Origin of the sequence: Stutzerimonas stutzeri KOS6 (assembly GCF_000307775.2) — a bacterium.
Taxonomy (GTDB): Bacteria; Pseudomonadota; Gammaproteobacteria; order Pseudomonadales; family Pseudomonadaceae; genus Stutzerimonas; species Stutzerimonas stutzeri_B.
In genome coordinates this window covers 136319-193989 of sequence record NZ_KK020678.1, presented here as the reverse complement: position 1 = coordinate 193989, position 57671 = coordinate 136319, and the positions used below count along the sequence as shown (strand labels likewise).

The window sequence follows — 57671 nt, the reverse complement described above, 5'->3', positions numbered from 1 at the left end:
GTTGTTGTAGCCGAACGACGAGCCACGCTCACAGAGAATCAGCTGGTCATTACCGGCTTCCTCGCACTTGTTCAGGATGTGCTTCATTTCCTGCGGGGCGAGGAACTGCGCCTTCTTGATATTGATGACCGCACCGGTCTTGGCCATCGCCACCACCAGGTCGGTCTGCCGGGAAAGGAAAGCCGGCAGCTGGATGATGTCGCAGACATCGGCAACCGGCTGCGCCTGCCACGGTTCATGCACATCGGTGATGACCGGGACGCCGAAGGTCTTCTTCACTTCCTCGAAGATCTTCATGCCCTCGTCCAGACCCGGGCCGCGGAACGAGGTGATCGAGGAGCGGTTGGCCTTGTCGAAGCTGGCCTTGAACACGTAGGGAATGCCGAGTTTCTCGGTGACCCGCACGTACTCTTCGCAGGCCTGCATCGCCAGGTCCCGCGACTCGAGGACGTTGATGCCGCCGAACAGCACGAACGGCTTGTCATTGGCGATTTCGATGCTGCCTACGCGGATGGTCTTCTGACTCATGCGTTCTTCGCCTTGTGTTCCAGCGCGGCGTTGACGAAACCGCTGAACAGCGGATGGCCGTCACGCGGCGTGGAGGTAAATTCCGGGTGGAACTGGCAGGCGACGAACCACGGATGATCCGGCGCCTCGACCACTTCGACCAGCGCGCCGTCGCCGGAACGCCCGGTAATCTTCAGCCCGGCCGCCTGCAGTTGCGGCAGCAGGTTGTTGTTCACCTCGTAACGATGACGGTGGCGCTCGACGATGCGCTCCTGGCCGTAGCACTCGAACACCCGCGAGCCGGGCTCGAGGCCGCATTCCTGAGCCCCGAGGCGCATGGTGCCGCCCAGGTCGGAATTGTCGCTGCGGGTTTCCACGGCACCGCTGGCATCTTCCCACTCGGTGATAAGGCCGACGACCGGATGGCCGCTGTCCTTGTCGAACTCGGTGGAGTTGGCGTCGGACCAGCCCAGCACATCACGCGCGAACTCGATGACCGCCACCTGCATGCCCAGGCAGATGCCCAGGTAGGGAATCTTGTTCTCGCGGGCATAACGAACCGTCGCGATCTTGCCCTCGACACCGCGCAGACCGAAGCCGCCGGGCACGAGAATGGCATCGACCCCCTGCAACAGGCCGGTGCCCTGGTTTTCGATATCTTCGGAGTCGATATAGCGCAGATTCACTTTGGTACGGCTCTGGATGCCCGCGTGGCTCATTGCCTCGATCAGAGATTTGTAGGCATCCAGAAGTTCCATGTACTTGCCGACCATGGCGATGGTGACCTCTCGCTCCGGGTGCAGCTTGGCGTCCACCACGCGATCCCACTCGGAAAGGTCGGCACCACGGCACTCCAGGCCAAAGCGCTCGACCACGTAGTCATCCAGCCCCTGGGCATGCAGGATGCCTGGAATCTTGTAGATGGTGTCGGCGTCCGGCAGGCTGATCACAGCCCGCTCCTCGACGTTGGTGAACAGCGCGATCTTGCGCCGCGAGGAGACGTCGATGGCGCGGTCGGAGCGGCAGACCAGCACATCCGGCTGCAGGCCGATGGAGCGTAGCTCCTTCACCGAGTGCTGGGTCGGCTTGGTCTTGGTCTCGCCGGCAGTGGCGATGTACGGCACCAGCGTCAGGTGCATCAGCATGGCGCGCTTGGCGCCGACCTCGACGCGCAGCTGACGGATCGCTTCCAGGAAAGGCTGCGATTCGATGTCGCCGACGGTACCGCCGACTTCCACCAGGGCCACGTCGGCATCGCCGGCGCCCTTGATGATGCGACGCTTGATCTCATCGGTGATGTGCGGGATGACCTGGATGGTCGCGCCCAGATAGTCACCACGGCGCTCGCGGCGCAGCACGTCCTCGTAGACGCGACCGGTGGTGAAGTTGTTGTTCTGGGTCATGCGGGTGCGGATGAACCGCTCGTAGTGGCCCAGGTCGAGGTCGGTCTCGGCGCCGTCATGGGTGACGAACACCTCACCGTGCTGGAACGGGCTCATCGTGCCCGGATCGACATTGATGTAAGGGTCCAGCTTGAGCATCGTGACCTTCAGGCCCCGCGCCTCCAGGATGGCCGCCAATGAAGCCGAGGCGATGCCTTTCCCCAATGAAGAAACAACACCACCCGTGACGAAGATGTAGCGCGTCATGAAAAACCCTAGAAGTCTGCGTTAAGCGGTCAGCGCCGCCGGGGGAAAGCGAAGATGCCATTGCGCCCCAGGCGGCAATAGCACAACTGCCGCGGATTAGAAGAAACCGCAGAAGCTGTATTGAGACGGGAGCGTAGTCTACCGGAAAGGCCTTATCAGCTCAAACCACTTAGCAGTCCGCCATGCACCAGTAGAGGGCATAGGATCCGGCACTCAATTGCGGCAGGTTGGCCACCGCGATGAGCTCTCCGTCGCAGAACAGCAACGGCAGGCGAGCGCGTGCAAAGCCCGGCACACCGGCCTCGTTCAGCAAGCGCTTGAGATCGCGGCGACCGCGTCCGGGCAACTGAAGCGCTTCCCCGCCCCGCCGATACCCGACCACAAGTCTGCCCGCAGGCAATGCACCCTCCAACCGAAGCCTGCCGTTGCCGGGCAGCGCCAGGCTGACAGCGGGAGCCGGCCAATCGACCGAACCGACAGGCAGCGCCAGCCAGCGCTCGGGCAACCACCAGATCCGCCCCGCCCCACGCTGTATTTCGCCACCCGTCAGACGCCATCGCGGAGCGGCATCCGGCCTGGCGTCCCGCAGCGAAACCCAGCCTGCCCAGTGATCTTCGTCCGGCGCCAGTGTCAGGCCAGCCAGCCAGTGACGCAATGCATTGCGCTGCCGCGCAGCCGACAGGTTGCGCAAGGGCTCCAGTTCGAGACTGGGCAGTTTCAGCCACTCAAAGCGCCCGGTTGCCCGGGCCATGGCCAGGTCCTGCAGCGCCAGCTCATCGAGCAACTGCTGCGCCTCGGCCATGTGGACCGCCGTGCGTGCCATGCATGCATCGGCTTGCGGCCAGCGCTGACGCAGCAACGGCAGGATCTGTCGACGAAGAAAATTGCGTGAATAAGTGATGTCCTGATTGCTCGGATCCTCCACCCATTGCAGGCGATTATCCCGAGCATAGGCTTCCAGCTCGGAGCGGGACACATCAAGCCAAGGGCGCAACAGCCAGCCCTGCCCCAGGGCACGACCATGCGCCATCGCCGCCAGCCCACGTACCCCGGCGCCGCGCAACAGCCGGAACAGCAGCGTCTCGGCCTGATCGTCGCGATGCTGGGCTGTCAACAGCAGCTCGCCTTTCCCGAGGCTGGCGCTGAATGCACCATAGCGCGCGTCGCGCGCGGCCTGCTCCAGACTGGCCCCCGGCGCGACCTGGGCCCGGACTATCCGCAGTGGGACACCCAGCCGATCGCAGATCGCCTGGCAGTGCGCAGGCCAATCGTCGGCGGCGGACTGCAGGCCGTGATGCACGTGGATGGCACCGATCGGCGGCAGCTCATGCCTGCCGGCAAGCCCGGCCAGCACATGCAACAGGACAGTAGAATCAAGCCCGCCTGAAAACGCCACCCACCACGCCGACGAGGCGCGCCAAGGAGCAAGAGTGGAAAGCAGGAGGGAATCGAGGGACATGCGGGGCGCTTCGGATAGCGACGTTGCCGGCAAGCATAAAGCTCTGCGAAGGAAGCAGCGAGAGACAGACCGGCAGGCACCCTCGACTGCGCGCCTCGATCCAGAGCAACCGAATCGAGACGCGAGTCAGGCGTAACGGATCAGGCGATGCCGTAGCTCATCAGACGCTCGTAGCGACGCGCCAGCAGTGCGTCGGTATCCAGCGACTTGAGCATCTGCAACTGGCTGTTCAACTGCTCGCGCAAGGACGCAGCCATGATGGCCGGATTGCGGTGCGCGCCGCCCAGCGGCTCGGGGATCACCTTGTCGACGATACCCAGGTCCTTGAGGCGATCGGCGGTGACGCCCATCGCCTCGGCTGCCTCCGGCGCCTTTTCGGCGGTACGCCAGAGAATCGAGGCACAGCCTTCCGGCGAGATCACCGCGTAGGTCGAGTACTGCAGCATGTTCAGCTGGTCGCAGACGCCGATAGCCAATGCACCGCCGGAACCACCCTCGCCGATCACGGTGGCGATGATCGGGGTCTTCAGGCGAGCCATCACGCGCAGGTTCCAGGCGATGGCCTCGCTCTGGTTGCGCTCTTCGGCATCGATGCCCGGATAGGCGCCGGGCGTATCAATGAAGGTCAGGATCGGCATCTTGAAGCGCTCGGCCATCTCCATCAGACGGCAGGCCTTGCGATAGCCTTCAGGACGCGGCATACCGAAGTTGCGGCGTACCTTTTCGCGTACTTCGCGACCCTTCTGATGACCGATGATCATCACCGGCTGGCCGTCCAGCCGGGCAATGCCGCCAACGATGGCAGCATCATCGGAGAAGTGGCGATCACCATGCAGCTCTTCGAACTCGGTGAACAGGTGATTGATGTAGTCCAGGGTATAAGGCCGCTGCGGGTGGCGGGCCAGACGGGCGATCTGCCAGCTGGTCAGGTTGCCGAAAATGCTTTCGGTGAGCGATTCGCTCTTGTCCTGCAAGCGGGCAATCTCATCGCCAATGTTCAGCGAGTTATCGTTACCGACCAGGCGCAATTCTTCGATCTTGGCTTGCAGGTCGGCGATCGGCTGTTCGAAATCCAGGAAATTCGGGTTCATAGGCATCCGTCATGCGTCGACGGCCAGGCGGCCGGGAGGCTGTTCCGTTTTTTGCGCCTTACCTTACGGGAGAGGCGCATTCAGGTCGAACAAAAATTGTTCTGAACCATGACCCGGTCAATGCCGGGCCCGTTCGGGCCTGGCTCGGAAGGCACGCACTTGTCGGGCCTTCCGGGCGTCCGCCCTCTATCGGTATTGCAGGAAGACGTTGTCGCGCCCGAACTGGTCACGCAACGCCTGAATCAAGTTGTCGGCCGGATCGATTCGCCAGCTCTCGCCGAACTGCAACAAGGCCCGCGCATCGGCGCCGGTGTATTCCAGGGTGATCGGGCAGGCGCCGCGGTGACGGCCACAGACATCGGCCAGCCAGCGCATGCGATCACCCTTGAGCGCTTCGCTGGCGACCTTCACGCGCAGGCTCTCGGCCAGTCCGGTACGCGCCTCCTCCAGGCTCATCACGCGCTTGGCACGCAGGCGCAAGCCGCCGGAGAAGTCATCATTGCTGACCTCGCCTTCGACCACAACCAGGGCATCGGTCTGCAGCAAGGCCTGGGCACCGTTGAAGGCATCGGCAAACAGCGAAGCCTCGATACGTCCAGAGCGGTCGTCAAGCGTAATGAAGCCCATCTTGTCGCCCCTCTTGTTCTTCATCACCCGCAGATTGACGATCAGGCCGGCAACCGTCTGCTCGCCGCGGGCCGGACGCAGATCGATGATGCGCTGGCGGGCAAAACGACGGACCTCGCCTTCGTATTCGTCGATCGGGTGCCCTGTCAGGTACAACCCCAGGGTGTCTTTCTCACCCTTCAGGCGCTCCTTCAGTGACAGCTCGCGCGCGTTGCGGTGGTTGGCGTAGACGTCCGCTTCCGGCTCGGCGAACAGGCCGCCGAACAGATCCATATGGCCACTGTCGAGGCTGCGAGCGGTCTGCTCCGCAGCCTGTACGGCCTCTTCCATGGCAGCCAGCAGAACAGCGCGATTACGGTCGATGTTGGCCTGATAGGCCTTGGCCTCCTCGTAGAAGTAAGGCCCGAGGCGATCCAGCGCACCGGAACGGATCAGGGCCTCGAGGGTGCGCTTGTTGATGCGCTTGAGGTCGATGCGTGCGCAGAAGTCGAACAGGTCCTTGAACGGCCCGCCCTCGGCCCGGCATTCGGCGATCGCCTCGACCGGACCCTCACCCACGCCTTTGACCGCGCCCAGGCCATAGACGATGCGGCCGTCGTCGTTGACGGTGAACTTGAACTCGGAGACGTTGACGTCCGGCGGATCGATGCGCAGCTTCATGCTGCGGCATTCCTCGATGAGGATTACCACCTTGTCGGTGTTGTGCATATCCGCCGAGAGCACCGCGGCCATGAACGGCGACGGATAATGCGCCTTGAGCCAAGCGGTCTGGTAGGACACCAGGCCGTAGGCGGCTGAGTGCGACTTGTTGAACCCGTAGCCGGCGAACTTTTCCACCAGATCGAAGATGTTACCCGACAGTTCCTTATCGATGCCGTTGTTGGAACAACCTTCGATGAAGCCGCCGCGCTGCTTGGCCATCTCCTCGGGCTTCTTCTTGCCCATGGCACGACGCAGCATATCCGCCCCACCGAGGGTGTACCCGGCCATGACCTGGGCGATCTGCATCACCTGTTCCTGATACAGGATGATGCCGTAGGTGGGCTTGAGTACCGGCTCCAACCCGGCGTACTGGTAGTCCGGATGCGGATAGGAGACCTCCGCTCGCCCGTGCTTGCGGTTGATGAAGTCATCGACCATGCCCGACTGCAAAGGCCCGGGACGGAACAGCGCCACCAGTGCGATCAGGTCTTCCAGGCAGTCGGGTTTGAGCTTCTTGATCAGCTCCTTCATACCGCGCGATTCAAGCTGGAATACCGCTGTGGTTTCCGCCTTTTGCAGCAACTGGTAGGTCGGCTTGTCATCCAGCGGGATGAAATCGATGTTGATCGGTTCCAGGCCCTTCTTGGCCTGTTCTCGGTTGATGGTTTCAAGCGCCCACTTGATGATCGTCAGCGTGCGCAGGCCGAGGAAGTCGAACTTCACCAGGCCGGCCTGCTCGACGTCGTCCTTGTCGAACTGGGTCACCAGTCCGCCGCCCTCCTCGTCACAGGCGATCGGCGCGAAGTCGGTCAGCTTGGTCGGCGCGATCACCACACCACCGGCGTGCTTGCCGGTTCCGCGGGTGATGCCTTCAAGCTTGAGGGCCATTTCCCAGATCTCGCGGGCATCCTCGTCCACGGCGAGGAAGTCGCGTAGCGGCTCCTCCATCTCGTAGGCCTTTTCCAGCGTCATGCCCACTTCGAAGGGAATCATCTTCGACAGCCGGTCGGCCAGGCCATAGGACTTGCCCTGCACCCGCGCGACGTCACGCACCACCGCCTTGGCCGCCATGGTACCGAAGGTGATGATCTGGCTGACCGCGTTGCGCCCGTAGGCCTCGGCCACGTAATCGATGACCCGATCGCGGCCGTCCATGCAGAAGTCGACATCGAAGTCGGGCATGGAAATACGCTCGGGGTTGAGGAAGCGCTCGAACAGCAGGTCGTAGGCCAGCGGATCGAGGTCGGTGATCTTCAGCACGTAGGCAACCAGCGAGCCGGCACCCGAACCACGGCCTGGGCCTACCGGCACGCCGTTGTTCTTCGCCCACTTGATGAAGTCCATCACGATCAGGAAGTAGCCGGGAAAGCCCATCTGGATGATCGTGCCCAGCTCGAACTCGAGGCGGTCGATATAGACCTGCTTCTTCGCCTCGTAGTCGGGCGTATCCTTGGGTAGCAGCACTTCCAGCCGCTCCTCCAGCCCCTCGAACGACACCTGGCGCAGGTAATCGTCGATGGTCATGCCTTCGGGCACCGGGAAGTTCGGCAGGAAGTAGGTGCCCAACTGCACTTCGATGTTGCAGCGCCTGGCGATCTCGACGGTGTTTTCCAGCGCCTCGGGCAGATCGGAAAAGAGCTCCGCCATCTCCTCCGGGGTCTTCAGATACTGCTGATCGGAGTACGTACGTGGCCGGCGCGGATCGTCCAGGGTACGACCTTCACCGATGCAGACGCGGGTTTCGTGCGCTTCGAAGTCATCCTGTTTGAGAAAGCGCACATCGTTGGTCGCTACCAGCGGCGTGCCGGTACGATCGGCAAGCGCCACGGCGGCATGCAGATGCTCTTCGTCATTGACCCGATTGGTGCGCTGCACCTCCAGGTAGAAGCGGTCGGGAAACACCTCGCGCCATTCGGCGAGGCGGGACTCGGCCAACGCTTCGTCGCCGTTGAGCAGCGCATGACCGACCTCCCCCTCCTTGGCACCGGAGAGTGCGATCAGCCCTTCGGCCGCTTCTTTCACCCACTCCCGCTCGATGATCACCAGGTCATTGCGCTGGCCTTCGGTCCAGCCGCGCGAGATCAGCTCGGTGAGATTGCGGTAACCGACGGAATTCATAGCCAACAGCGTCAGGCGACTGAGTGGGCCGTCCTCGTCGCAATTGGCCAGCCAGATGTCGGCACCACAGATCGGCTTGATCCCCGCGCCCTGGGCCGTCTTGTAGAACTTGACCAGCGAGCACATGTTGCTCATGTCGGTCACCGCCACCGCCGGCATCCCGCCCGCCGCCACCGCCTTGATCAGCGGCTTGACCCGCACCAGGCCATCGACCAGCGAGTACTCGGTATGCAGACGGAGATGGACGAAGGAAACAGGCATGAACAGACCTTGAGCTGGCAGAACGACAAGCGCGCGATTGTACCGGAAAGCAGCCGTCCGCTGGCGAACACAGCGACCGCCAGACTCATCGCAAGCGGCGATTGCAGAAGCACGCGACGGGAGAGCGGAACCTCGCCCGATCGCCGCGAAGGTGGGCCGCTAGACCAGCAGGACGCTGGCCGGAACCTTGACCTCAATGCTCGTCTGCTCGAGCATCGCGCGAACGGGCGCAAACGAGCGTCGATGAATGGGCGTGGGACCGAGACGACGAAGCGCTTCGAGATGGCTCGGCGTCGGGTAGCCCTTGTGCCCGGCAAGACCATAGCCCGGATAGCACAGATCCAGCGCCTGCATTTCGCGGTCGCGACTGACCTTGGCCAGGATGGACGCCGCGGCGATTGCCGGTACCTGTCCATCCCCCTGGATCACCGGCGCGCTGGGCACGCTGAGCTGGGGGCAGCGGTTGCCGTCGATCAACGCCAACCGCGGCGTGACGCTCAGCCCTTCGACCGCGCGCTGCATTGCCAGCATGGTGGCATGCAGGATGTTGAGCTCATCGATTTCCTCCACCTCGGCGCGGGCGATGCACCAGGCGACCGCCTTCTCGCGAATCTCGTCGAACAAGGCCTCCCGGCGAGCCTCGGTCAGCTTCTTCGAGTCGTTCAGCCCTTTGATTGGCTGTGCCGGATCGAGGATCACCGCTGCCGTCACCACGGGGCCACAAAGCGGGCCACGACCGACTTCGTCGACACCGGCGACCAGCTCTTCCACAAGATTGAAATCGAGCCCGAACTGCATCAGCGTGCTCCCACCAGGCGCAGTACCGCATCGGCGGCCTGGCTCGAGGCGTCGCAGCGCAGCGTACGATGGATGCTGTCGAACCCCTCGGTCTGCACTTCGCCATCATCCAGCAGCGGCGACAGCGCCTGAGCCAGCGCCTCCGGTGTCGCCGCATCCTGCAGCAGCTCCGGCACCAGCAGCCGCTGCGCCAGCAGATTGGGCAATGCTACGTAAGGGCTTTTAACCAACCGCCGCAGGATGCGATAGGTCATCGGCGCCAGGCTGTAGGCCACCACCATCGGACGCTTGAACAGCAGCGCCTCGAGCGTGGCGGTGCCGGAGGCGATCAGTACCGCGTTGCAGGCAGCCAGCGCCTCGTGGGAACGGCCGTCGAGCAGCGTCAGCGGCAAGTCGCGGGTTACCAGCATCTGCTCCAGCTGAATCCGGCGCTCCGGGCTGGCGCAGGGCATGACGAAACGAATGCCGGGACGCATGGCCCGCAACCGCTCGGCAGCGCAAAGGAACAGCTCGCCCAGGCGAGCCACCTCGCCACCCCGGCTGCCCGGCATGAGCGCGACGACCAGCCCCTGGCCGGGCAATCCGAGCGCTTGACGAGCGGCTGCGCGATCAGCGCAAAGCGGGATGGTATCGGCCAGCGGATGACCGACGAAGCGTACCGGCACCTGATGGGCATCGTAGAACTTGGCTTCGAACGGGAACAGTGTGAGCATCAGGTCGCATGCCTCACGAATTTTCAATACCCGCTTCTGCCGCCAGGCCCAGACAGAAGGGCTGACGTAATGGACGGTCTTGATTCCGGCACGCCGAAGCTTGAGTTCAAGCCCGAGGTTGAAATCCGGAGCGTCGATTCCGATGAACACGTCAGGCCGCAGCTGGGTCAGGGTCTGCACCAGGCGCTTGCGCCGCCTGAGCAGTTCGGGCAGCCGGCCAAGAACTTCTACCAGCCCCATCACCGCAAGGCGCTCGAGCGGAAAATAGCTCGCCAGGCCTTCGTTATGCATACGCGGGCCGCCGACACCGACGAATTCGACATTCCCGTGCTGAGCATTGAGCGCCTGCATCAGGCCGGCGCCCAGAATGTCACCCGAGGACTCGCCAGCAACCAGGGCGACCCTGAGCGGCCGCCCCATTTCAGCGGGTGATGCCACGGGTGGAGGCCTGGATCGAGTCACGGAAGATCGCAACTTCGGGGAATGTCTGCGCACTTTCGGCCAGCTCGGCAAGCGCCGACTCCACCGTCAAACCCTTGCGATAGACGATCTTGTAGGCGTTGCGCAGGGCATGCACCGCCTCTGCACTGAAGCCGCGCCGCCGCATGCCTTCGAAATTCATGCTACGCGCCTCGGCAGGGTTACCGAACACGGTGACGAACGCCGGTACATCCTTGCCAATTGCCGTTCCCATGCCGGAAAAGCTGTGAGCACCGATATGGCAGAACTGGTGCACCAGGGTGTAACCGGAAAGAATGGCCCAGTCGCCAACGTGAACATGCCCGGCCAGCGCCGTGTTGTTGACCAGAATGCAGTGATCGGCGATCACGCTGTCGTGACCGATGTGCGCATAGGCCATGATCAGATTGTGATTGCCGATGGTAGTTTCGGAACGATCCTGGATGGTACCGCGGTGGATGGTTACGCCCTCGCGAATGACGTTGTGATCGCCGATGACCAGACGCGTCAGCTCCCCTTTGTATTTCAGGTCAGGCGTGTCCTCACCGACGGAGGAGAACTGATAGATACGATTGTGCCGGCCGATGCGGGTCGGCCCTTTGATGACCACATGTGACGCGATCACCGTACCCTCGCCGATTTCGACATCCGGCCCAATGATCGACCATGGCCCGACCTGGACGTCGTCCGCCAGCCGGGCTGCAGGATCGATGATGGCGCGAGGGTCGATCAAACTCATATCTTCTGTTCCGCGCAGATGATCTCTGCCGAGCAGACCGGCTTGCCATCAACCGTGGCGCGGCAGTCGAACTTCCAGATGCCGCGCTTGACGCTCAGAAAAGCCGCCTCAAGGACCAACTGGTCACCTGGGCGAACCGGCTGGCGGAAACGCAGCTTGTCAGAGCCAACGAAATAGTAAAGCGTGCCATCGGACGGCTTGACGCCCATCATCTTGAAGCCCAGCAGGCCAGCCGCCTGGGCCATCGCCTCGATGATCAGTACGCCCGGCATGATCGGGTGCTGCGGGAAGTGCCCATTGAAGAACGGCTCGTTGATGGTCACGTTCTTGTAGGCGCGAACGCGCTTGGCCTCGACATCCATCTCCGTCACCCGGTCCACCAGCAGGAAAGGGTAGCGGTGAGGCAAATACTCGCGAATCTCGTTGATATCCATCATGGTCAGGAAAGAGCCTGTAAAAAAGTATAGGGCCGCCCGCGCCGCAGGCTTCGCGCCAGCATTGACAGACAGCAACCCTGAAAAAACCGGTTCAGACGGTAAGCTCAGGCATCAGAAGCCGGATCCTGAGCCTGAGTCACGGCGGCCAGGCTTTTCTCCAACTGCTGCAATCGACGAGCCATGTCATCCAGCTGGCGGATGCGCGCGGCGCTCTTCCTCCAGTCCGCAGCATTCTGCATGGCTGTGCCGGAAGAATAACTACCCGGCTCGGTGATGGAACGGGTGACCATGGTCATTCCGGTCACGAACACGTTGTCGCAGACCTCGATGTGCCCGACCATCCCAACGCCTCCGGCGATCATGCAGTTGCGGCCGATCTTGGTGCTACCGGAAATGCCGGCACAACCGGCCATCGCCGTGTTGTCGCCCACCTGCACGTTGTGCGCAATCATGATCTGGTTATCCAGCTTCACACCGTTGCCGATCAGCGTATCGGAAAGCGCACCGCGGTCGATGGTGGTATTGGAGCCAATCTCGACGTCATCGCCGATACGTACGCCGCCGATCTGGGCGATCTTCTGCCAGGCACCCTTTTCCTTGGCGAAACCAAAACCCTCACCGCCGATTACCGCCCCCGACTGGATGACCACGCGCTTGCCGATCAGCACGTCATGATAGAGCGTTACCCGGGGGGCAAGCCGCCCACCCTCACCGATCCGACTGCGGGCGCCAACGAACGACTGCGCGCCAACCTCTACATCCGCCTCGATGCATGCGCCGGACTCGATGACCACATAGGCACCGATACTGGCCGATGGATGGACGTCAGCATCGGTAGCCACTACGGCCGTAGGGTGGATTCCGCTGGCAACGGCCGGCCGGGTCTCGAACAGGTGCGAAGCCCTTGCGTAGGCGAGGTAGGGGTCATTGACCACGATTGCCGAACCTGCACAGCGCTCGGCATCCTCGGGCGAAAGCAGCACCGCAGCTGCCCGGGTGGTTGCCAGATACTTGCGATACTGGGTATTGGCAAGAAAGCTCAGCTGCGACGGCCCAGCCTCCTGCAGCGTGGCAATACCGTCGACAGCCTGGGCAGGGTCCCCGCGCAGACTGCCACCCAGCTCCTCGGCCAACTGGCCGAGCGTGAAGACTGCGCCAGCCATATCAGCGCAGCTGATTCATGCGCTCGATGACCTGGCGGGTGATGTCGAACTGAGGCTTGACGTCCACCACCGCACCACGCTCGAACACCAGATCGTAGTTGCCTTTCTTGATCACTTCTTCGACAGCCTGATCCAGCTTGGGCTTGAGCTGCTTGAGCATGTCGCGATCGGCCACGGCCTTGGCTTCGTTCAGCTCCTTGGACTGGAACTGGAAGTCGCGCGCCTTCTGCTTGAATTCGAGTTCCAGTCGCTCACGCTCGGCCTGCTGCATCTTGTCGCCGTCCTTGACCAGGCGATCCTGAATGCGCTTCGCATCACTTTCCAGGGTCTTCAGCTTGCTCAGCTGGGGGCCGAACTTCTTCTCCGCATCAACGGCATAACGCTTGGCAGCATCTGATTCAAGGAGCGCCATCTGATAGTTCATGACGGCAATCTTCATTTCGGCAAAGGCCGGGGTCGCTACCAGCGCGGCAACGACGAGAAACAGTTGAGTCAACTTACGCACGGTAAACACCACTCCTGAAAGAAAGCACTGAGGCATCACGCCACAATGTTAGAACGTTTGTCCCAGCGAGAACTGGAATACCTGGGTATCGGCCTCGTCCGGCTTGACCACCGGCATCGCCAGGCTGAAGCTCAGCGGACCCATCGCGGTGATCCAGGTCAGGCCGACGCCGACCGAGCTGGCCATGTCGCCGAAGTCGATATCACTGCAGTTCGTCGCACTCGATTCGCAGTTGGTGTCGTATACGTTACCAACATCCCAGAACACCGAGGTACGCAGCGAGCGCTGGTCCTTGACGAACGGCATCGGGAACAACACTTCCAGGCCGCCCTGAATCAATACGTTGCCACCGAACGGCGCCGGATCCTGATCATCGGTGCAGCGCCCACTGGGATCACAGCTTCCTTCCGGCAGCAGGTTGCCCGCCGAATCATAGGCCCGGCTCGGGGTACTCCGAGGCCCCAAGCTGCTGTCCTCGAAGCCGCGTACCGAATTGAAGCCGCCGGCGTAGTAGTGCTCGTAGAACGGCAGGCTCGAGGTCGAGCCGTAGGCATCGCCGTAACCCAGACGCGTATGCATGCGCAGGGTGTAGTCCTTGCTCATCGGTACGAACAGCTGGCCGTTGTAGTCGAGTTTGTAGAAGGACAGGTCGCTACCCGGGATCGTGGTTTCCAGCACCAGGCTCTGCGAATAGCCGCGCGTGGCCAATACGCCACGGTTCAGGGTCGATTCCGACCAACCTGCAGAAGCCTTGAAGTTGAGGAAGCTGTCGCCTTCCTTTTCCATGAACTCAAAGATTTCATCCACGGTGTAACGACCGGTATCCAGGTCATCCTGTTGCACCGTCAGGCCGAAGGACAGACGGGACGTCTCGCTGATCGGATAGCCGATATTGATACCGCCGCCCATGCTGTCGACCGAGTAGCTGGACACGTCGTAGTCCAACTCGTCGTAGTCGGTGGTGCGGTAGAAGGCGTTGTAGCCCAGGCTGACACCGTCTTCGGTCCAGTAGGGGTCGACGAAACCGAAGTTGTAGCGTGACTGGTATTCGCTGCGGGTCAGCCCCAGCGATACACGGTTACCGGTACCGAGGAAGTTGTTCTGGCTGATGGAGCCACCGAGGATCAGGCCGGCATTCTGGGCGAAGCCGATACTGGCCATGATCGAACCGGACGGCTGCTCCTCGACGCTGTAATTGACGTCGATCTGGTCGTCGGTGCCGGGCACCTGAGGTGTTTCGACGTTGACTTCCTTGAAGAAGCCAAGGCGCTCGAGACGGGTCTTGGACTGGTCGATCAGATAGGTCGAGGCCCAGCCACCCTCCATCTGGCGCATCTCGCGACGCAACACTTCGTCTTCGGTCTTGGTATTGCCGCGGAAATTGATCCGATTGACGTATGCACGCTTGCCCGGATCGACGACGAAGGTGATGGAAACCGTGTTGTCCTCGTCGTGGGCTTCGGGAATGCCGTTGACGTTGGCGAAGGTATAGCCTTCGTTACCCAGGCGACGGGTGATCAGCTCGGACGTGGACGTCATCACCTTGCGTGAGAACACCTGCCCTTCCTTGGCCAGCAGCAGCGCCTCGACCTCTTCCTGCGGTACCTTGAGATCACCGCTGAGCTTGACGTCGCGAACGGTATAGCGCTCGCCTTCGTCGATATTGACGGTCACATAGACGTCTTTCTTGTCGGGCGTGATGGATACCTGGGTCGAGATGATATCCATGTTGATGTAGCCGCGATCCAGGTAATAGGAGCGCAGGCGCTCCAGATCACCGGAAAGTTTCTCGCGCGCATACTTGTCGTCGTTGCGGAAGAAGGAAAGCCAGTTGGTCGTCTTCAACTCGAACAGATTGACCAGATCCTCGTCGGGAAACACCGAGTTGCCCACGACGTTGATGTGTTTGATCGCGGCGACCGAGCCTTCGTTGATCTTGATCTTCAGCGCCACGCGATTGCGTGGCTGAGCCACGACCTCGGTTTCGATGGTCGCCGAATAGCGCCCCTGGCCCACGTATTGGCGCTGCAACTCGTTGCGTACGCCTTCGAGCGTTGCCCGTTGAAAGATCTCTCCTTCGGCGAGGCCGGACTGCTGCAGGCCTGAAAGCAGATCCTCGGTCTTGATCGCCTTGTTGCCCTCGATCTCGATACCGGAGATGGATGGACGCTCGACTACGCTGATGACCAGCACGTCACCTTCGCGACCGAGCTGGATATCCTGAAAGAAGCCGGTTCGGAACAGGGCGCGGGTGGCATCGACGAGGCGATCATCGTCGGCCGCCTGGCCCACGTTCAACGGCAGCGCGCCGAAGACGCTGCCAGCAGAAACCCGTTGCAGGCCATTGACCCGGATATCGGAGATAGTGAAGGACTCAGCGTGAACTTCGGCGATCATCAATGCGGAGATAACCGCAGGTAGCAGCAGACGTTTCATGAAGTCCTTTCTTATTCAAACCTGATAAATGAACCGGCAATTGGGCGCGGCGACACTACGGATTCGGCGTTACAGACGGCCAAGGTCATTGACCAGCGCAAGCAGCATCACCCCAACCACCAGGCTGATGCCGATCTGTACTCCCCATCCCTGCACCCGTTCCGACAAGGGACGCCCGCGGACCCACTCGACGAGATAGAAGAGCAGATGCCCACCATCGAGCACCGGGATAGGCAATAGATTGAGAACCCCCAGACTTATGCTCAGGTAGGCGAGGAAATTGAGGAAATCCCCCAGACCCGACTGGGCAGAAGCGCCCGCCACTTTAGCAATGGTTATCGGACCGCTCAAGTTTTTTACCGAGAGCTCCCCGAACAGCATTTTCCTCAGCGAATCCAGCGTCAGGAGGCTCATGGTCCAGGTTCGCCTGGCCCCTTCGGCAACCGCCTCGAGCGGCCCGAAGCTTACCTCGCGGAGCATTTCGGCGGGCCACTCCCCACCCGCCACGCCTGCGCCAAGATAGCCGCGACGCGCATCACCCTCACCGCGAACGGCCAGGGTCAGCGGCACATCCAGGCGCTGACCCTCGCGCTCGACCTGCAGCGAAACCGCCTCACCAGGCAACACCTTGACCGCATCGATCACCTGCTGCCAGTCATCCAGCGGCTGCCGATTCAAGCCAAGCAGACGATCACCGAGGCGAATACCTGCGGCCTGCGCGGGCCCCTCGGGATCCAATTGAGCGATCACCGGCACGATCTGCGGACGCCATGGCCTGATACCCAGCGACGTGATCGGATCGGGCTCTTCCACGCCCTGCAACCAGTCGCGCAGAGGAATCTGCAGATGTCTCTCGCTGGAGCTGCCAACGCCACGCACCACCAGATCGAGCTGCCCCGTCTCGCCCAAGCGGCGAACCAGTTGAAGATTCACCTCGGACCAGCCGTTGACCGGCTTGCCATTGATCGCAACGATTTCCTCATCGACGGCCAGTCCGGCCTGCGCGGCAAGACTGCCTGGCTCGACGGCACCCACCACTGGACGCACCTGCTCGCTGCCAAGCATGGCCAGCAGCCAGAAGAACACCAGCGCAAGCAGGAAATTGGCCAAGGGGCCGGCAGAAACGATGGCAAAACGCTGGCGAACGGTCTTGCGATTGAACGCGCTACCGAGCAGCGCCGGCGGCACCTCGCCCTCTCGCTCGTCGAGCATCTTGACGTAGCCACCCAAGGGGATTGCCGCGATCACGAACTCCGTGCCGTGCCGATCATGCCAGCGCAGCAGCGGACTGCCGAAACCCACGGAAAAACGCAGCACCTTGACGCCACAACGACGTGCAACCCAGAAATGGCCGAACTCGTGAAAGGTAACCAGCACCCCGAGAGCAACGAGGGTGCCCATGATCATGTAAAGCGCGCCCATAACTATCCTCCGGGGTGGGTCTGATGACATTTCACTGCAGGCCGCATGGCCGGCTGTCCCCTATCGCCCGTTGCAACCCAGCCACGCACCGGCAAGTTGCCGGGCTCGCCTGTCAGCCGCCAATACGTCATCGAGGCAGCCGGTCGCGACCGGCGCCTCACGGTTCAAAACGTCGTCGATGATACTCGCGATCTCGGTGAAGCGGATGCGTCGACTGAGAAACGCATCGACTGCTACCTCATTTGCAGCGTTGAGCATGGCCGGTGCAGTACCGCCGCTTTCGGCAGCCAGGCGGGCGAGCCGTAAACAGGGAAAGCGCATATCGTCCGGCTTCTGAAAGTCGAGCCGACCGATCTGCAGAAGATCGAGCGCCGAGACACCGGAGTCGATCCGCTCAGGCCAGGCGAGCGCATGAGCGATCGGCGTACGCATGTCGGGATTGCCAAGCTGCGCCAGCACCGAGCCATCCACATAGTCCACCATCGAGTGGATCACGCTCTGCGGATGGATTACCACCTCGACCTGATCAGGCCGAGCATCGAACAGCCAGCACGCTTCGATCAACTCGAGCCCCTTGTTCATCATGCTCGCCGAATCCACGGATATCTTGCGGCCCATCGACCAGTTCGGGTGGGCACAAGCCTGCTCGGGAGTGACATCGGCGAGGTGCTGCGGCGCAAACTCACGGAACGGACCGCCCGAGGCAGTCAGCAAAATGCGCCTCACGCCAACTGCGCCAAGCCCTTGGGAATAGGAGGATGGCAAGCACTGGAAGATCGCATTGTGCTCACTGTCGATCGGCAACAGTACGGCCGAACTGTCGCGAAGTGCCTGCATGAACAGCGCCCCGGACATCACCAGGGCCTCCTTGTTCGCCAACAGCACCCGCTTGCCAGCCTGGACCGCAGCGAGCGTCGGCCTCAGCCCGGCCGCACCGACGATGGCAGCCATCACCACGTCTACTTCGGGGTGACCTGCAACCTCGTCCAGTCCGCCTTCGCCGCTCATGACGCGGGTCGTGATCCCGTCGCTATGCAACTGCTGCTGCAAGACAAGAGCCTGCGCCTCGTCACCGACCACGGCGAAGCGCGGCCGATGCGCGGCACAAAGCGCGCGCAGCTCGGTCAGCCGTGTGAAACCGGTAAGCGCGAAAACGGCATAACGATCCGGGTGACGCGAGATGACATCCAGCGTGCTCAGCCCGATCGACCCGGTCGCACCAAGAACGGTTACCTGTAACGGTCGATTCACAGCGCGCCCCAGCCCGCAAGCCACAACAGCACCGCAAACACCGGGATAGCGGCGGTAAGGCTGTCTATCCGATCCATGACACCACCGTGCCCTGGCAACAACTGACTGCTGTCCTTGATCCCTGCACTGCGCTTGAACATGCTTTCGGTCAGGTCACCGATGACGGATATCAAGACGACAGCGGCAGCCCCGAGCAATGCAAGTATCAGTTCTCGGGCCGACCAGCCGCGGTAGATGCCGACAGCAAGCGTGATCAAAAGACTGGTTAGCAACCCCCCAACCAGGCCCTCCCAGCTCTTGCCAGGACTGACCTGAGGTGCCAGTTTTCGCTTGCCGAAGGCCTTGCCGGAAAAAAACGCACCGATGTCGGCCGCCCAGACGAGGACCATCACCGCCAGTATCAGCCAGTTACCCAGCTCCCACTGCTTGATCACAACCAGCGCCTGCCAGGCAGGCAGCAGGATCGCCAGACCAATCAGCAAACGACCGACGCCTCCCCCCCACAGACGACTGCTCTGCGGGTAGGTCAATACGAGATAGGTCGCAAACAGCCACCAGAACACGGCCAGCGCCAGCAGCCAGGGCGCCAGTGGCGGAAGCTGAAAGAGCATGGCCAGCAGCAACACCACCAGCAGCGCGTAGGCTACCCGTACCGCCTGGCCGGCGAAACCCGCCAGCCGCGCCCATTCCCAGGCGCCCAATGCCACGACCAGACCGATGAAGATGGCGAAGGCGAGCCCGTGAAGGAGGAAAAAACCGATGATCGCAACAGGTAGAAGAATGGCTGCTGTAATGATTCGCTGCTTCAGCATTCGGCCTTGACCTCGTTTTCGACCTGCTCGCCCGTCTTGCCGAAGCGGCGCTGCCGCGTAGCGAAATCGACAAGAGCCTTGCGCATGGCCACGTGCTTGAAGTCCGGCCAATACAGGTCGGAAAAGTACAGCTCCGCATAGGCAAGCTGCCAGAGCAGAAAATTGCTGATGCGCCGCTCACCACCAGTGCGAATGCACAGATCCGGCAACGGCATATCGCCGGTTGCGAGATAGCTCTGAAACAAGGCCGGCGTGATCTCGGAGGGATTGAGGCGCCCTGCCTGGGCCTCGCCCGCCAGATGCTGGGCGGCCTGAAGAATGTCCCACTGGCCGCCGTAATTGGCGGCGACCTGAAGCACGAAACGATGATTCGCCGCGGTCATGTCCTCGACTTCAGCCATGGCAGCCTGCAACTCGGGATGGAAGCGTGAGCGTTCGCCAATGATGCGTAGCCGGATCCCGTTCTCATCCAGCTTGCGCGCCTCGCGCCGCAACGCAGAGAGGAACAATTCCATCAGCGCTCCCACCTCATCGGCAGGACGCTGCCAGTTTTCGCTGGAGAACGCGAACAACGTCAGCACCTCGACGCCTGAATCGGCACAGACCTCGATCACTGCGCGAACCGCATCGACACCGGCCTTGTGCCCGGCCACACCGGGCAGCAAACGCCTCTTCGCCCAGCGGTTGTTGCCATCCATGATGATCGCTACGTGACGGGGCACATTCCGCCTGGCAATCTGCCTGACCTTTTCCATGAACAACTCTACTTGCGCTAAAACACGCTGCAAACAAAAGAAAAAGCTGCAAGCAACAGCTTCAGGCATCCCAACGCCGTCGCGCCTGCCACCGACCGATATCGGCGGCAGGCGCCACGACGACGATCCGATGCCGGCTTAGACGGCCATCAGGTCGCCTTCTTTGGCCTCGAGAGCCTTTTCGATTTCTGCAACATACTTGTCGGTTAGCTTCTGGACGTCATCCTGACCGCGACGTTCCTCGTCTTCGCTGATTTCCTTTTCCTTGACGAGGTCTTTCAACTGCGCAATCGCATCGCGGCGGATGTTGCGCACGGCAACACGGGCGTTTTCGGCTTCAGCACGGGCCTGCTTGGTGTAGCCCTTGCGGGTTTCCTCGGTCAGGGCCGGCATCGGAACGCGGATCGTGGTACCGGCAGAGGCCGGATTGAGCCCAAGGTCCGAGGTCATGATGGCCTTCTCTACCGCCTGGATCATGCTCTTATCGAACACGGTCAGCGCCAGGGTACGGGAGTCTTCGGCCACTACGTTGGCCACCTGACGCAGCGGCGTATCGGCACCGTAATAGGAAACCATCACGCTATCCAGAATGCTGGGGTGCGCGCGTCCGGTACGGATCTTCGCAAAGGCATGATCCAGCGATTCCAGGGTTTTCTTCATGCGCTCCTGCGCATCTTGCTTGATCTCGTTGATCATTCTTTCGATTCCTCGATCAGGGTTCCTTCGGCGCCACCTAGCACAATATTGAGCAGGGCCCCGGGTTTGTTCATGTTGAAGACTCGCAGCGGCATGCTGTGGTCTCGGCACAGGCAAATGGCCGTCAGATCCATCACGCCCAGCTTGCGATCGAGCACTTCGTCGTAGGTGAGCTCGGCGAACTTCTCCGCATTGGGATCCTTGAACGGGTCCGCGGTGTAAACGCCGTCGACCTTGGTCGCCTTGAGCACGACATCAGCCTGAATCTCGATCGCACGCAGGCATGCCGCCGAATCGGTGGTGAAGAACGGGTTGCCGGTGCCAGCCGAAAAGATCACCACTTCGCCACTTTTCAGATGGCGCATGGCCTTGCGGCGATCATAGTGATCGGTCACTCCGACCATGGAGATGGCGGACATGACCAGCGCCGGGATATTCGAGCGCTCGAGCGCATCACGCATGGCAAGCGCGTTCATCACCGTGGCGAGCATGCCCATGTGGTCGCCGGTCACACGATCCATACCTGCGGCGGACAATGCCGCACCGCGGAACAGATTGCCGCCGCCGATCACCAGACCGACCTCGACACCAATACCCACCAGTTGCCCGACCTCGAGAGCCATGCGGTCAAGCACCTTGGGATCGATACCAAAGTCTTCGGAGCCCATCAGGGCTTCGCCGCTTAATTTGAGCAGAATGCGTTTATAGCGGGGATTGCGTGCACTCATCTGCTGAGCCATTGGCGTTCTATCTCCTGCGGCGTGGTGTGACTGAGTCTGGCCGAATCCGACCAAAAAATATCTGCGCTTTGACAGCGCAACCATGGGTTGGTGCCAGACGATGACTATATCGTGACAAAAAACTTTTTCCGCCGCCCCATTCGACAAAGAGGCCGCGCGCGTGAGCGGGCAGCCTCTTTGCAGGAACCAGCGAACAATCCTTACTTCTTGGTCGCGGCCACCTGAGCAGCAACTTCGGCAGCGAAATCGACCTCGGCCTTCTCGATGCCCTCGCCCACTTCGTAACGAACGAAGGAAACGATCTCGGCACCGGCTTTCTTGGCCAGGTCACCGACCTTGACTTCCGGGTCCTTGACGAACGCCTGCTCAACCAGGCTGGCCTCGGCCAGGAACTTGTTGATACGACCCTTGATCATGTTCTCGACGATGTTTTCCGGCTTGCCGGCGATCTTGTCGGCATTCAGCTGCAGGAAGATTTCCTTTTCCTTGGCTACCAGCTCTTCGGAAACGTCAGACGGGCTCAGAACAGCCGGGTTGCTGGCAGCCACGTGCATGGCGATATCCTTGGCCAGCTCGGCATCGCCACCCTTGAGGGTGACCAGAACGCCAATACGATGGCCGTGCAGGTAGGCACCAACCACTTCGCCCTCGACCGCGGTCAGGCGACGGATATTGACGTTTTCGCCGCACTTGGCAACCAGGGCTTCACGGGCAGACTCGCGAGAAGCGATCAGCGGAGCCACTTCGGTCAGGTTCTGCTCGAAGGCCTCGTCCAGGCTCTCCTTGACGAACGCCTTGAAGTCGTCCTGCAGAGCCAGGAAGTCGGTCTGCGAGTTGACTTCGATGATCAGGCCACGGCCACCTTCGACGCGAACGGCAATCGAACCTTCGGCAGCGATGTTGCCCGACTTCTTGGCGGCCTTGATGGCACCGGAAGCACGCATATCGTCGATGGCCTTCTCGATGTCGCCCTCAGCGGCAACCAGGGCCTTCTTGCATTCCATCATGCCCTGACCGGTACGCTCGCGCAGTTCTTTGACCAAGGCTGCAGTGATTTCTGCCATGTTGGGAATCCTCTCGATTTGGTTTCTAAACCACTCACCCGTTACATGGGTGATCAATTCGCAAGAGACAAAAAGGGGGCCTAGGCCCCTTTTTGTTCATCGGGTGTCACGCTGCAGTGCGCCGCACTCAGCCCTGAGCCGCTTCGGAAGCAACTTCCTCGACGAACTCGTCAGCGCCACCGGCACCGTTCTGACGACCGCGCATCACGGCATCGGCCATGGAACCGAGGTACAGCTGCACGGCACGGATGGCGTCGTCGTTACCTGGGATGATGTAGTCGACACCTTCCGGGCTGCTGTTGGTATCGACAACGCCGATCACCGGAATGCCCAGCTTGTTGGCTTCGGAGATGGCGATACGCTCATGATCGACGTCGATGACGAACATGGCGTCCGGCAGACCGCCCATGTCCTTGATACCACCCAGGCTGCGCTCGAGCTTCTCGAGGTCACGGGTGCGCATCAGGGCTTCTTTCTTGGTCAGCTTCTCGAAGGTACCGTCCTGAGACTGGACTTCCAGCTCACGCAGGCGCTTGATGGAAGCGCGGATGGTCTTGTAGTTGGTCAGCATGCCGCCCAACCAGCGGTGATCGACATACGGGGAGCCGCAACGAGCAGCTTCTTCGCGAACGATCTTGCCAGCGGAACGCTTGGTGCCAACAAACAGGATCTTGTTCTTGCCTGCAGCCAGTTTTTCAACGAAACGCAGCGCGTCGTTGAACATCGGCAGGGTTTTTTCCAGGTTGATGATATGGATCTTGTTGCGCGCGCCGAAAATGTACTTGTCCATTTTCGGGTTCCAGTAACGGGTCTGGTGGCCGAAGTGCACACCGGCCTTCAGCATATCGCGCATAGTGACTTGAGACATGATCAGTCCTCGAATAAGTCGGGTTAGGCCTCCACGCGTCCCGATATCCAACTCTTGCGAGCACCCAGGATACCGTGTCGACACGTGTGTGGGGTTAAGCGCAACGGGGTCTCCCCGTCGAGCGGCGCGTTTTATAGCACAAAGCCTGCCGCGAGGCTACTGCTTCGAGCAGCAACGACTGCACGCCCGACGGTTCGAGCGAGTGCCGGCCTGCAGTCCGCAGGCGCTTTGGTTTATCATCGCCGATTTATTAGATACTCGCCTTCGCCTGCGGGCGCATCCAAAGAGGTTTGCATGACTGTCACCATCAAGACGCCCGAAGATATCGAGAAGATGCGCATCGCCGGACGCCTGGCCGCCGAAGTACTCGAGATGATCGGCGAGCACGTCAAGCCGGGCGTCACCACCGAGGAGCTCGACCGCCTCTGTCACGACCATATCGTCAATGTGCAGCAGGCTATCCCGGCTCCGCTCAACTACAAGGGCTTCCCCAAGTCGATCTGCACCTCGGTCAACCATGTCGTCTGCCACGGCATTCCGAATGACAAGCCGCTGAAGGACGGGGATATCGTCAACATCGACATCACCGTCATCAAGGACGGCTACCACGGCGATACCAGCAAGATGTTCATGGTCGGCAAGGTACCGGAGTGGGCCGAGCGACTCTGCCAGATCACCCAGGAATGCCTATATAAAGGCATCGAACTGGTTCGACCCGGCGCTCGTCTCGGTGATATCGGCGAGGTGATCCAGAAGCATGCGGAGAAGAATGGCTTCTCGGTGGTGCGCGAGTACTGCGGCCACGGGATCGGCAAGGTCTTCCACGAGGAGCCGCAGGTACTGCACTACGGCCGAGCCGGCACCGGCCTGGAACTCAAGGAAGGCATGACGTTCACCATCGAGCCGATGATCAACCAGGGCCGCGCTGAAACGCGCCTGCTCGGCGATGGCTGGACGGCAATCACCAAGGACCGCAAGCTGTCGGCCCAGTGGGAGCACACCATTCTGGTCACCGCCGACGGCTACGAGATATTCACCTTGCGCAGCGACGACAGCATCGCCCGCACCTCCGCCTGATTCCCCAGTCGCAGCCCCCACGGGAGGACGTTCGCATGCCCCAGGTCGATCCGGAGCTGTTTGATCGCAGCCAGTTTCAGGCGGAGCTGGCACTCAAGGCCAGCCCCATCGCCGCATACAAGAAGGCGATACGCCAGGCCCGCCAGGTTCTGGATGAACGATTCAAGGCCGGCCGCGACATCCGCCGCCTGATTCAGGATCGAGCCTGGTTCGTGGACCAGATACTGTGCTCGGCATGGAACCGTTTCGACTGGAATAAAGACGCCGACATCGCACTGGTCGCCGTTGGCGGCTACGGCAGGGGCGAGCTGCACCCCTATTCCGACATCGACCTGCTGATTCTGCTCGATGACAACGATCAGGAGATTTTCCGCGACGCCATCGAAGGCTTCCTCACCCTGCTATGGGATATCGGGCTGGAAGTCGGACAGGCCGTACGCTCCGTTGCCGAATGCGCCGAGGAAGCACGTGCCGACCTGACCGTCATCACCAACCTGATGGAAAGTCGCACGATCGCAGGCCCCGAACGCCTGCGTCAGGCCATGCTCCAGGTCACCAGCCCGCAACGGATGTGGCCGAGCAAGGAATTCTTCCTGGCCAAGCGTAACGAGCAGCGCGCGCGTCACGCCAAGTACAACAATACCGAGTACAACCTGGAGCCCAACGTGAAGGGCTCGCCTGGCGGCCTGCGCGATATCCAGACCATTCTCTGGATCGCTCGACGCGAGTTCGGCACGCTGAATCTGCAGGCCATGGTCGACCAGGGCTTCCTCACCGAAGGCGAACACAGCCTGATGACCGCCGCGCAGGAGTTCCTCTGGAAAGTCCGCTACGGCCTGCACATGCTCGCCGGACGCGCCGAAGACCGTCTGCTCTTCGACCACCAGCGAAGCCTTGCCGCCCTGCTTGGCTATGAGGACAGCGACGCCAAGCTGGCCATCGAGCGCTTCATGCAGAAGTACTACCGCGTGGTGATGAGCATCGCCGAACTTGGCGACCTGGTTGGCCAGCACTTCGCCGAGGTGATCCTCTGGGAAGGCGAATCAGGCCCGATTGTCCCGCTCAATAGTCGATTCCAGGTACGCGACGGCTATCTGGAGGTCGCCAACCCGACGATCTTCAAGCGCACCCCATTTTCCATTCTGGAAACCTTCGTGCTGCTCGCGCAGCATCCGGACATCCAGGGCGTACGCTCCGATACCATTCGCCTGTTGCGCGACCACCGCTACCTGATCGATGACGCGTTCCGCCAGGACCTGCGCAATACCAGCCTGTTCATCGAACTGTTCAAATGCAAGGAAGGCATCCATCGTAATCTGCGGCGCATGAACCGTTACGGTATTCTTGGCCGCTACCTGCCGGAGTTCGGCCACATCGTCGGTCAGATGCAGCACGACCTGTTCCATATCTACACCGTCGATGCGCACACACTCAATGTCATCAAGTACCTGCGCAAGCTGACCAAGCCGGGCGTGGCCGAGAAATACCCGCTGGCCAGCAAGCTGGTCGAGCGCCTGCCCAAGCCGGAACTGATCTATATCGCCGGGCTCTACCACGACATCGCCAAGGGGCGTGGCGGTGACCATTCCGAACTGGGTGCGGTGGATGCCGAGCAGTTCTGCAGCCGTCACAAGCTGCCGGCCTGGGACACCCGGCTGGTGGTCTGGCTGGTGGAAAACCATCTGGTCATGTCCACCACGGCCCAGCGCAAGGATTTGTCGGATCCGCAGGTGATCAACGATTTCGCCCAGTTGGTGGGTGACGAGACGCACCTGGACTATCTCTACGTCCTCACCGTGGCCGACATCAACGCCACCAATCCCACGCTATGGAACTCCTGGCGCGCCAGCCTGCTACGCCAGCTCTATACGGAAACCAAGCGTGCCCTCAAGCGCGGCCTGGAAAATCCGCTGGGACGCGAGGAACAGATTCGCCAGACCCAACGCGCCGCGCTCGACGATCTGGTTCGCCACGGCACCGATCCGGACGACGCCGAGCAGCTCTGGGCACAGCTGGGCGACGACTACTTCCTGCGCCACACCGCCACGGACGTTGCCTGGCACACCGATGCCATCATCGAACACCCGCAGGATGGCGGGCCACTGGTGCTGATCAAGGAAACCACTCAGCGCGAGTTCGAAGGCGGCACCCAGATATTCATCTACGCGCCGGACCAGCACGACTTCTTCGCCGTGACCGTGGCCGCCATGGACCAGCTCAACCTGAACATCCATGACGCACGCATTCTGACCTCCAGCAGCCAGTTCACCCTGGACACCTACATCGTGCTGGACGCCGACGGCAGCCCGATCGGCAACAACCCCGAGCGGATCGAAGAGATTCGCAACGGACTGATTACCGCCCTGCGCAACCCGGATGACTACCTGACGATCATCCAGCGGCGCGTTCCGCGACAGCTCAAGCACTTCGCCTTTCCGCCGCAGGTCACGATCCACAACGACACCCAGCGTCCCCAGACCATTCTGGAGATCATCGCGCCGGATCGCCCCGGCCTGCTGGCGCGGGTGGGCCAACTGTTCCTCGATTTCGACCTGTCGGTGCAGAACGCGAAGATCGCCACACTCGGCGAGCGCGTGGAAGACGTGTTCTTCGTGACCGATGCGGACAATCAGCCACTGTCCGACCCGCAGTTCTGTCTGCGCCTGCAACAGGCACTCGTCAAGGAACTGCAACAGGAGAACGAACAGCAGCCATCCCCGAGCAGCATCGTCATCTGAGGGCTGGCCACGGCCACGCGCCCCCTGCCGCTGGCGGCAGGGGGCGGCACATCACTCCCAGGGCTTGCCGCGTGTCTGTTCGACGGCCGGCAGCTTCTGCTGCATGGCAGCCTTGGCCAGCATGTGCGCGCTGACTGGCGCGGTCAGGAAGAGAAACAGCGTGATCAGCAGTTCGTGCAGGCTCAGGCCGTCATTCTGACTACTGAAGAAGATCATCGAGGCGATGACGATGCCGCCGACCCCGAGCGTGGTCGCCTTGGTCGGCCCGTGCAGACGTGTGTAGAAGTCCGGCAGCCGGTACAGCCCGATGGCGCCGATCAGGGCGAACAGGCTGCCGATGATGAGGAATACGCTTACCAGCACTTCAATCCAGAATGGCATGTCGCCTCCTCAATCAATGATGTCGCCGTGCAGCAGATGCTTGCCGACTGCCACGGTACTGACGAATCCCATCACGGCAATCAGCAGCGCAGCTTCGAAGAACAGGTCCGAAGCCAGCCAGATACCGAACAGGACGATGAGCGCGAGCGCGTTGATGTACAGCGTATCGAGCGAGAGCACCCGATCGGGCATATCCGGCCCCTGAACCAGGCGAATGACATTCAGCACAGCTGCCAGGCCGAGCACGGCCATGCAGAACGGAATCACATAGGCGAGCATTCGAAGATCTCCAGCAACGGTGCTTCATAGTTGCGCTTGACCTCGGCGATCAGCGCATCGATATCCGGCGCGTCCAGTGCATGCACCATGAGCATCTTGCGATCCGGACTCAGGCAGGCAGAAACCGTTCCAGGCGTCAGCGAGATGATGCTCGTCAGCGTGGCCAGGGCAAATTCGTTATCGATGGCCATGGGAATTTCGATGAACGCCGGTCGCAAATCGCCCCTTGGTCCAAGCACCAGCCTGGCAACGTGCACATTGGCCACGACGATGTCGTAAAGCACTTTCAGGGCGAACAGGCAGAGCTTGATCGGCCTGCGCACGCGCGGCACTTCGATGAGAAAGCCTCCTGCCAGGAGGGGTATCGCCCAGCCGAGAAACAACCCCAGCAGCAAATGGCCGAAACTCAAGGTATTGTTGAGCAGCAGCCAGAGCAGCGCCAGCAACAGGGTTAGAGCAGGATTCGGTAACCAGCGAGCCCTCATGCCGCACCTCCCTGGACGATCTGCAGGTAAGGCCGCACGTCCAGCAACTGCGCAGCCGTGGCCTGCATGAAGGCCTGCAGAGGGCCGGCAGCGGCGACCAGTGCCAGGCTACCGAACAGCAATCCCACGGTTGCCAGCAAACGCACCGGATCCGCCGCCCCTGCCTGCGCTTCTGCGCTTGCCCGCCAGAACACCAGGCTGCCGGCGCGACTCAATGCAATCAACATACCCAGCCCTCCGACCAGAACGACCGACCACAGCGCTATTGCCTCTGCGCCTGGCTCAATGGCTCGAAGCAACATCACCTTGCCGAGAAAACCGGAGAACGGCGGCAGACCCGCGACCGAAATCGCGCCGATAAAAAACAGCGTACCGAGCAGCAGGGGCTGCCGCAGGGCGGGTGCCGGAATCAGATCGGTACCCGGCTCACCGCGCTGCCGGGCAATGAGATCGGCAAGCAGAAACAGCGCGCCGGCAATCAGCGTGCTATGCACCAGGTAATACAGGGCGGCGGCGAGGCCCTCCTCGCTCCCCAGGGCTACCCCGGCGAGCAGCGTTCCCACCGACACGACCACCAGATAGGCAAGCAGCACCTGCAGATTGCTCGCAGCGAGCGCGCCAACGACGGCTGCGCCAAGCGTCAGCAAGGCCAGCGGCCAGAGCCAGGCATCCACCATGTGGTTCAGCTCACCCGCCTCGCTGCCAAAGATGAGCGTGAACACCCGGATGATGGCGTAAAGCCCGACCTTGGTCATGATCGCGAAAAGCGCGGCGACCGGAGCGGTCGCTGACGCATAGGCTCGCGGCAACCAGAAATACAGCGGCAGGATCGCCCCCTTCAGCGCGAACACCACCAGCAGCAGATAGCCCGCCGCTGCCAGCAAGGGCGCGTCCGCAGGGTCGGCGCCACTCACACGCACCGCCATGTCCGCCATGTTCAGCGTGCCGAGCAGTCCGTAGAGCATGCTCACGCCAATCAGAAACAACGAAGAACCGAGCAGATTGAGCACCACATAGTGCATGCCGGAACGCACCCGGCGCTGGCCGTGCCCGTGCAGCAACAGGGCATACGAAGAGATCAGCAGTATTTCGAAGAAAACGAACAGATTGAACAGATCGCCAGTCAGGAACGCACCGTTTATTCCCAGCAACTGGAACTGATAGAGCGCGTGGAAGTTCGGCCCTCGCTCGTCGTCCCCGCGACATGCATACAGTGCGGCAAAACCGGCAAGCACCGCGGTCACCAGCAGCATGAGCGCGCTCAGTCGGTCCAGCATCAGCACAATGCCGAATGGAGGTTCCCAGCCACCTAGCGCGTAGATGCGCAACTGTCCGTCATCAGCCAGCACCAGCAGCCAGATAGCGAGCGGCACAAGCGACCAGGTCGCGAGCAGCGACAGACTGCGCCTCATCGTCCGCCCCATGGAACGGACTGAGAGCAACAGCGCCCCCGTGAACAGCGGCACCAGCAGCGGCAGGATCAACGCATGATTCATTTGCTCGGCTCCTGGCCGTCCACGTGGTCGGTACGCAGCTCACCGATACTGCGCAGGGCCAGGACCACCACGAAGGCGGTCATAGCGAAGCCGATGACGATGGCAGTGAGAACCAGCGCCTGAGGCAGGGGATCCCCATACTCGGCGCTCTTCCCGATCACCGCGGGCACTCCCGTGGCCAGCCGCCCCATGGAAAAGATGAACAGGTTGACCGCGTAGGAGATCAGCGTGAGCCCCATCACCACCGGAAAGATACGTGCGCGCAGAAGCAGATACACGCCACTTGCGGTCATGATCCCTAGCGTGATTGCGAACAATGCCTCCATTACAGCACCTCCCTGTTCGAGTCGCTCTGGCTTACCTGGCCGATATTGGAAAGGATCAGCAACGTCGCACCCACTACCACTAGATAAACCCCCAGGTCGAACAGCATCGCAGTAGCCAGTTCGAACTCACCGATCACTGGCAAATGGAAATGGCCGAACGCCGAAGTAAGGAACGAATGACCGAAGACCAGGCTACCGAGCCCGGTCAGACCGGCAATGATCAGACCCGCCCCGCAAAGCGTGTGATAACTGATCGGCTGCCGTGCCTGAGCCCAGCTGACGCCGTGGGAGATGTACTGCAGAATCAGCGCCACGGCAGTAATCAGGCCAGCGATGAATCCGCCGCCCGGCAGATTGTGCCCGCGCAGGAAGATGAAAGCCGAGATCAACAGCGCCATCGGCAGCAATGCCCGAGCCAGGGTATCCAGCACCATGGGATGCTTGTCCTCGGACCAGAGCCGGCCGCCGTAATCGCGAATCGGATGGGGCAGGCGCAGACCGTTGAGCAAGCCGAAGATGCCGACGCCGGCGATCGCCAGCACGGCGATCTCACCCAGCGTATCGAACCCGCGGAAGTCGACCAGGATCACGTTGACCACGTTGGTACCACCCCCGCCGGACACGCTGTTTTCCAGGAAAAACGAGGCGATGCTGTCGTAGGGCCGCGTAAGCACCGCGTAGGCGAGCAGCGCAATCATGGTGCCGCAAGCGCTGGCCAGCACGAAGTCGCGGAAGGCACGCAAGCTGCTCGACTCGGCGGGCGTGCGGTCTGGCATGAAGAACAGCGCGAGAATCAGCAGAATGATGGTCACGACCTCGACCGACAACTGGGTCAACGCGAGGTCCGGAGCCGAATAGCGGGCAAAGGCCAGCGCCACCATGAGACCGACGACGCTGAGCACCATCAGCGCCACCAGACGCCGCCGATGGAACAGTACGGTGAGCAGCGAGGTGAGCGCCAGGATGGCCATGCCAAGTACGGTGATACCGTCGAGCGGGGTCAGCGCAACCGGTCCGTGCAACGCGGCCAGAGGAGTCAGGGCGAATACCACCAGCACCAGCGTACTGGCCAGCATGAGGGCGATATAGCGCTGCAGCGAGCCGTTATCCAGCAAGCAAGTGAGATGACGAGCGCCAAGCGTCAGTCCGGCCATCACACGCTCGAACACTTCGAGCGAATTGACCGAGGGCAAGCCCTCGTACCAGCGGAACGCCCATTTGCGCAGCGAGTAGATGAGGATGCCCCCAATCAGCGCTGCAATGCTCATGGCCAGAGGCAGATTGAAACCATGCCAGACCGACAGGCTGTACTCCGGCACATTGCCATTGAGCGTTCCCGAAACCGCAGCGGCCAGCAGCGGACCGACCGTGAACGCCGGCAGCATGCCAACCAGCAGACAGAGCAGCACCAGGATCTCCACCGGAATCTTCATGTAGCGCGCAGGCTCGTGGGGCGGGTATTTCGGTAGATCGATGGGCTCGCCATTGAAGAACACGTCATGCACGAAGCGCAACGAATAGGCCACCGAAAAGGCGCTGGCGAGCGTCGCTCCCGCCGGGATGGTCCAATAGAAACTGCCAAGCAGGTGCTGATCGAGCGTCTCGGCGAAAAACATCTCCTTACTCAGGAAGCCGTTGAGCAGCGGCACGCCCGCCATGGCCAGTGACGCCACCATGGCCAGCGCGGCGGTGTGCGGCATGTACTTCCACATACCGTTGATACGCCGCATATCGCGGGTCCCGGTTTCGTGGTCGATGATCCCGGCAGCCATGAACAGCGAGGCCTTGAACGTCGCGTGGTTGATGATGTGGAAGATCGCCGCCACCGCTGCCAGGCGCGAATCGAGGCCAAAGAGCAAGGTGATCAGCCCCAGATGACTGATGGTCGAGTAGGCCAGCAGCCCCTTGAGGTCGTGCTGAAAGAGAGCCATCACGGCGCCTATCAGCAATGTGGCCAGCCCGGTAATGCTGACCAGATAGAACCACCATTCCGATTCCGCCAGCGCCGGATAGAGCCGGGCGAGCAAAAAGACGCCGGCCTTCACCATGGTGGCCGAATGCAGGAAAGCGGATACCGGAGTAGGCGCAGCCATGGCCTGCGGCAGCCAGAAATGGAAAGGAAACTGCGCCGACTTGGTGAATACGCCCAGCAGCACCAGAATCAAGGTCAGCGGATACAGCCAGTGACCGCGAATCAGGTCGCCCGAGGCCAAGACCGTGGTCAACTCGAAGCTACCGACAATATGGCCGATCAGCAGGATTCCGGCGAGCAGCGCCAGGCCGCCACCGCCGGTGACCGCCAGGGCCATGCGCGCACCCTGGCGGGCATCGGCCCGGTGACTCCAGTAACCGATCAGCAGGAACGACGACAGGCTGGTCAGCTCCCAGAACATCAGCATCAGCAGCAGGTTCTCGGATAGCACGACGCCGAGCATGGCGCCCATGAAAAGCAGGAAAAACCCGTAGAAGCGCCCCATGGGGTCCTTCTTCGACAGGTAGTAGCGCGCATAGAGGATAACCAGCAGCCCGATGCCGAGAATCAGCAGCGCGAACAGGAAACCCAGACCGTCAAGGCGCAGGCTGAGGTTCAGGCCGAGCTCTGGCAACCAGCTGTAATGGACGATCTCCGTTTGCCCGGCAAAGACATCGGCACGCCTGGAAAGCAGCAAGACCAGCGCTGTCAGAGGCGCGATGCCTGCGCCGAAGGCACAGGCGGAGCGACCGAAGCGCTCCAGCAACAGAGGCAGACCGATGCCCAGAAATGGCAAAGCGATGATCAGCGCAAGCGCCATGAACGAGACCCCTTAAGCCGCCGATTCGGAGGCATTCTTATCCTTGAAAGGCGAGCAACTGCCTGATGCAGCACACAAATATGCGCTCGATTATCCATACGGATGATGCCGGCGTCATGATTTCATGTATTACGAAAAACGAAAGGCGCTGCCTCCGCTCCTTTCGGAAACGGACGGCAGCGCCCTTGCGTCAGCCCGCTACGATGGCCGCAGCGTCAGGGCGCCACGCGACTGGTACCGCTGACTGTCATGATGCGAACGCGTTGACCAACGCGAAATACCTGGTTGGGCTCGACGGCCTGAACGTAGGCACGAACATTCCCGTCGTCTTCGCGCACAGTGATCTCGACACCCTGGGTACGGGTGACGCCCTCCTCGGCCGCCGCCCCGAGCATGCCGCCGGCGACGGCACCAATGACCGCAGCGACGGCGCTGCCGCGACCGCCACCGACGCCGCTACCGGCGACCCCACCGACTATCGCCCCGGCGCCAGAGCCGATCGGCGTCTTGGTGCCTTCGATCTTTACAGGCCGCAGCGATTCGATGGTGCCGTAGCGCACGGTCTGGACGGCGCGCGCCTCGTCACGAGAATAGGTATCGCCAGTCAGGCTGGACGCACATCCCCCCAAGGCCAGCGCCAGGGCAGTGAAGGAAGCAACGAAAATGGACTTGTGCATTGAGTTTCTCCTGCAGACAGCTGTTCGTTCCGGCGAAAGGCAACGGGTGGTGACGACGAAAAAGCACTTGGCATCTTCATCGTCGTGACTCAGCATTTACCACCTTCGAAGCATACATATGCGAGTCGAACCTGGCTTACGGGTTCCTTCCAGCGAGACCACCCATGGATTACTTCATCATAGCCATCACTACCGTGGCCGGCCTGGCGTTTCATGGCTGGTTGATCGTACGCTTTCGCCGCTGGGCAGACCGTGACCTCGCGCTATCAATTGCGGGAAGCAACCCCGACAAGCGCAATTGGATGCTTCAGCGACTCGCCGAGGCGAAAGCCCAGAACATCAGACGGCGGGATCTGCAAAGCTGGCTGGAGCAGCAGGCACAGCGCTATCCAGACGCCTGACCGATAATCCGGCCAGGCCAAGCGCACACAACAACGGGACTCAAGGTGCCAGGCGTTCGCGCTGCCAGCTGTTGGCGACAAGGCGGTAGTCGAGCCGATCATGCAACCGGCTCGCGCGCCCTTGCCAGAACTCGATTCGCTCGGGCAGCAGGCGATAGCCACCCCAGTGCGGCGGGCAGTGCGGTGCCGTATCGAGAAAGCGTTGCTCGGTCTCGGCCAGCAAGCGCTCCAACTGGGCACGATCACGGATCACCTGACTCTGTGGTGACGCCCAGGCGCCGAGCCGGCTACCCAGTGGGCGCACCTGGAAATACGCATCCGACTCGTCTGTCGTCACCTTCTCCACCCGACCTTCGATACGTACCTGGCGCTCGAGCGTGGGCCAGAAGAACGTCATGGCGGCATGAGGCGTCCGTTGCAGCTGCTGCCCCTTGGCGCTGTCGTAGTTGGTGAAGAAGGTGAAGCCACGCTCGTCCAGCGCCTTGAGCAGGAGGATTCGGCAATGCGGCCGACCTTCGGCATCCACGGTAGCCAGAGACATGGCGTTGGGCTCTACAGGCGCCTGCTCGGTTTTCACCGCCTCGTCGAACCATTGCCGGAACAGACCAAAGGGCTCGGCGGGAGCATTGGCCTCGCTGAGGCCGTCACGGGTGTAGTCGCGGCGCATATCCGCCAGGGTCTGAATCATTGCGTGGCTCCTTGTCATCGAATTGGCAGGCTGCAGCGTATCAGGCGGCTCGCAGCCGGACGACCAGCATGGCAGCCTGCGCTCGCCAGCTTATCCGCGCTCAAACTCAACGCGCTTGATTCAAGGCAACCCTGACAAACGAAAACAGGCCCGCATGCGGGCCTATTCTGTACGCCGACCGGAGAGACTGCTATTTCGCAACTCCGGCCTGCGCAACCTGGGTGGCAGGTTGCGCAGGCCTTTCGTACTGAGCGATGAGCGCCAGCATCGTGGTCTGCGGCGCCAGCACCATCTCCACGCGACGATTCAGCGCCCGGCCTTCCTTGCTGTCGTTGGCAGCGCGCGGCATGTCGGAACCCAGGCCGCGAATACGCAGGCGGTCATGCTTGAGTCCACTCAGGCGGAAGATCGCTGCCACCGCACCGGCACGCTCACGACTGATGCTGCGATTGATGTCGTCGGAACCGGTGCTGTCGGCATGACCCAGTACCACCACGGCCGTCTTGCCGTCCGTTTCGACCAGCTTCGCCACGCGCGTGATTGGCCCGAGGGTGACCGGTAACAGCATCCCGGGACGATCCGGATTGAACGAGGAGTCGACCGGCGCCGTCACCACCAGCACGCTATCGCGGCGCTCGACCTCGAATCGAGTCTCTGCAAGCGCTTCGCGCAATCGCGGCTCGTACTCATCGAGCCAGGCCGAATCGATCTTCGGCGCAACCGGGGGGGCAGTCTCGATCGGCTTTTCACTCTTCGAGCTGCAGCCGGCAGCCACGATCAGGCAGAGAATAAGGGAGGCGCTCTTCAACAGGTTCATGAGCTAGGTTCCGTCAACCAAAAGCGTTCAGATAGGATGCGAACAGACGATGCGAGGCCAGTAGTGGAGTGCGGTTGGTTGACTCAAGTTCGGATGCATGAGGCCGGATACAAGGTGCCGCAACGACTCATAGCGGGGCTATGGCGAGGAGCGGCAACGCCGTATCGGGACCTCAGGCGCCGAAATTGACCAACTGAATCAACCAGGGCAGGCCACTAGTGAAGTTCGAGTTGAAATTGTGGACGCAAGCCTTTCTTTTGAAAAGCCTGCGCGCCCGGAAGTGACGAGTGGTTCAAGCCAGGCATGCCGCTACGCTGCGGGCCAATGCCTGGGCGCGCGGATCCATCAGCACATAGGGTCCAAGTGTATTGGTCACGAACCCGAATGCCAGCTCGCGGTCCGGGTCGGCAAAGCCGATACAGCCACCCGCGCCCGGGTGGCCGAATGTCCGCGGGCCCATGCCGAAGGTGGCGTTTTCGAGGTCGGGCTGATCGAGCCAGCAGCCTAATCCGAAGCGAGTCCGCGTCAGCAGGGTCCGATCCTCGCCGGCGCTCTGTTCGCGAGTCATTTCGCTCAGCAGCGCCTCATCCAACAGCTTGCCTTGCAACAGCCCCGTATAGAAACCCGCCAACGAGCGAGCATTGCCATGACCATTGGCTGCCGGCTGCGCCATACGACGCCATTCGGGTTTGTTACCGCTGCTCATGATGGATGGCGGATTACTGAAAGCCCGGGCACTTACCGAATCCGGCGCGCTCATCAACGCCTTGAACAGACGTTGCGCGGCAGCGTCACCGAAGTCGTTCTTGGTGCGGGTGAGGTAAGCGACTCGATGGGCATCGGAATCATCCAGACCGACATGAAAATCCAGCCCGAGCGGCACCGCCGTGCGGTGAACGATCGACTCGCCAGGCCCGCAGTCATCGAGGCGGCGAAGCAGCTCGCCAACCAGCCAGCCGTAGGTCATCGCGGCATAGCCCTGGTCGGTGCCAGGCGTCCACCAGGGCTGCTCGGCCGCGAGCGCAGCGGTCATGCTCGTCCAGTCGTACAGAGCATCGGCAGGCAACGGCTGACGAATCGCGGGCAGTCCAGCGCGATGACTGAGTAGCTGGCGCAAGGTAATCGCCGCCTTGCCGTTAGCGGCGAATTCCGGCCATATGCGCGCCACTGGCTCGTCCAGCTCCAGCATCCCCTGCTCGACCATCTGCAGCGCCGCTACGGCCGTGAACGTCTTGGTACAGGAAAACAGATTGACCAGCGTGTCGCTGTGCCATGCCTGCTCGGCCTGATTGTCCGCTACACCCGCCCAGAGATCGACGACCGTCTCACCACCGACCTGCACGCAAAGCGCGGCGCCGCGCTGCTGGCCGCCGTCGAACAGCGCGCCGAACGCATCACGTACGGCCTCGAAGCGAAGATCGAAATACCCTTGAACCTGCACGCTGCCACCTCTCGAAGTCGATGCTCGCCATTCTTGCAATCGAAGCGACGCAAAAGAAACCGCCAGACGCCGCGGTGATGGATATTCATCGCAGCCAGTTATTGCAGCCTGTCAGCCGATCTCCCGGCGAAACGGTGGCAGCGCATTGAGGATTGCCTTGCCATAGCGCTGGGTCACCACCCGCCGGTCGAGCAGCGTGATGGTCCCTCGATCCGCTTCGGTACGCAGCAGCCGCCCACAGGCCTGGACCAGTCGCAGAGAAGCATCCGGCACCGCGATCTCCATGAAGGGATTTCCGCCACGCGCCTCGATCCATTCCGCCAGCGCCGCCTCGACCGGATCGTCCGGCACGGCGAATGGAATCTTGGCGATTACCACGTGCTCGCAGTATGCCCCGGGCAGATCGACGCCCTCGGCGAAACTGGCCAGCCCAAAGAGGACGCTGGGCTCGCCATCGTCAACCCGCGCCTTGTGCTTGTTCAGGGTCTCCTGCTTGGACAGGTTGCCCTGAATGAGTACCCGACGGCGCCAGTCACGCTCCAGGCCGTCGAAAACATCCTGCATCTGCCGGCGCGACGAAAACAGCACCAGCGTCCCGCGCGCGCCCTCCACCAACGCCGGCAACTCGCGGACGATGGCTGTCGTGTGTGCCGCCGCATCGCGCGGATCGGCCTTCAGGTCCGGAACCCTGAGCACGCCTGCATCGGCATGGTGAAAAGGGCTCGGCACCACGGCAGTGACCGCCGCCCTGGGCAGACCGGCACGCATCCGGTAGCGATCGAAGCTGTTCAGTGCCGTCAGCGTGGCAGAAGTCACCAGCGCGCCAAAGGCGACATTCCAGAGGTTGCGCCGCAGGGTTTCCGCAGCAAGGATCGGACTCGCGTTGACCTCGATATCGAACAGCGCCCCACCCTCGGCCAGGGTCAGCCAACGCGCCATTGGCGGGCTGTCTTCCGGGTCTTCGACCGTGAATGCGGTCCACAACTCCCAATTTCCCTGCGAGCGAGTCAGCAGGCTACCGAACAGCGGATACCACTCCTCGGCCTGATGGCTGGCGACCCCGGCCCCGGTCTCGCCGTCCATCGCCTCCTTGAGCAGCTCGGCGATGCGACTGAACAGATCGGTCAACTTGGCGAAACCTTTCTTCAGCTCGGTGCCCAGTTCGACCAGATGCTCCGGTACCACGCCGCCGACGAAACGATGACGCGGCCGTTCGCGGCCTTCCATGTCTTCGCCGGCCTTGAAGTCCGCCAGTTGCTCACAGGCGCTGAACATGAACTGCTGCTGCGTACGCAAATCACGAGCCAGCTCGGGAACGCCTTCGACCAACCTGCCCAGCTCGCCCGGCAGAGGATGCTGGGCGAGCAGCTTGGTCAGGTTCTTTTCCACCTGCCCGAGCCAGTCGGCAGTGGAACGCAGCCGGGTGAAATGGGCGAAATGACCAATGGCCTTGTCCGGCAGGTGATGGCCTTCGTCGAAAACGTAGATAGTGTCACGCGGATCGGGCAGCACTGCGCCGCCACCGAGGGCCAGGTCAGCCAGGACCATGTCGTGGTTGGTGACGATCACGTCGACCTTGGTCATGCCTTCGCGCGCCTTATAGAACGCGCACTGCTGAAAGTTGGGGCAATGCCGGCCAGTGCACTGGCTGTGATCGGTGGTGAGCTGCGACCAATCAGCGTCTCCCAGTTCCTCCGGCCAACTGTCGCGGTCGCCGTCCCAGCGATTGCCGGCCAGCTTTTCGATCATGCCGGTAAACAGCTTCTGGCTTCGCTCATCGACCTCGATACGAAAGCCCTCTTCCTCGAACAGTTGCGCGGTGGCGCTCTGCGCCTGGCCTTCCTGCAGCAACATGTCGAGCTTGGACAGGCACAGGTAGCGGCCGCGCCCCTTGGCCAGGGCGAAGCTGAAGTTCAGCCCGCTGTTGCGCATCAGGTCCGGCAGGTCCTTATGTACGATCTGCTCCTGCAGCGCCACCGTCGCGGTGGCGATCACCAGACGCTTGCCTGCCGCCTTGGCGGTAGGAATCGCGGCCAGGCTGTAGGCGACGGTCTTGCCTGTGCCGGTACCCGCCTCGACCGCGACCACAGCAGGCTCGCTCTCGCGGCGCCCTTCATCGTCGGTCTTGATAGTGCCGAGCACCTTGGCCACTTCGGCGATCATCAGGCGCTGGCCATAGCGGGCCTTGAGCCCCTTGGCTTCGAGAAAGCGGGTATAGGCGCCCTGGATCTGGGACTTGAGTTCGGTGCTGAGCATGGGCGCGGAGCTGTATATATTTTCAGTATTTCGATGGGGCGGCTATGATAGCGCGCGTTCGCTCAACCGCCACCGGAGATTTGCCCATGACGCCATTCGCCCTGCTCTATGCATTGCATGTACTCGCCGCAACGGTCTGGGTCGGCGGTATGTTCTTCGCCTGGATGATCCTGCGTCCTGCGGCCGTGGCGATACTTCAGCCACCGGAACGGCTGAAGTTGTGGAGCGATGTATTCCGTCGCTTTTTCGTCTGGGTCTGGGTGGCGGTGCTGGTATTACCGATGAGCGGCATCGGCATGTGGCAAATGCGTTTCGGTCAGTTGGAAAGCGCGCCGCGCTACGTTCACATCATGGCGGGTCTGTATCTGGTGATGCTGGCGCTGTTCCTGCGTATCCAGTTGCTGCAGTTGCCGGCTCTCAAACGCGCCGTCGCAGCCGGGCAGTGGCCGGACGGTGGTACGGTGCTCGGACAGATTCGCCGGCTGGTGGGCATCAATCTGGCATTGGGCCTGCTGGTCATTGCGCTGGCCAGCGCCCGCCCACTGTTCTGAACCTGCAGACAGGAAAGCCGGGCACAAGGCCCGGCTGGCAGTTCACAGCCTCGCCGGACTCAGGGCTGAGCTTCGACCTCGGCCTCTACACGGCGGTTTATCGCCCGCCCTTCCTCGGTATCGTTGTCGGCAACCGGGCGGGACTCGCCGTAGCCAACCGCGTTCACGCGGCTACCTTCGACGCCGTACTGATTGACCAGCACTTCACGGACCGCATTGGCGCGGCGCTCGGAAAGGCGCTGGTTATAGGCATCGGTACCCACCGAGTCGGTATGACCTTCGAGCACTGTCGAGGTCTGACCGTATTCCTTCATGAAATCAGCCAGGTTCTGGATGTCACCGTAGCTATTCTGCTTGACCACGTCGCGGTCAAAGTCGAATTTGACGTCCAGTTCGACGCGCACGGGTGCCGCCTCGGGCTCTGGTTCCGGCTCGGATTGGGGCATCGCCTCGACCGTTTCCACGACTGCGACGGTTTCCTCCTCCATGCCGTTGGCCCAGCAATAAGCCGCCGCCACGCCACCACCGACCAGCGCACCCCAACCGGCATAGGAGCTGCTCTCGATGGCCCCAAGCGCAGCACCGGTCACGCCACCTACGGCCGCACATGTCGGCCAGTCCTGCTTCTGCACGCCTGCGCAACCCGCCAGGAACGTGGTCATGACAATAACGGGTACTGCTGTCCGTAAAGTACTCATTGATCAAAACCTCCAATATGAACATTCAGCCCAAGCCGCCACTCGCGATTCCTCGGACGGCCCCGACTCCTATCAGACTAGGCCGACAAACGGCACCGCGCTAGTCTTTACCTTTGCAACGAGGATTTCCGATTGACTGACACCCCCGCTACCCACACACCGCAGCAAGCGCTTGCAGCCATGCTCGAGCTCTATGCCCCCCTGCAGCTGCTGCATGTCGGACACAGCGACCAGCCGGCCCTGACTGCCTACGCCGAATGCCATTCGAAGTGCCAACTCGATCGCGCCGAGGCAGGGCCGCTACCCGAAAAACTGGCGATGCAGCGCTATGATCTGGCCCTGTTCGTCGACTGCCTGGAGCACCTGACCAAGCGGGCCGGCCTGGAACTCATAGGCAGTGTTCGCAATCTGAACGCCAGCCGCATGGCCGTGCTCGTCGATCTCGACGCGTGCGACTGGCAGACGACCGACTTCTACGCACTGGCCCTGCAAGTCAGCGCCCGCTTCGAGCGCGACGGGCAGACCTTGACGCTCTTCACCTACGACCTGCTCCAATACAAGCAGGTTCCGGACTGGCTCAACGCCAGGTTCTGGGCGAATCCCGAAATGTTCGGCAAATACTGGTGGTGAAATGAGCGAGCAGCAACCATTCGACGCCAACTGCCCTTGCGGCAGCGGCAACCCCCTCGGGCAATGTTGCGGCCGATATCACGCCGGCACCCCGGCGCCAAGCGCCGAACTGTTGATGCGCTCGCGCTACAGCGCCTATGTGCTGGGTTTGATCGAATACCTTCAAGCCACGACACTCGCGGCGCAAAGGGCCGCGCTGGATCTGGAGTCGATGCGCCGCTGGAGTCTCGACAGCACCTGGCTAGGCTTGGAAGTGCAAGAAAGCACGGTACTGGGCGGTCAACCCGAGCATGCTCTGGTGACGTTCACTGCCCGCTGGCACGATCAGGCTGGCGAACACGCGCATCAGGAGCGTTCGGCCTTCGTGCAATGCGGCGGGCGCTGGTACTTCATCGACCCGACAGTTGCACTGAAAGCGGGGCGCAATGACCCATGCCCATGTGGCAGCGGAGCGAAATTCAAGAAGTGTTGCGCGGCCTATGTATGACGCCTGGTGGCTCGCACTCGGCGAGCCACCGGGCCGGGCTCATTTTTCGACGAAGGCCCGCTCTATCAGGTAGTGTCCCGGTTCACCCATCCGTGCAGATACCTTCAGCCCGAAACCGTCCAGCACCTGGCTGGTTTCATCCAGCATGCTGGGGCTTCCACAGATCATCGCCCTGTCATCTTCGGGATTGATCGGCGGCAGGCCGATATCGCTGAACAACTTGCCGCTTCGCATCAGGTCGGTCAGACGTCCCTGATTCTCGAAAGGCTCGCGAGTCACGGTGGGGTAGTAGATCAGTTTCTCTCTCACCGCCTCGCCGAAGAATTCGTTCTGCGGCAGATGCTCGGTGATGAATTCACGATAAGCCACCTCGTTGACGTAACGCACGCCGTGAACCAGCACGACCTTATCGAAACGCTCGTAGGTTTCCGGGTCCTGGATGACACTCATGAACGGCGCCAGGCCGGTGCCGGTACTGAGCAGGTAGAGATGCTTGCCCGGCAGCAGATCGCCAAGCACCAGCGTTCCCGTAGGCTTGCGGCTGATCATGATCTGATCGCCTTCCTTCAAGTGCTGGAGGCGGGATGTCAAAGGACCGTTCTGCACCTTGATGCTGAAGAACTCGAGATACTCTTCGTAATTCGGGCTGGCAATGCTGTACGCCCGCATCAGCGGCCGTCCCTCGACCTCGAGGCCGATCATCACGAACTGGCCGTTCTCAAAGCGCAGCCCGGCATTGCGCGTGGTCTTGAAGCTGAACAGCGTGTCGTTCCAATGATGCACACTGAGAACACGCTCGACGTTCAGGTTGCTCATGCTACGAATTCCTCATGGTGTCGCGACGGACATAGTTGCGTGGCGCCAGTGTAGCGGCGGCTGATATATTCGTTAACTGGATAATAAAGATATGGCTTATCGGTAATATAGATATGCATTTCACGCTTCGCCAAATCGAGGTATTCGCTGCCATTGCACGCCAGGAAAGCGTATCGCGCGCAGCGGAAAGCCTGTCGCTTTCCCAGTCGGCCACCAGCACCTCACTGGCAGAGTTCGAACGCCAGTCGGGCTGTCAGCTGTTCGACCGAGCCGGCAAGCGCCTGTGCCTGAACGCACTCGGACAGCAACTGCTGCCACAAGCCGTCGCCCTGCTCGATCAGGCCCGCGCCATCGAGGATCTGCTCAACGGCAAGAGCGGATTCGGCTCGCTGGCGGTTGGCGCGACGCTGACCATAGGCAACTACCTCGCCACGCTGCTGATCGGCAGTTTCATGCAGCGGCACCCGGAATGCCGGGTAAAACTGCACGTTCAGAACACCGCGCACATCGTGCATCAGATTGCGCAGCATGAACTTGATCTGGGTTTGATCGAAGGCGATTGCCAGCATCCGGACCTGGAGGTCCAGCCGTGGATCGAAGACGAGCTGGTGGTGTTCTGCGCGCCCCAGCATCCGCTGGCAACGCGCGACGTCGTAGATCTGGAGGAGCTGTCCGCCGAGGCGTGGATTCTGCGTGAACAGGGCTCAGGCACCCGCATGACGTTCGAACAGGCCGTGCGCCACCGACCCGGCAAGCTGAATGTGCGGCTGGAGCTCGAGCACACCGAGGCGATCAAGCGCGCCGTTGAATCGGGACTGGGGATCGGCTGCATTTCAAGGCTTGCGCTGCGCGATGCGTTTCGTCGCGGCAGCCTGGTGCCGATCGCCACGCCGGAGCTGGACCTGCGCCGGCAGTTCTATTTCATCTGGCATTCACACAAGTACCAGACGGCCGCCATGCTCGAATTCATCGCGCAGTGCCGGGCGCTGACTTCGGGCGTTCGTCGCAGCGACGAAATTCAGCTGCCCCCGATCGCCTGACTGGCAAGCCTGATGCCTGCCACCGTCAACTGGTCGGTATGGAGCCCATCTGCTGCAGCAGCAATGCCGCCTGGGTACGCGTGCGCACGCCGAGCTTGCGGAAGATGGCAGTGACATGCGCCTTGATGGTCGCCTCGGACACACTCAGCTCATAGGCGATCTGCTTGTTCAGCAGGCCATCGCAGACCATGGTCAGTACGCGAAACTGCTGTGGCGTCAGGCTGGCCAACCCGGCGCTGGCAGCCTTGGCTTCGTCGCTGACGTTGGCTACGTCCTGAATGTTGCTCGGCCACCATACATCGCCGTCCAGCACGGCCCGTACCGCTTCCTGAATGGTTTCCAGCGAGCTGGACTTGGGAATGAAGCCGCTTGCCCCGAACTCGCGTGAGCGCGCCACGACCGCTGCATCTTCCTGTGCCGAAATCATGACGACCGGCAGATGCGGGTATTGCCCCCGCAGCAGAACCAATCCGGAAAAGCCGTAAGCACCCGGCATGTTCAGATCCAGCAGTACCAGATCCCAGTCGGCCCCCTGATTCAGAAAGCCTTCCAGCTCGGCGATACTGGCCGCCTCCACCAGACGCACGTTTTCCCCCAGCCCCATGGTGAGAGCCTGCTGAAGCGCACTGCGAAACAGCGGGTGATCATCGGCGATGATTATTTCGTAAGCAGCCATTGGCAGACCTGTAGTTTTTATTGGCGCTTTTCATCGGCTTGAACAGCCGATGCCGACAAGATGACGGCAAAAAACCCGAGAAATCGCCCCGGGGACGGTCCGATGTGAATGTTCTGGATGAGCAGATCCGAATATCGGCCGGCCATCACGACAAATCAAGCGGCGCAAGCATGCCCACCCATGAATAAGTGGTCAAGCGCGACGCTTTGTAGCAAAGTCTGCGGTTTTTGCCGAACGAGCCGAAACATGCGTAGCCAAGCCCTCCGCGCCGACATCCTGATGCTGATCACCGCCATGATCTGGGGCACTGCCTTCGTTGCGCAGCGCATCGGCATGGACAACATCGGACCATTCCTATTCACCGGCCTGCGCTTCGCCCTCGGTGCCCTGGCCCTGCTGCCGCTGGTGTTGTATCGAGGAAGGACCGCCGCCCGCCATGAGCCCTTCCTTCAGCGAGGCCTGCTGCTGGGCGGCCTGAGCATGGGCCTGGCGCTGACGTTGGGGATCAACCTGCAGCAGGTGGGCCTGCTGTTTACCAGCGTGACCAACTCCGGCTTCATCACCGGGCTTTACGTGATCATCGTGCCGCTGCTGGGCCTGATCATCGGTCACAGGACCGGCCTCGGAACCTGGCTCGGCGCTTTGCTCGCGGTGGCCGGCATGGCGCTGCTGAGCATTGGCGAAGACTTCACCGTGGCCTCCGGCGACTGGATCCAGCTGGTCGGCGCCTTCGTCTGGGGCGTACACGTGCTGCTGGTGAGTTTCTTCGTCAGCCGACATGACGCCATTCGCCTGGCCTTCCTGCAGTTCGCCACCTGCGCCGTCGTGAGCCTGCTGCTGGCAATCGTCTTCGAAGAAATCGACCCGGCCAGCATCTGGCTCGCGGGCCCCGCCCTCATTTACGGCGGGTTGTTCGCGGTAACCGTCGGTTACACCCTGCAGGTGGTGGCACAGAAGCATGCGATTGCCAGCCATGCGGCGATCATCCTGTCGCTGGAAGCGGTGTTCGCAGCCATCGCCGGCGCACTGTTCCTCGATGAAAGCCTGACGCTGCGCGGCTACCTGGGCTGCGTGCTGATGTTCGTCGGCATGCTGGCGGCGCAGCTATGGCCACGCAAACCCGAACCGCTCACACAGGCGCCGTCATCTTCACGATGACGGTTGCGCCAGGGCGAGATGTGCGGCGTTCTGCCGATCCGGCGCACGGTGGTACTTGGCTCCCAAGTAGTGCTCGGTGAAGACGTCGAGCCAGGCATCCAGGGTATTGGCCGCCTGCGCATCGCCAGCCAGTTCCAGGCATAGCGCGGCCACTTCGGCTGTGCACAGGTGGTCGCTGCGGGTCGAGCGGCGCAGCCGATAGCGAGAAAGCGCCTCGGGCTGCAGGCTCAGCACCGGCAGGCCATCCAGATAGGGGCTCTTGCGAAACATCTTGCGTGCCTCGGTCCAGGTTGCGTCGAGCAGTATGAACAGCGGTCGCCTGCCGGATACCCGCTCGACCCGCTCGACCAGGCGCGCCGGCTGCGCGTATTCGCCGGGGAATACCACCAGAGGCTGCCACTGTGGATCGGCCAACAGCGCGAGCAGGCGCGGGTCGACGTCGGTGCGCTGCCAGGTAAACGCGAAGGTATCGGGCACGACATCGGCAATCAGCCATCCCGTATTGCTCGGCTTCAGCGGCTCGATGTCATGCATCAACAGACAGACGCCGCACTCGCTTTCGATTCGCGGTAGCCAGGCGCACAGGCAGTGGCTGTGGGGCACGCGGCAGCGGGTGCAACGCGGCGCTCGCGAGCCACGAGCGACGAACGGTTTGAGGCTTTTCGCCAGGCGCTCATCGCGCAGACGGGCTACAGCATGCGGCATGGATCGACTCGGGCATGACAACGAAGCCGGGCAGTCTACCAGCGCGCACAGGCGGACTGCGAAGGCCCGGCAAATGAACCGCGCGCCGGCCTGCCGGTCGAACTAGCGCAGTCATAAGGAGACCGCCATGCATCGCCTGACCACCCTGCTCGCCCTGAGCCTTGCCCTGCCCGTTGCTCATGCCGCCTCGCTGCAAGAACAGCAGCTCAGCCAGTTGCTCGACCAGGTCGCCCGTGAAAGCAGCGTCGGCACGCCGCGCGCCATCAATGCAGACATCCTTGACCAAGGGTATACCGTGGAAAACAACGTGCTGGTCAACCATCTCAGCGTCCAGCCACGACACGCCGCGCAGATGCGCGACAATCCCGCCGACGTACGTAGCCAGCTGGCCGTCAGCGTCTGCGGGAATGAAGGGTTGCGCAAATTGATGAGCCAGGGCGCAGTGTTGCGCTACGACTTCAGCGAATATCAGAGCAACAGGCCAATCACCAGCGAACGCTATACCGCCACGGACTGCGGCCAGTAACCGTCCTGAGCGGCGGGCGCGGTTGCACACCGCACTCCCGCCAGCTGCGCCTCCGGCGCTTCGCTCACTGCCCGCGCAGTATTTCCGGATCACCCTTGCCAGCCACGGCTGCGGCCTCTTCACGGGTGAGCAACGCCGTACGCGGCACGTTGCGCAAGCGCGCGCAGGCCGCCAGAACGTTGGCCCAGCTGGCGCGATTGGCGAACTGCATACCGGACTCGTCCAGCGTACCGCCACGGTTGCGGTAACCCAGCGCCGAGCATTTACGTGCATCCGGCAGGATCGGCCAGAGGTGTCCGCGCGCCACTTCCGGACGCATGTGTGTCAGCAGCACGCGCATTTCCATGGCGTCCGGGAATAGCCGTTCCGCCACGCCATCGCTGGCCCGCGCCTCGACCTCCCAGTGGTCCCGCGGCCCCCGAAAACGTCCCGGTTCCTGCAGGTAGACCAGCCGATAGGCACACTCGGCCTCCTTGAGCCGCTGGGCGGCACGAAGCATCTCGCCCAGCTGATAGCTGCCGTTGGCGATCAGCAGCAACGGCTCGCTACCCGCCTGCTGCTCGACCACGATGGCGCCGTCACGCGCCAACTGCTCGGCCTGGGCCCGATCGAAATAGCATGGTCGCTCCCGCTTGGGCACGACCATGCAGGCGAGCTCACCCCGCGCCTGGTAGATCGATGGCAGCAGGGCCAGGGCGCTGTTGTGGTCCGCCGGGAACAGCACCCGGACCATGTCGCTCATTTCGCCAAGCAGTGCCTCGCAGAACGTGGTGTCCTGATGGGACTGCTGGTTCTTGCCGTTCTCCCAGGTGTGCGATGTTGCGATCAGCGGCCAGCCGAGCCAGCCGGCCGGCCTGCCGATCTCCTTCTGCTGGCGGGAAAAGACGATGCTCTGACGCACCACGCCAAGCATCTTCACGCAGAATGCCTCGTAGCTGGCAACCAGGTTCAGCCCGCCCTGGTTGGCCAGGCAGGCGGACACCACAGCCTCCTCGTTGAGCGCCGTGATGATGGCGCCATCCACTGCCTCGAGTTCACTTTCCGGCTCGATCACGCGATGTTTGAGCGCCTTGAGCACGCCGCCGAGGCGGTTGCTCGCCAGTTCGTCCGGGTTGCCCACCCTGGGCCGCAGCGCTGGGTTGGCCTCGGTCAGTTCGACGAAGAAACGATCGACTGCGCTCATCGGCGAGCAGGCATCGTCGCGGTAGTGCAGCTTCGGAATGGTTGGTGCGGGCGGGCGGCGCGTGGCCAATGGGTTGTCGCGCTCGAGCAGCCGACCCTGGCGGCTGCGTACAAACAGCTCAAGGGAGTCATCCAGCTCCTGCTGCGGTACGAACAGGCGCGCCGCGTACTCATTGAACAGGTCACGTGAGTCCTCATCAAGACGCGGATTGCCTGGCAGCGGCAGGTTGTGCGCCGCATTGCTGCCGGCCGCATAGAAGCCGAAGCCCTTGACCGTCTCGGCAATGCCGTAGGGCATCGGCAGCGGATAACCGAGGATGCCGCGCGCCTTTTCCTCCACGCGCCGCTGCAAACGCAGCTCCATTTCCCACAAGGTCGCGACGAACGCAGCCGGATCACGGCCATCGAAGGGCATCGGATCGAACCCGCACTGGCTCAGGTGCTGGCGGAAATCCTCGAGCCCCTGCGCGGTGCCCAGCGCCGTACGCTGCTCGATACGTCGTCCATTGGCGATCATTACCGGCAGCGCCACACCGCAATCCTCGGCGCGCCACCAGCGCGGAATCCAGTCACTGCCCCGCTGCTCCTCCGCCGCGCCGTCGGAGAGAAAGGCCACCAGCGTCTCGCCCGGCAGCGGCATATGCGCGTACTGCAGCTCGGCGAAACCGAGATAGCCGCCTTCGGCGATGCCACCGGCGGTATGCGGATTGACATGACTGCCCAGCGGCGCCAGCGGACTGCCGTCGGCCGCCTGACGGTAGCCATAGAAGTCCTGCAGCAAGCGGTTCATGCCCTTTTCGCCGTCACCATAGGCCTGGGCCTGCTCCGGGTGCAGATTACCGGTCAGCAGGTTGAGTGCGTCGACAGCGGCCACGCAGTGGCCCTGCCCCATCAGCCAGGCACGGGTGCGACCGGTCAACGCGTTGAGCGCCAGGTAGCCGGCGTAGGCCGGCACCATGTTCAGAGCACCGCCGGTATGCCCCTCGGGGTGGCGCTTGAAGTCGTCGGCACTCAGCGCTGTGCCGTCCAGCCGGACCTGCTGCGCATAGGTCATGTGGACCACCAGCCAGAGGCCCGCACTGGCGACACGATCGACTGCCCGCAGCAACCGGTAAACGCACGCCAGATCCGGCTGATGCCCCGCCTGTACCAGCTGGTGAGCCAGACGGAACACCGCCGCCTGGGTCTCCAGCGCGTGCTCGAACGGGCCATAACCACCACGCCAGGCGGCGAATTCCGGTTCGGCTTGCGCGTGTTGATCCAGCTCGACAAGGCTGGGCAGTAGCTGACTCATGAGATCACTCCGTCGGTAAGCGGGATGTGCGGTAGTCTAGGCAGGGCTCGTTTCGCTATCTCTGATATGTATCAAGTCGCCGGATCAGCCAAGCAGGCAATGTCGGCATCACCGTACAGACAGGAAGACAGCATGGCTTTGCTCAGTTTTCTCGGTGCCATTCAGCAGGTAACCGGCTCCTGCTATCTCATAGAGACCCATGACGGCGCGCGGGTTCTGCTTGAATGCGGCATGCACCAGGGCCGCCGAGAGGAAGAAAGCGGAAATCGCGGCGCGTTCGCCTTCGATCCGAAGACGCTGGATGCCGTCGTTCTTTCCCATGCGCATATCGATCATAGCGGGCTGCTGCCGCGACTCGTGGCACAGGGCTACCGCGGCCCGGTGCATTGCACCGACGCGACGGCCGAACTGGTCGAACTCATGCTGCTGGACTCGGCGCAGATCCAGGAAAAGGATGCCGAATGGGAGAACAAGTGGCGCGCCCGCATCGGCAAGCCGATGGTCCAGCCGCTCTACACTCGCGCGGACGCCGAGCGCATGCTGGCCCAGCGCACGCCCCACGCTTATGGCGAGTCATTCGAAGCCGCCCGCGGTGTCAGCGTGACCTTCCACGATGCCGGGCACATCCTGGGCTCGTCCATCGTGCAGATGGATGTACGCGACCACGGCAGAACCCGGCGCCTGGTCTTCTCCGGCGATCTGGGCAATGCCTGCTCACCACTGATGCATCCGCCGGCCATACTCAAGGAAGCCGACGTGGTACTCATGGAGTCCACCTACGGCGACCGCGACCACCGCAGCCACGAAGACACCATCGAGGAGCTGGCCGGAATCCTGCAGCAGGCACACCTCGATGGCGGCAATGTATTGATGCCATCGTTCGCGGTCGGGCGCACCCAGGACCTGATCTATTACCTGGGGCGCTTCTATCGTGAGGGCCGGCTGCCCCAGCAGGCCGTATTCCTCGACAGCCCGATGGCGATCAGGGCCAACGCCATCTATGCGCATTACAAGGATCAGCTGGACCTCAACGGCATCGATTCGTCCATGAGCGGAGCCAGCGGCAAGCTGTACGCCGAACGCTGGCTGCCAATCCTCAAATCCACGCCAACGCCGGAAGAATCCATGGCCATCAACCGTTTCAAGAGCGGCGTGATCGTCATTGCCGGCAGCGGCATGTGCACCGGCGGGCGCATCCTGCATCACTTCAAGCACAACCTCTGGCGCAAGGAGTGCCACCTGGTGATCCCCGGCTTCCAGGCCCGCGGCACACTTGGCCGCGCCATCGTAGACGGCGCGGCCAGCGTCAAACTGTTGCACCAGCGCATTGCAGTGAACGCCCAGGTGCACACCCTTGGCGGCTTCTCCGCCCACGCCGGGCAATCCCAGCTGATCGACTGGGTAAGCAACTTCGAAAGCCGCCCGGAGCTATACCTCGTCCATGGCGAACTGGAGAAGATGCAGACCCTGCAACAGGCCATCCGTGACCGGCTCGACTGGGAAGCCCGCATACCGGAACCCGGCGACCGAATCGCCATCTGAAGGCCAGCACGCCGGCGTTTACTGGGCGCCGGCCATCAGTGCGCGCGCCCGGCTTGAGCCTGCTGACCGCAGCCTATAGCCTGAACGCGATGCCCATCATGGAGAAGTTGCATGCCCTTCGATCCGGACGACTACCTGTCGCGACACTTCAAGACCAGCGGTGCGGAGCTCGAGCGCATGATCGACGACCTGACCGCCATGGTCGTACCCGAAAACAGCCCGAACCTCCCGCTGTATCGGGAAATGCTGGTGACCGTCACGCGCATGGCACAGGCCGACCGCAGCCGCTGGGACGCCAAGATTCTGCTGCAGACCATGCGCGAGATGGAGCATGCCTTCAGCCGTCTCGACCAGTTCAAGCGACGGCGCAAGGTCACGGTGTTCGGCTCGGCCCGTACGCCGGTCGAGCACCCGCTGTACGCACTGGCCAGGCAGTTGGGCGAGACGCTGGCGCACTACAACTTCATGGTCATCACCGGCGCTGGCGGAGGGATCATGGCCGCCGCGCACGAAGGCGCCGGGCGCGATAACAGCCTGGGATTGAACATCACCCTGCCATTCGAGCAACACCCCAATCCGACCGTGGGCGGCACCGACAACCTGCTGTCGTTCCATTTCTTCTTCGTCCGCAAACTGTTCTTTATCAAGGAAGCGGATGCCCTGGTGCTCTGCCCCGGAGGGTTCGGCACCCTGGATGAAGCACTGGAAGTGCTGACCCTGATCCAGACAGGCAAGAGCCCGCTGGTACCGGTCGTGTTGCTCGACGAGCCGGGCGGTAGCTACTGGAAGGATGCGCTGCAGTTCCTGCGCGGCCAGCTGGCGGAGAATCGCTACATCCTGCCCAGCGACATGCGTTTGATGCGGCTGGTGGACGACGCCGAAGAGGCCGCCAGGGAAATTGCCAATTTCTATCGCAACTTCCACTCCAGCCGCTGGCTGAAGGATCGTTTCGTCCTGCGCATGAACCATTCGCTGAGCGAGCAGGCCATGGAATTCCTTAACGAAGAGTTCGCCGACCTGTGTCTCAAGGGAGAATTCCAGCAGCAGAACTGCTGCGAGTCGGAGCTGGATGAACCTGAACTCCAGCGCCTGCCACGACTGAGCTTCGTCTTCAACGGGCGTGATCATGGTCGGCTGCGAGAACTCACCGACTACATCAATGAGCCCGCCAATTGGGCGACACCGCTGGCAACCGAGGACTGACGGACAAGGCTGGGGCTGCCATGGCCCGATTGCCGTCCATAGACGGTCGGGTGGCGCCGTGCTGAAAACAGGGTCAGATGGAGCGGGGCTGGATCGGGCCAACGCCCCGCGAGCGAGGCATCAGCCAACGCATTCGCAAGAGACGAATTCCGGGACCGCCTGCAAGCAAGGTGCTCAGTCGTCCGAACCAATGCCACGCAACAAGCGGCTGATCAGCTCCAGCGGATAGCCGCGATAGCTGAGAAAGCGCCCCTGCTTGGCTCGCTCCCGTGCATCGAGAGGCAGCCGGCCGGAGAATTTGCGCTGCCACAGATCGCGAAGCTGTTCAGCCCAGTCGTAGCCACTGTCACGCAGCGCCTGTTCGATGTCGGCCCGCGGCAACCCGCGCTGAGCCAGCTCTTCACGAATACGTAACGGCCCGTACCCGGCATTGGCCCGGCTTCGGACAAAACTCTCGAGATAACGGGACTCGGACAACAGGCCCTGTTCGCAAAGGCGATCCAGGGCCGGCTCGATCAGCTCAGGCGATGCGCCGCGCTGGCGCAACTTGCGCGCCAGCTCGACGCGGCCATGTTCGCGTCGAGCCAGCAGGTCCATCGCTGCCCGCCGCACCGCGACAGGATTATCGAGCACGGCGGCCATCGGTGTCAGAGGTCGGCGTCAGCCAGATCTTCGCTGACCGCGTTCGCCTTGCTGCCACCTGAAACAACGAGCAGCTTGTCGCGAATCTGCTGTTCGATTTCGCGCCCGATTTCCGGATTGTCTTCCAGAAACTTGGCGGCATTGGCCTTGCCCTGACCGATCTTGTTGCCCTTGTAGGCGTACCAGGCACCGGACTTCTCGACCAGGCCCTGCTGCACGCCGAGGTCGATTACTTCGCCGCTTCGGTAGATGCCCTTGCCGTAGAGGATCTGGAACTCGGCCTGGCGGAACGGCGGCGCCACCTTGTTCTTGACTACCTTGACGCGGGTCTCGCTGCCCACCACCTCGTCGCCTTCCTTCACCGCGCCGGTGCGGCGGATGTCCAGGCGCACCGAAGCGTAGAACTTGAGTGCGTTGCCGCCGGTGGTGGTTTCCGGGCTGCCGAACATCACACCGATTTTCATGCGGATCTGGTTGATGAAGATGACCAGGCAATTGGCGTTCTTGATGTTGCCGGTGATCTTGCGCAGCGCCTGCGACATCAGGCGCGCCTGCAGACCGACATGGGTATCGCCCATCTCGCCTTCGATCTCGGCCTTGGGTACCAGCGCCGCAACGGAGTCCACGATGATCACGTCCACTGCATTGGAACGCACCAGCATGTCGGTGATTTCCAGGGCCTGCTCACCGGTATCCGGCTGCGAAACCAGCAGATCGTCGACATTCACGCCCAGCTTGCCGGCGTAGTCCGGATCCAGCGCATGCTCGGCATCGACGAAGGCACAGGTGGCGCCCATCTTCTGCGCCTCGGCGATCACCGATAGCGTCAGGGTCGTCTTGCCGGACGATTCCGGACCGTAGATCTCGACGATACGGCCCTTGGGCAGGCCACCAATGCCGAGCGCGATATCCAGGCCCAGCGAGCCGGTGGAAATCGCCGGGATTGCCTGGCGATCATGATCGCCCATGCGCATCACTGCGCCCTTACCGAACTGCTTTTCGATCTGGCCCAGGGCTGCAGCCAAGGCGCGCTTCTTGTTCTCGTCCATCGAATCCTCACTTGATCAAGAGGGCCGGAGGCCACAACAACTGTATAAGTAGACAGTATTAGAACATAGCCGATTTTGCTCGCCTAGCCCCGAACCGGTTTTTCTCCGAGCGCCAGCGCGAGCAAGCCGTGCAGCGCAGCCGCTACTGCCTGCTGACGCACGGCCTGCCGATCGCCGGTGAACAGATAGCGTTCGGTATGGAGCTCGGCACCATCGCCCCAGGCGATCCAGACGGTTCCTACCGGCTTTTCCGTAGAGCCGCCACCAGGCCCGGCGATGCCACTGACGGCCACCGCATAACGTGCACCGCTGCGCTGCTGGGCGCCTCGAACCATCGCCTGCACCACTTCGGCACTGACTGCACCGACCCGCCCGAACAACTCTGCAGGCACACCCAGCTGGAGCGTCTTCTGGGCATTGGAGTAAGTGACGTATCCGGCCTCGAACCAGGCCGAACTGCCTGCGACGCGGGTGATCGCCTCGGCGATCCCGCCGCCGGTACAGGACTCTGCCGTGGTGACCTGGGCAGCGTGCGCCTTCAGCGCCACGCCCAGTCGCTCGGCCAATTGGCTGATGCTGTCCATGTATGCTCCTCGCTCATCGAGCAACCAACCCTACACAGCTTGACCCGCTAGTGGAAACCGCAGAGTTCGTCTATTGTTGCCTCGGACGACGAAGCGAGAGGGGTCGGTGCAATGTGGTGGTCACGGAGCAAGGAACACCAGGACGCGCCGGACGCTGAGTTGCAGGCCCTTCGCCAATCCATGGCAATTATCGAATTCACCCCTGATGGCATCATCCTCGACGCCAACCCAGCCTTTCTCGATGTGGTGCAATATCGCCTGGAGGAGGTCGTCGGCAAGCATCATCGTCTGTTCTGCTCCCCCAGCCTGAGCGAGAGCCACGCCTACCAGGAATTCTGGCAACGCCTGCGCCAGGGCGAGTATTTCAGTGACCGCTTCCCCAGACTGTCACGAGACGGCAGGGAAGTCTGGCTGGAAGCCACCTATATGCCGATCCGCGATGCTCAGGGCGCGGTGGTCAAGGTGATGAAAATCGCTACCAACATCACCCGCCAGGTGGCGACCGAACACATGCACCAGAGCTATATCAAAGCCATCGCCCGCTCCATGGCAGTGATCGAGTTCAACCTCGACGGCGAGGTGGTGAGCACCAACCAGAACTTCCTCGATCTGATGGGCTATCGTCGCGAAGAGGTGGTCGGTCAGCATCACCGGATTTTCTGCCTGGCAGAGGACACTAACAACGACGATTACCGTCAGTTCTGGGCACGCCTTAAAAAGGGCGAGTTCATGTCCGGCCGCTTTCGCCGTATCACCAAGCAAGGTCGCCAGGTCTGGCTACGTGCCACCTATAATCCGCTGTACGACGCCAACGGTCGCGTCTATGGCGTGGTGAAGTTCGCCAGCGACATCACCGCGCAGGTCGAACGCCGCGACCTGGAAGCCGCCGCCGCCCAGCTTGCCCACAACATTGCCAAGGAAACCGATGTTTCCGCCGATCACGGCACCCGTGCTGTGGCCCAGACCGTTGCGGTGGTCACCGATATCGCCAGCGAACTGACCAATGTGGCCGAACAGATAGAAGGCCTGAGCAAACAATCAGAGCAGATCAACAGCATCGTCAAGGTGATCCGCGGTATCGCCGACCAGACCAATCTGCTCGCACTCAACGCCGCTATCGAGGCGGCACGTGCTGGCGAGCAGGGCCGTGGATTCGCCGTGGTGGCCGATGAGGTACGCCAACTGGCTTCGCGCACCAGCCAGGCCACTCAGGAAATCAACGGTATCGTTCAGCAAAACCAGAACCTTACGCGCAACGCAGTGGCCAGCATGACTACGACGCGTGAACGCGCACGCACCGGCGTAGATTTGGCCAATCAGACCGGCGAGGTGATTCTCGAGATACGCAGCGAATCGCAGCGCGTAGTCCAGGCCGTGGCCCAGTTCTCGGTGTCCTTCATCGACTGAACGGGTAATTGCCTCAGACTCGCAGCCCACGTGACGGATGAAGTATGGGAAAATTCCCTGCTTCGTCACACCCACCGCACGTAAGGCCTGGCATGACCGACCTCTCCGCCCACACCCCGATGATGAGCGATTATTGCGGGAGTCTGGGCTTAAGGCCCGTGGTTACAGGGCTATGGCGCATATAGAGCACTTAACGAGTAACAAGTCGTCGGCATTGAATGGCATGAAATGGCGCTGCGGTTGCCCCATTTTTGCCCCAAACCGCCATCACTAACGTCGCGCATGAATGTCGTGCTGCCTGCATCTACGCATTCGGCACCTCTGCTCACCCTTTATAGGCAGCTAGCTCTCTCCACTCAAAAAATTGCGCTTTACCCGAACCGTAACCAGTTGTTTTTATTGAATAAATTTTAAACCTACCAAGATATTGTCAGATTACGCCCGAAAAAGCGTTTGCCGCTTGGCAAAGTAAGTCCACCTAATCACGAGGAGGACACGAAATGCCATTCGATATCTTCATTGCCAGCGACGCGCACTGCACTCTCCGGTGTTTGCGTCATTGGCACATCCCGATACCACGCCACCAGTGCGCAGAAAGAGCGAGCAATTTTTCACGCTCGATGGCTCATCCATACCTCTCGCTCTAGCCGGCTCGTAGCCATTTCAAGCGGCCACCCCTAAAACTTTTTTCTTTCCGAACCAATTTTTTGGTTTGCGGGCTCTCTTACGCCCGAATAATGAGGAGTGCTTTATGCCCTTTGCAGAAAAACAGGCCGGCGGGCTATCCAGCACGACCGAAAAGGTCTCCGTCCAACCTCTAGTGGCTAAAAATAACACCATCCCGAGCAACGGCTTCAGCGTGCAGCAGGAGGAGATCTGGCACGACGGCCAGAAGCTTCGGCCAGGCGTCTGGCTGCATAGCACTTGGTGCTCCAGAGAGGGCGAGCAAACCTCCCACGAATGGATTTGCAGCCCCCTCATGGTCGAGGCCATCACTCGCAATCAGCATGGCAGCGATTACGGTCGCCTGATCAGCTTCGTTAATATGGATAAACAGCAGCGTCAGTGGGCCATGCCGAACCTGCTTCTCGCTGGAAAAAGTGACACGATTCTCGGCACTCTGCTGAACATGGGACTGGATGTCTCCTACGAGCACCGCAATAAGATCACGGCGTTTATCGCAGAGCAGCGCCCTACAGCACGCATGATTGCGGCAACGGAGACAGGCTGGCATGGCGATAAACTGTTCATCATGCCGCGCCAGAAGATTGGTGAAGGCCAAGCCGTTTACCAGAGCGAGGAAGTCACTACTGACGACTATCGCCTCGGAGGAACGCTTCAGGGCTGGCAAAGTTGCATTGGCAGCATGTGCGCTGGCAATCCTCTGCTGCTGTTGAGCATCTGTACAGCCCTAGCCGGGCCCCTTCTTTTTCATGTTCAGATTAAAGGTGGAGGTTTTCACCTAGTCGGAGATTCGAGTACTGGAAAAACCATCGCAACCATGGCCGGCGCCTCCGTTTGGGGCCACGGAGAAAAATTCCTGCGAACATGGCTTGCTACGGGGAACGGGCTCGAAGGTATCGCCAACGAGCGAAATGACACCGTTCTGGCTCTCGATGAAATAGGCGAGGCAGACGCGCGGGAGATCGGCGCAGTGGTCTATGCGCTAGCGAACGGTACTGGAAAAACGCGAGCCACCCGCAGCGGCTCGGCCAGGAGAACAAAGCGCTGGCGGATCATGCTGTTTTCTACTGGTGAACTGGGTCTCGGCGCATTCATGGCAGAAGGAAGTCAGCGCATCCGTGCAGGACAGGAGGTCCGGCTATTAGATATTTCTGCCTACCGCGCTCATGGCGCGTGGGACAACCTGCATGGAATGAGCGACGGCAGACTCTTCTCTGATGCTATTAGGAGGGGCAGCATGACGCACTACGGTCACGTTGGCCCGGAATTTGTCCGGAGACTGATTGAAAGTGAACAATCTAGCCACTTGCCTGATCTGCTGGAAAAATTTCGCGAGCAGTTCCCATCCAGGGGCGGGCAGGAAAGCCGAGCGGCCGAACGCTTTGCATTGGTAGCAATGGCGGGCGAGCTGGCTATCAATTTTGGCATCCTGCCGCTTCCAGCAGGTGCAGCCAGTGAGTCGATGCTACAACTGTTTTCCTCCTGGCGTTCTGTCAGAGGGGAGGGCCCTAGCGAAAACCAAAAGGTCCTCCATAGCATCGAGGACTTTATCGCCCGCTACGCAGGCTCGCGTTTTCAAAGTGCTGCAGTGGGTAGCCCCGCTGTTCGAGACCGGGCAGGCCTTTGGGAAGAAACCGCAGATGGCGACCGCTTGTACCTGTTCACTCGATC

52 protein-coding genes (1 of these 52 cut by a window edge) are annotated in these 57671 nt (G+C 61.7%); 13 read left to right on the top strand and 39 right to left on the bottom strand.

All coding sequences use genetic code 11. The features are described 5' to 3' along the window. The 20 genes from kdsA to rpsB all read right to left on the bottom strand — a co-directional run. Positions 1 to 528, bottom strand: partial view of a 3-deoxy-8-phosphooctulonate synthase gene (gene kdsA / locus B597_RS44810; RefSeq protein WP_003295030.1) — the 5' portion only. Its footprint begins 318 nt before the window's first position; 528 of the gene's 846 nt are visible here — the first part of the coding sequence; it begins with the start codon at positions 526 to 528; its stop codon lies beyond the left edge, outside the window. Continuing rightward, positions 525 to 2156, bottom strand: coding sequence for a CTP synthase (locus B597_RS44805; RefSeq protein ID WP_003295029.1), 1632 nt, complete (start codon positions 2154 to 2156; stop codon positions 525 to 527). The genes kdsA and B597_RS44805 overlap by 4 nt, the downstream gene beginning before the upstream one ends. Positions 2157 to 2325: 169 nt before the next feature. Continuing rightward, positions 2326 to 3615: a tRNA lysidine(34) synthetase TilS gene (tilS, locus tag B597_RS44800; protein WP_043290084.1), complete on the bottom strand. Its 1290-nt coding sequence runs from the start codon at positions 3613 to 3615 to the stop codon at positions 2326 to 2328. A 140-nt stretch (positions 3616 to 3755) separates the two neighbouring features. After that, positions 3756 to 4706 carry an acetyl-CoA carboxylase carboxyltransferase subunit alpha gene (locus tag B597_RS44795; protein ID WP_003295027.1) on the bottom strand — a complete coding sequence of 317 codons (951 nt, stop codon included), beginning with the start codon at positions 4704 to 4706 and terminating at the stop codon, positions 3756 to 3758. Positions 4707 to 4892: 186 nt separating this feature from the next. Next, positions 4893 to 8414, bottom strand: a complete 3522-nt coding sequence (gene dnaE, locus B597_RS44790; RefSeq protein WP_003295026.1) for a DNA polymerase III subunit alpha — start codon at positions 8412 to 8414, stop codon at positions 4893 to 4895. A gap of 159 nt (positions 8415 to 8573) precedes the next feature. After that, positions 8574 to 9212 carry a ribonuclease HII gene (gene rnhB / locus B597_RS44785; protein ID WP_003295025.1) on the bottom strand — a complete coding sequence of 213 codons (639 nt, stop codon included), beginning with the start codon at positions 9210 to 9212 and terminating at the stop codon, positions 8574 to 8576. Continuing rightward, complete coding sequence (gene lpxB / locus B597_RS44780; RefSeq protein ID WP_003295023.1) at positions 9212 to 10345, bottom strand: lipid-A-disaccharide synthase; 1134 nt, start codon at positions 10343 to 10345, stop codon at positions 9212 to 9214. The genes rnhB and lpxB overlap by 1 nt, the downstream gene beginning before the upstream one ends. Position 10346: 1 nt before the next feature. Continuing rightward, a complete protein-coding gene (gene lpxA, locus B597_RS44775; protein ID WP_003295022.1) occupies positions 10347 to 11123 on the bottom strand; it encodes an acyl-ACP--UDP-N-acetylglucosamine O-acyltransferase in 777 nt (258 codons plus the stop codon). After that, a complete protein-coding gene (gene fabZ / locus B597_RS44770) occupies positions 11120 to 11560 on the bottom strand; it encodes a 3-hydroxyacyl-ACP dehydratase FabZ (RefSeq protein WP_003295021.1) in 441 nt (146 codons plus the stop codon). Before fabZ ends, lpxA begins: the two co-directional genes overlap by 4 nt. A gap of 104 nt (positions 11561 to 11664) precedes the next feature. After that, positions 11665 to 12723, bottom strand: a complete 1059-nt coding sequence (gene lpxD, locus B597_RS44765) for a UDP-3-O-(3-hydroxymyristoyl)glucosamine N-acyltransferase (protein WP_003295020.1) — start codon at positions 12721 to 12723, stop codon at positions 11665 to 11667. Position 12724: 1 nt separating this feature from the next. Next, complete coding sequence (locus tag B597_RS44760; protein WP_003295019.1) at positions 12725 to 13228, bottom strand: OmpH/Skp family outer membrane protein; 504 nt, start codon at positions 13226 to 13228, stop codon at positions 12725 to 12727. Between the two features lie 48 nt (positions 13229 to 13276). Continuing rightward, positions 13277 to 15664 carry an outer membrane protein assembly factor BamA gene (bamA, locus tag B597_RS44755; protein ID WP_003295017.1) on the bottom strand — a complete coding sequence of 796 codons (2388 nt, stop codon included), beginning with the start codon at positions 15662 to 15664 and terminating at the stop codon, positions 13277 to 13279. Positions 15665 to 15733: 69 nt separating this feature from the next. Continuing rightward, entirely contained in the window at positions 15734 to 17086 is a 1353-nt protein-coding gene (gene rseP / locus B597_RS44750) for an RIP metalloprotease RseP (RefSeq protein WP_003295016.1), read from the bottom strand. 60 nt (positions 17087 to 17146) lie between these two features. After that, entirely contained in the window at positions 17147 to 18337 is a 1191-nt protein-coding gene (gene ispC / locus B597_RS0223855; RefSeq protein WP_003295015.1) for a 1-deoxy-D-xylulose-5-phosphate reductoisomerase, read from the bottom strand. Beyond that, positions 18334 to 19149, bottom strand: coding sequence for a phosphatidate cytidylyltransferase (locus B597_RS44745; RefSeq protein WP_024162525.1), 816 nt, complete (start codon positions 19147 to 19149; stop codon positions 18334 to 18336). Before B597_RS44745 ends, ispC begins: the two co-directional genes overlap by 4 nt. Beyond that, entirely contained in the window at positions 19143 to 19904 is a 762-nt protein-coding gene (uppS, locus tag B597_RS44740; protein WP_003295014.1) for a polyprenyl diphosphate synthase, read from the bottom strand. The genes B597_RS44745 and uppS overlap by 7 nt, the downstream gene beginning before the upstream one ends. 138 nt (positions 19905 to 20042) lie before the next feature. Continuing rightward, the gene (gene frr, locus B597_RS44735) at positions 20043 to 20600 is read right to left on the bottom strand and encodes a ribosome recycling factor (protein ID WP_003295012.1); all 558 of its coding nucleotides are present in this window, start codon (positions 20598 to 20600) and stop codon (positions 20043 to 20045) included. Beyond that, the gene (gene pyrH / locus B597_RS44730) at positions 20597 to 21340 is read right to left on the bottom strand and encodes a UMP kinase (RefSeq protein ID WP_003295010.1); all 744 of its coding nucleotides are present in this window, start codon (positions 21338 to 21340) and stop codon (positions 20597 to 20599) included. The genes frr and pyrH overlap by 4 nt, the downstream gene beginning before the upstream one ends. Before the next feature lie 200 nt (positions 21341 to 21540). Next, the gene (gene tsf, locus B597_RS44725) at positions 21541 to 22404 is read right to left on the bottom strand and encodes a translation elongation factor Ts (RefSeq protein ID WP_003295007.1); all 864 of its coding nucleotides are present in this window, start codon (positions 22402 to 22404) and stop codon (positions 21541 to 21543) included. A gap of 127 nt (positions 22405 to 22531) precedes the next feature. Continuing rightward, a complete protein-coding gene (gene rpsB, locus B597_RS44720) occupies positions 22532 to 23272 on the bottom strand; it encodes a 30S ribosomal protein S2 (protein ID WP_003295006.1) in 741 nt (246 codons plus the stop codon). Positions 23273 to 23566: 294 nt separating this feature from the next. Here rpsB and map point away from each other — a divergent pair, with 294 nt between their 5' ends. Continuing rightward, a complete protein-coding gene (map, locus tag B597_RS44715) occupies positions 23567 to 24349 on the top strand; it encodes a type I methionyl aminopeptidase (protein WP_003295004.1) in 783 nt (260 codons plus the stop codon). Between the two features lie 35 nt (positions 24350 to 24384). Beyond that, positions 24385 to 27087 carry a [protein-PII] uridylyltransferase gene (locus B597_RS44710; protein WP_003295003.1) on the top strand — a complete coding sequence of 901 codons (2703 nt, stop codon included), beginning with the start codon at positions 24385 to 24387 and terminating at the stop codon, positions 27085 to 27087. A gap of 51 nt (positions 27088 to 27138) precedes the next feature. Here B597_RS44710 and B597_RS44705 read toward each other — a convergent pair whose 3' ends face one another. The 7 genes from B597_RS44705 to B597_RS44675 all read right to left on the bottom strand — a co-directional run bounded on the left by B597_RS44705 (position 27139) and on the right by B597_RS44675 (position 33523). After that, a complete protein-coding gene (locus tag B597_RS44705; RefSeq protein ID WP_003295001.1) occupies positions 27139 to 27468 on the bottom strand; it encodes a Na+/H+ antiporter subunit G in 330 nt (109 codons plus the stop codon). A 9-nt stretch (positions 27469 to 27477) separates the two neighbouring features. Beyond that, a complete protein-coding gene (locus B597_RS44700) occupies positions 27478 to 27747 on the bottom strand; it encodes a K+/H+ antiporter subunit F (protein WP_003294999.1) in 270 nt (89 codons plus the stop codon). Next, positions 27732 to 28232: a Na+/H+ antiporter subunit E gene (locus B597_RS44695; RefSeq protein WP_003294998.1), complete on the bottom strand. Its 501-nt coding sequence runs from the start codon at positions 28230 to 28232 to the stop codon at positions 27732 to 27734. The genes B597_RS44700 and B597_RS44695 overlap by 16 nt, the downstream gene beginning before the upstream one ends. Next, on the bottom strand, positions 28229 to 29728 hold the full coding sequence (locus B597_RS44690; RefSeq protein WP_003294996.1) for a monovalent cation/H+ antiporter subunit D: 1500 nt from the start codon (positions 29726 to 29728) through the stop codon (positions 28229 to 28231). The genes B597_RS44695 and B597_RS44690 overlap by 4 nt, the downstream gene beginning before the upstream one ends. Beyond that, complete coding sequence (locus B597_RS44685) at positions 29725 to 30054, bottom strand: Na+/H+ antiporter subunit C (protein ID WP_003294995.1); 330 nt, start codon at positions 30052 to 30054, stop codon at positions 29725 to 29727. The genes B597_RS44690 and B597_RS44685 overlap by 4 nt, the downstream gene beginning before the upstream one ends. Further along, positions 30054 to 32846: a monovalent cation/H+ antiporter subunit A gene (locus B597_RS44680; RefSeq protein ID WP_003294994.1), complete on the bottom strand. Its 2793-nt coding sequence runs from the start codon at positions 32844 to 32846 to the stop codon at positions 30054 to 30056. The genes B597_RS44685 and B597_RS44680 overlap by 1 nt, the downstream gene beginning before the upstream one ends. A 215-nt stretch (positions 32847 to 33061) precedes the next feature. Continuing rightward, positions 33062 to 33523 (bottom strand): outer membrane lipoprotein, encoded by a 462-nt coding sequence (locus B597_RS44675; protein ID WP_003294992.1) that lies wholly within the window; start codon positions 33521 to 33523, stop codon positions 33062 to 33064. Positions 33524 to 33687: 164 nt separating this feature from the next. Between B597_RS44675 and B597_RS44670 the strand changes: the two genes are divergently transcribed. After that, positions 33688 to 33924, top strand: a complete 237-nt coding sequence (locus B597_RS44670) for a hypothetical protein (RefSeq protein ID WP_003294991.1) — start codon at positions 33688 to 33690, stop codon at positions 33922 to 33924. A 40-nt stretch (positions 33925 to 33964) separates the two neighbouring features. On the opposite strand, the gene pdxH is transcribed toward B597_RS44670, so the two are convergent. The 4 genes from pdxH to dinG form a co-directional block, all read right to left on the bottom strand. Continuing rightward, positions 33965 to 34612, bottom strand: a complete 648-nt coding sequence (pdxH, locus tag B597_RS44665; RefSeq protein ID WP_003294990.1) for a pyridoxamine 5'-phosphate oxidase — start codon at positions 34610 to 34612, stop codon at positions 33965 to 33967. Between the two features lie 190 nt (positions 34613 to 34802). Further along, a complete protein-coding gene (locus tag B597_RS44660; RefSeq protein ID WP_024162522.1) occupies positions 34803 to 35429 on the bottom strand; it encodes an OmpA family protein in 627 nt (208 codons plus the stop codon). Between the two features lie 292 nt (positions 35430 to 35721). Further along, a complete protein-coding gene (locus B597_RS44655; protein WP_003294989.1) occupies positions 35722 to 36870 on the bottom strand; it encodes a serine hydrolase domain-containing protein in 1149 nt (382 codons plus the stop codon). A 111-nt stretch (positions 36871 to 36981) separates the two neighbouring features. Beyond that, on the bottom strand, positions 36982 to 39126 hold the full coding sequence (gene dinG / locus B597_RS44650) for an ATP-dependent DNA helicase DinG (RefSeq protein ID WP_003294988.1): 2145 nt from the start codon (positions 39124 to 39126) through the stop codon (positions 36982 to 36984). A gap of 86 nt (positions 39127 to 39212) precedes the next feature. Here dinG and B597_RS44645 point away from each other — a divergent pair, with 86 nt between their 5' ends. Next, entirely contained in the window at positions 39213 to 39677 is a 465-nt protein-coding gene (locus tag B597_RS44645) for a CopD family protein (protein ID WP_003294986.1), read from the top strand. Between the two features lie 59 nt (positions 39678 to 39736). Here the strand turns inward: B597_RS44645 and B597_RS47875 are convergent, their stop codons facing one another. Next, positions 39737 to 40339, bottom strand: coding sequence for an OmpA family protein (locus B597_RS47875; RefSeq protein ID WP_003294985.1), 603 nt, complete (start codon positions 40337 to 40339; stop codon positions 39737 to 39739). Between the two features lie 168 nt (positions 40340 to 40507). On the opposite strand from B597_RS47875, the gene B597_RS44635 reads away from it, so the two are divergent. Together B597_RS44635 and B597_RS44630 are read left to right on the top strand one after the other, a co-directional pair. Further along, a complete protein-coding gene (locus B597_RS44635; protein WP_003294984.1) occupies positions 40508 to 41005 on the top strand; it encodes a DUF6231 family protein in 498 nt (165 codons plus the stop codon). 1 nt (position 41006) lies between these two features. Further along, entirely contained in the window at positions 41007 to 41492 is a 486-nt protein-coding gene (locus B597_RS44630) for a YchJ family protein (protein WP_003294983.1), read from the top strand. A 39-nt stretch (positions 41493 to 41531) separates the two neighbouring features. Here B597_RS44630 and fpr read toward each other — a convergent pair whose 3' ends face one another. Continuing rightward, the gene (gene fpr / locus B597_RS44625) at positions 41532 to 42308 is read right to left on the bottom strand and encodes a ferredoxin-NADP reductase (RefSeq protein ID WP_003294981.1); all 777 of its coding nucleotides are present in this window, start codon (positions 42306 to 42308) and stop codon (positions 41532 to 41534) included. Between the two features lie 113 nt (positions 42309 to 42421). On the opposite strand from fpr, the gene B597_RS44620 reads away from it, so the two are divergent. Further along, positions 42422 to 43348, top strand: coding sequence for a LysR family transcriptional regulator (locus B597_RS44620; protein ID WP_003294980.1), 927 nt, complete (start codon positions 42422 to 42424; stop codon positions 43346 to 43348). Between the two features lie 25 nt (positions 43349 to 43373). Here the strand turns inward: B597_RS44620 and erdR are convergent, their stop codons facing one another. Then, positions 43374 to 44024: a response regulator transcription factor ErdR gene (gene erdR, locus B597_RS44615; RefSeq protein ID WP_024162520.1), complete on the bottom strand. Its 651-nt coding sequence runs from the start codon at positions 44022 to 44024 to the stop codon at positions 43374 to 43376. 246 nt (positions 44025 to 44270) lie between these two features. Between erdR and B597_RS44610 the strand changes: the two genes are divergently transcribed. After that, the gene (locus B597_RS44610; RefSeq protein ID WP_003294977.1) at positions 44271 to 45182 is read left to right on the top strand and encodes a DMT family transporter; all 912 of its coding nucleotides are present in this window, start codon (positions 44271 to 44273) and stop codon (positions 45180 to 45182) included. Here B597_RS44610 and B597_RS44605 read toward each other — a convergent pair. Continuing rightward, positions 45174 to 45887 carry a tRNA-uridine aminocarboxypropyltransferase gene (locus tag B597_RS44605; RefSeq protein ID WP_003294976.1) on the bottom strand — a complete coding sequence of 238 codons (714 nt, stop codon included), beginning with the start codon at positions 45885 to 45887 and terminating at the stop codon, positions 45174 to 45176. The genes B597_RS44610 and B597_RS44605 overlap by 9 nt on opposite strands. A 127-nt stretch (positions 45888 to 46014) precedes the next feature. On the opposite strand from B597_RS44605, the gene B597_RS44600 reads away from it, so the two are divergent. Beyond that, positions 46015 to 46413 (top strand): PA3611 family quorum-sensing-regulated virulence factor, encoded by a 399-nt coding sequence (locus B597_RS44600; RefSeq protein ID WP_003294974.1) that lies wholly within the window; start codon positions 46015 to 46017, stop codon positions 46411 to 46413. Positions 46414 to 46477: 64 nt separating this feature from the next. Here the strand turns inward: B597_RS44600 and B597_RS44595 are convergent, their stop codons facing one another. Beyond that, positions 46478 to 48889 carry a phosphoketolase family protein gene (locus B597_RS44595; RefSeq protein WP_003294973.1) on the bottom strand — a complete coding sequence of 804 codons (2412 nt, stop codon included), beginning with the start codon at positions 48887 to 48889 and terminating at the stop codon, positions 46478 to 46480. Positions 48890 to 49021: 132 nt separating this feature from the next. On the opposite strand from B597_RS44595, the gene B597_RS44590 reads away from it, so the two are divergent. Together B597_RS44590 and B597_RS44585 are read left to right on the top strand one after the other, a co-directional pair. Next, positions 49022 to 50431, top strand: a complete 1410-nt coding sequence (locus tag B597_RS44590; protein ID WP_003294971.1) for an MBL fold metallo-hydrolase RNA specificity domain-containing protein — start codon at positions 49022 to 49024, stop codon at positions 50429 to 50431. Positions 50432 to 50542: 111 nt separating this feature from the next. Continuing rightward, positions 50543 to 51634, top strand: coding sequence for an LOG family protein (locus B597_RS44585; protein ID WP_003294970.1), 1092 nt, complete (start codon positions 50543 to 50545; stop codon positions 51632 to 51634). A 174-nt stretch (positions 51635 to 51808) separates the two neighbouring features. Here B597_RS44585 and recX read toward each other — a convergent pair whose 3' ends face one another. The 3 genes from recX to B597_RS44570 all read right to left on the bottom strand — a co-directional run bounded on the left by recX (position 51809) and on the right by B597_RS44570 (position 53909). Next, positions 51809 to 52276 (bottom strand): recombination regulator RecX, encoded by a 468-nt coding sequence (recX, locus tag B597_RS44580; RefSeq protein WP_003294968.1) that lies wholly within the window; start codon positions 52274 to 52276, stop codon positions 51809 to 51811. A 5-nt stretch (positions 52277 to 52281) separates the two neighbouring features. Next, complete coding sequence (gene recA, locus B597_RS44575) at positions 52282 to 53325, bottom strand: recombinase RecA (RefSeq protein WP_003294967.1); 1044 nt, start codon at positions 53323 to 53325, stop codon at positions 52282 to 52284. Positions 53326 to 53408: 83 nt separating this feature from the next. Next, positions 53409 to 53909: a CinA family protein gene (locus B597_RS44570; RefSeq protein WP_003294966.1), complete on the bottom strand. Its 501-nt coding sequence runs from the start codon at positions 53907 to 53909 to the stop codon at positions 53409 to 53411. Positions 53910 to 54020: 111 nt separating this feature from the next. Here B597_RS44570 and B597_RS44565 point away from each other — a divergent pair, with 111 nt between their 5' ends. Both B597_RS44565 and B597_RS44560 read left to right on the top strand, forming a co-directional pair. Further along, positions 54021 to 55316 carry a methyl-accepting chemotaxis protein gene (locus B597_RS44565; protein WP_003294964.1) on the top strand — a complete coding sequence of 432 codons (1296 nt, stop codon included), beginning with the start codon at positions 54021 to 54023 and terminating at the stop codon, positions 55314 to 55316. Positions 55317 to 56067: 751 nt separating this feature from the next. Further along, positions 56068 to 57671: DUF927 domain-containing protein (locus tag B597_RS44560; protein WP_024162517.1), on the top strand; the 1604-nt coding region annotated here is incomplete at its 3' end.

Coding starts and splice junctions, on each gene's coding strand:
- B597_RS44805 (WP_003295029.1), bottom strand. CDS start 2,156: ATGACGCGCTACATCTTCGTCACGGGTGGTGTTGTTTCTTCATTGGGG.
- tilS (WP_043290084.1), bottom strand. CDS start 3,615: ATGTCCCTCGATTCCCTCCTGCTTTCCACTCTTGCTCCTTGGCGCGCC.
- B597_RS44795 (WP_003295027.1), bottom strand. CDS start 4,706: ATGAACCCGAATTTCCTGGATTTCGAACAGCCGATCGCCGACCTGCAA.
- dnaE (WP_003295026.1), bottom strand. CDS start 8,414: ATGCCTGTTTCCTTCGTCCATCTCCGTCTGCATACCGAGTACTCGCTG.
- rnhB (WP_003295025.1), bottom strand. CDS start 9,212: ATGCAGTTCGGGCTCGATTTCAATCTTGTGGAAGAGCTGGTCGCCGGT.
- lpxB (WP_003295023.1), bottom strand. CDS start 10,345: ATGGGGCGGCCGCTCAGGGTCGCCCTGGTTGCTGGCGAGTCCTCGGGT.
- lpxA (WP_003295022.1), bottom strand. CDS start 11,123: ATGAGTTTGATCGACCCTCGCGCCATCATCGATCCTGCAGCCCGGCTG.
- fabZ (WP_003295021.1), bottom strand. CDS start 11,560: ATGATGGATATCAACGAGATTCGCGAGTATTTGCCTCACCGCTACCCT.
- lpxD (WP_003295020.1), bottom strand. CDS start 12,723: ATGGCTGGCGCAGTCTTCACGCTCGGCCAGTTGGCCGAGGAGCTGGGT.
- bamA (WP_003295017.1), bottom strand. CDS start 15,664: ATGAAACGTCTGCTGCTACCTGCGGTTATCTCCGCATTGATGATCGCC.
- rseP (WP_003295016.1), bottom strand. CDS start 17,086: ATGGGCGCGCTTTACATGATCATGGGCACCCTCGTTGCTCTCGGGGTG.
- B597_RS44745 (WP_024162525.1), bottom strand. CDS start 19,149: ATGCTGAAGCAGCGAATCATTACAGCAGCCATTCTTCTACCTGTTGCG.
- uppS (WP_003295014.1), bottom strand. CDS start 19,904: ATGGAAAAGGTCAGGCAGATTGCCAGGCGGAATGTGCCCCGTCACGTA.
- frr (WP_003295012.1), bottom strand. CDS start 20,600: ATGATCAACGAGATCAAGCAAGATGCGCAGGAGCGCATGAAGAAAACC.
- pyrH (WP_003295010.1), bottom strand. CDS start 21,340: ATGGCTCAGCAGATGAGTGCACGCAATCCCCGCTATAAACGCATTCTG.
- tsf (WP_003295007.1), bottom strand. CDS start 22,404: ATGGCAGAAATCACTGCAGCCTTGGTCAAAGAACTGCGCGAGCGTACC.
- rpsB (WP_003295006.1), bottom strand. CDS start 23,272: ATGTCTCAAGTCACTATGCGCGATATGCTGAAGGCCGGTGTGCACTTC.
- map (WP_003295004.1), top strand. CDS start 23,567: ATGACTGTCACCATCAAGACGCCCGAAGATATCGAGAAGATGCGCATC.
- B597_RS44710 (WP_003295003.1), top strand. CDS start 24,385: ATGCCCCAGGTCGATCCGGAGCTGTTTGATCGCAGCCAGTTTCAGGCG.
- B597_RS44705 (WP_003295001.1), bottom strand. CDS start 27,468: ATGCCATTCTGGATTGAAGTGCTGGTAAGCGTATTCCTCATCATCGGC.
- B597_RS44700 (WP_003294999.1), bottom strand. CDS start 27,747: ATGCTCGCCTATGTGATTCCGTTCTGCATGGCCGTGCTCGGCCTGGCA.
- B597_RS44695 (WP_003294998.1), bottom strand. CDS start 28,232: ATGAGGGCTCGCTGGTTACCGAATCCTGCTCTAACCCTGTTGCTGGCG.
- B597_RS44690 (WP_003294996.1), bottom strand. CDS start 29,728: ATGAATCATGCGTTGATCCTGCCGCTGCTGGTGCCGCTGTTCACGGGG.
- B597_RS44685 (WP_003294995.1), bottom strand. CDS start 30,054: ATGGAGGCATTGTTCGCAATCACGCTAGGGATCATGACCGCAAGTGGC.
- B597_RS44680 (WP_003294994.1), bottom strand. CDS start 32,846: ATGGCGCTTGCGCTGATCATCGCTTTGCCATTTCTGGGCATCGGTCTG.
- B597_RS44675 (WP_003294992.1), bottom strand. CDS start 33,523: ATGCACAAGTCCATTTTCGTTGCTTCCTTCACTGCCCTGGCGCTGGCC.
- B597_RS44670 (WP_003294991.1), top strand. CDS start 33,688: ATGGATTACTTCATCATAGCCATCACTACCGTGGCCGGCCTGGCGTTT.
- pdxH (WP_003294990.1), bottom strand. CDS start 34,612: ATGATTCAGACCCTGGCGGATATGCGCCGCGACTACACCCGTGACGGC.
- B597_RS44660 (WP_024162522.1), bottom strand. CDS start 35,429: ATGAACCTGTTGAAGAGCGCCTCCCTTATTCTCTGCCTGATCGTGGCT.
- dinG (WP_003294988.1), bottom strand. CDS start 39,126: ATGCTCAGCACCGAACTCAAGTCCCAGATCCAGGGCGCCTATACCCGC.
- B597_RS44645 (WP_003294986.1), top strand. CDS start 39,213: ATGACGCCATTCGCCCTGCTCTATGCATTGCATGTACTCGCCGCAACG.
- B597_RS47875 (WP_003294985.1), bottom strand. CDS start 40,339: ATGACCACGTTCCTGGCGGGTTGCGCAGGCGTGCAGAAGCAGGACTGG.
- B597_RS44630 (WP_003294983.1), top strand. CDS start 41,007: ATGAGCGAGCAGCAACCATTCGACGCCAACTGCCCTTGCGGCAGCGGC.
- fpr (WP_003294981.1), bottom strand. CDS start 42,308: ATGAGCAACCTGAACGTCGAGCGTGTTCTCAGTGTGCATCATTGGAAC.
- B597_RS44620 (WP_003294980.1), top strand. CDS start 42,422: ATGCATTTCACGCTTCGCCAAATCGAGGTATTCGCTGCCATTGCACGC.
- erdR (WP_024162520.1), bottom strand. CDS start 44,024: ATGGCTGCTTACGAAATAATCATCGCCGATGATCACCCGCTGTTTCGC.
- B597_RS44610 (WP_003294977.1), top strand. CDS start 44,271: ATGCGTAGCCAAGCCCTCCGCGCCGACATCCTGATGCTGATCACCGCC.
- B597_RS44605 (WP_003294976.1), bottom strand. CDS start 45,887: ATGCCGCATGCTGTAGCCCGTCTGCGCGATGAGCGCCTGGCGAAAAGC.
- B597_RS44600 (WP_003294974.1), top strand. CDS start 46,015: ATGCATCGCCTGACCACCCTGCTCGCCCTGAGCCTTGCCCTGCCCGTT.
- B597_RS44595 (WP_003294973.1), bottom strand. CDS start 48,889: ATGAGTCAGCTACTGCCCAGCCTTGTCGAGCTGGATCAACACGCGCAA.
- B597_RS44590 (WP_003294971.1), top strand. CDS start 49,022: ATGGCTTTGCTCAGTTTTCTCGGTGCCATTCAGCAGGTAACCGGCTCC.
- B597_RS44585 (WP_003294970.1), top strand. CDS start 50,543: ATGCCCTTCGATCCGGACGACTACCTGTCGCGACACTTCAAGACCAGC.
- recX (WP_003294968.1), bottom strand. CDS start 52,276: ATGGCCGCCGTGCTCGATAATCCTGTCGCGGTGCGGCGGGCAGCGATG.
- recA (WP_003294967.1), bottom strand. CDS start 53,325: ATGGACGAGAACAAGAAGCGCGCCTTGGCTGCAGCCCTGGGCCAGATC.
- B597_RS44570 (WP_003294966.1), bottom strand. CDS start 53,909: ATGGACAGCATCAGCCAATTGGCCGAGCGACTGGGCGTGGCGCTGAAG.
- B597_RS44565 (WP_003294964.1), top strand. CDS start 54,021: ATGTGGTGGTCACGGAGCAAGGAACACCAGGACGCGCCGGACGCTGAG.